This is a genomic window from Microbulbifer sp. NBRC 101763, assembly GCF_040371615.1.
Taxonomy (GTDB): domain Bacteria; phylum Pseudomonadota; class Gammaproteobacteria; order Pseudomonadales; family Cellvibrionaceae; genus Microbulbifer; species Microbulbifer variabilis.
The window spans coordinates 1-57671 of record NZ_BAABQV010000005.1; the positions used below are offsets into that span (position 1 = coordinate 1).

Annotated in this window: 50 protein-coding genes and 2 pseudogenes (1 of these 52 running past the window's edge); 12 read left to right on the forward strand and 40 right to left on the reverse strand. The window is 47.0% G+C overall.

Going from position 1 to position 57671, the window contains the following annotated elements:
• Nucleotides 1–79: 79 nt before the first annotated feature.
• The 3 genes from ABWV76_RS12910 to ABWV76_RS12920 form a co-directional block, all read right to left on the reverse strand.
• Nucleotides 80–568, reverse strand: a complete 489-nt coding sequence (locus tag ABWV76_RS12910) for an Hcp family type VI secretion system effector (RefSeq protein ID WP_282953525.1) — start codon at nucleotides 566–568, stop codon at nucleotides 80–82.
• A 936-nt stretch (nucleotides 569–1504) separates the two neighbouring features.
• A complete protein-coding gene (locus tag ABWV76_RS12915) occupies nucleotides 1505–2449 on the reverse strand; it encodes an urea transporter (protein WP_353376153.1) in 945 nt (314 codons plus the stop codon).
• Between the two features lie 490 nt (nucleotides 2450–2939).
• Nucleotides 2940–4988 (reverse strand): S8 family peptidase, encoded by a 2049-nt coding sequence (locus ABWV76_RS12920; RefSeq protein WP_353376154.1) that lies wholly within the window; start codon nucleotides 4986–4988, stop codon nucleotides 2940–2942.
• Nucleotides 4989–5532: 544 nt separating this feature from the next.
• On the opposite strand from ABWV76_RS12920, the gene ABWV76_RS12925 reads away from it, so the two are divergent.
• A complete protein-coding gene (locus ABWV76_RS12925; protein WP_353376155.1) occupies nucleotides 5533–6030 on the forward strand; it encodes a hypothetical protein in 498 nt (165 codons plus the stop codon).
• A gap of 182 nt (nucleotides 6031–6212) precedes the next feature.
• Here the strand turns inward: ABWV76_RS12925 and ABWV76_RS12930 are convergent, their stop codons facing one another.
• Both ABWV76_RS12930 and ABWV76_RS12935 read right to left on the reverse strand, forming a co-directional pair.
• Nucleotides 6213–6779 carry a carboxymuconolactone decarboxylase family protein gene (locus ABWV76_RS12930; protein WP_353376156.1) on the reverse strand — a complete coding sequence of 189 codons (567 nt, stop codon included), beginning with the start codon at nucleotides 6777–6779 and terminating at the stop codon, nucleotides 6213–6215.
• A gap of 138 nt (nucleotides 6780–6917) precedes the next feature.
• Nucleotides 6918–7580 carry a peroxiredoxin-like family protein gene (locus tag ABWV76_RS12935; RefSeq protein ID WP_282953519.1) on the reverse strand — a complete coding sequence of 221 codons (663 nt, stop codon included), beginning with the start codon at nucleotides 7578–7580 and terminating at the stop codon, nucleotides 6918–6920.
• Nucleotides 7581–7781: 201 nt separating this feature from the next.
• Between ABWV76_RS12935 and ABWV76_RS12940 the strand changes: the two genes are divergently transcribed.
• Nucleotides 7782–8675: a LysR family transcriptional regulator gene (locus ABWV76_RS12940; protein ID WP_353376157.1), complete on the forward strand. Its 894-nt coding sequence runs from the start codon at nucleotides 7782–7784 to the stop codon at nucleotides 8673–8675.
• A 173-nt stretch (nucleotides 8676–8848) separates the two neighbouring features.
• Here the strand turns inward: ABWV76_RS12940 and ABWV76_RS12945 are convergent, their stop codons facing one another.
• The 14 genes and pseudogenes from ABWV76_RS12945 to ABWV76_RS13010 all read right to left on the reverse strand — a co-directional run.
• Entirely contained in the window at nucleotides 8849–9598 is a 750-nt protein-coding gene (locus ABWV76_RS12945; RefSeq protein WP_040628594.1) for an alpha/beta hydrolase family protein, read from the reverse strand.
• A gap of 316 nt (nucleotides 9599–9914) precedes the next feature.
• The gene (locus ABWV76_RS12950) at nucleotides 9915–10811 is read right to left on the reverse strand and encodes a peroxiredoxin family protein (protein WP_353376158.1); all 897 of its coding nucleotides are present in this window, start codon (nucleotides 10809–10811) and stop codon (nucleotides 9915–9917) included.
• A gap of 746 nt (nucleotides 10812–11557) precedes the next feature.
• Complete coding sequence (locus ABWV76_RS12955) at nucleotides 11558–12127, reverse strand: dihydrofolate reductase family protein (protein ID WP_353376159.1); 570 nt, start codon at nucleotides 12125–12127, stop codon at nucleotides 11558–11560.
• A 225-nt stretch (nucleotides 12128–12352) separates the two neighbouring features.
• Nucleotides 12353–13042, reverse strand: a complete 690-nt coding sequence (locus tag ABWV76_RS12960) for a DUF899 domain-containing protein (protein WP_353376160.1) — start codon at nucleotides 13040–13042, stop codon at nucleotides 12353–12355.
• 50 nt (nucleotides 13043–13092) lie between these two features.
• Entirely contained in the window at nucleotides 13093–13575 is a 483-nt protein-coding gene (locus tag ABWV76_RS12965) for a VOC family protein (protein ID WP_353376161.1), read from the reverse strand.
• A gap of 121 nt (nucleotides 13576–13696) precedes the next feature.
• Nucleotides 13697–14056 carry a cupin domain-containing protein gene (locus ABWV76_RS12970; protein WP_353376162.1) on the reverse strand — a complete coding sequence of 120 codons (360 nt, stop codon included), beginning with the start codon at nucleotides 14054–14056 and terminating at the stop codon, nucleotides 13697–13699.
• Nucleotides 14057–14207: 151 nt separating this feature from the next.
• Nucleotides 14208–14834 carry a YdeI/OmpD-associated family protein gene (locus ABWV76_RS12975; protein ID WP_282953513.1) on the reverse strand — a complete coding sequence of 209 codons (627 nt, stop codon included), beginning with the start codon at nucleotides 14832–14834 and terminating at the stop codon, nucleotides 14208–14210.
• Between the two features lie 37 nt (nucleotides 14835–14871).
• Nucleotides 14872–15339 carry a VOC family protein gene (locus ABWV76_RS12980; protein WP_353376163.1) on the reverse strand — a complete coding sequence of 156 codons (468 nt, stop codon included), beginning with the start codon at nucleotides 15337–15339 and terminating at the stop codon, nucleotides 14872–14874.
• A 19-nt stretch (nucleotides 15340–15358) separates the two neighbouring features.
• On the reverse strand, nucleotides 15359–15751 hold the full coding sequence (locus ABWV76_RS12985) for a YciI family protein (RefSeq protein WP_353376164.1): 393 nt from the start codon (nucleotides 15749–15751) through the stop codon (nucleotides 15359–15361).
• Nucleotides 15752–15798: 47 nt separating this feature from the next.
• Entirely contained in the window at nucleotides 15799–16449 is a 651-nt protein-coding gene (locus ABWV76_RS12990; RefSeq protein ID WP_353376165.1) for a dihydrofolate reductase family protein, read from the reverse strand.
• Between the two features lie 108 nt (nucleotides 16450–16557).
• Nucleotides 16558–17031 carry an SRPBCC family protein gene (locus tag ABWV76_RS12995; RefSeq protein WP_353376166.1) on the reverse strand — a complete coding sequence of 158 codons (474 nt, stop codon included), beginning with the start codon at nucleotides 17029–17031 and terminating at the stop codon, nucleotides 16558–16560.
• Between the two features lie 313 nt (nucleotides 17032–17344).
• Nucleotides 17345–17689, reverse strand: coding sequence for an ArsR/SmtB family transcription factor (locus ABWV76_RS13000; RefSeq protein ID WP_020412768.1), 345 nt, complete (start codon nucleotides 17687–17689; stop codon nucleotides 17345–17347).
• 300 nt (nucleotides 17690–17989) lie between these two features.
• Nucleotides 17990–18370: pseudogene (gene arr / locus ABWV76_RS13005) on the reverse strand (NAD(+)--rifampin ADP-ribosyltransferase); the annotation flags it as partial.
• A gap of 15 nt (nucleotides 18371–18385) precedes the next feature.
• Nucleotides 18386–18736 (reverse strand): annotated as a pseudogene (locus tag ABWV76_RS13010) (NAD(+)--rifampin ADP-ribosyltransferase); the annotation flags it as partial.
• 572 nt (nucleotides 18737–19308) lie between these two features.
• On the opposite strand from ABWV76_RS13010, the gene ABWV76_RS13015 reads away from it, so the two are divergent.
• Nucleotides 19309–19797, forward strand: a complete 489-nt coding sequence (locus ABWV76_RS13015) for an SRPBCC family protein (RefSeq protein ID WP_353376167.1) — start codon at nucleotides 19309–19311, stop codon at nucleotides 19795–19797.
• Between the two features lie 339 nt (nucleotides 19798–20136).
• On the opposite strand, the gene ABWV76_RS13020 is transcribed toward ABWV76_RS13015, so the two are convergent.
• Entirely contained in the window at nucleotides 20137–20910 is a 774-nt protein-coding gene (locus ABWV76_RS13020) for an SDR family NAD(P)-dependent oxidoreductase (RefSeq protein ID WP_353376168.1), read from the reverse strand.
• A 436-nt stretch (nucleotides 20911–21346) separates the two neighbouring features.
• Between ABWV76_RS13020 and ABWV76_RS13025 the strand changes: the two genes are divergently transcribed.
• Nucleotides 21347–22564, forward strand: a complete 1218-nt coding sequence (locus ABWV76_RS13025) for a M12 family metallo-peptidase (RefSeq protein ID WP_169337102.1) — start codon at nucleotides 21347–21349, stop codon at nucleotides 22562–22564.
• A gap of 227 nt (nucleotides 22565–22791) precedes the next feature.
• On the opposite strand, the gene ABWV76_RS13030 is transcribed toward ABWV76_RS13025, so the two are convergent.
• Complete coding sequence (locus ABWV76_RS13030) at nucleotides 22792–25524, reverse strand: cation-transporting P-type ATPase (protein WP_353376169.1); 2733 nt, start codon at nucleotides 25522–25524, stop codon at nucleotides 22792–22794.
• A gap of 113 nt (nucleotides 25525–25637) precedes the next feature.
• A complete protein-coding gene (locus tag ABWV76_RS13035) occupies nucleotides 25638–26360 on the reverse strand; it encodes a hypothetical protein (protein WP_353376170.1) in 723 nt (240 codons plus the stop codon).
• A gap of 538 nt (nucleotides 26361–26898) precedes the next feature.
• On the opposite strand from ABWV76_RS13035, the gene ABWV76_RS13040 reads away from it, so the two are divergent.
• Entirely contained in the window at nucleotides 26899–28251 is a 1353-nt protein-coding gene (locus ABWV76_RS13040) for a hypothetical protein (RefSeq protein WP_282953502.1), read from the forward strand.
• Nucleotides 28252–28453: 202 nt separating this feature from the next.
• Entirely contained in the window at nucleotides 28454–29023 is a 570-nt protein-coding gene (locus ABWV76_RS13045) for a carboxymuconolactone decarboxylase family protein (protein ID WP_020412778.1), read from the forward strand.
• Nucleotides 29024–29026: 3 nt separating this feature from the next.
• Here the strand turns inward: ABWV76_RS13045 and ABWV76_RS13050 are convergent, their stop codons facing one another.
• The 13 genes from ABWV76_RS13050 to ABWV76_RS13110 form a co-directional block, all read right to left on the reverse strand.
• Complete coding sequence (locus tag ABWV76_RS13050; protein ID WP_353376171.1) at nucleotides 29027–29659, reverse strand: LysE family translocator; 633 nt, start codon at nucleotides 29657–29659, stop codon at nucleotides 29027–29029.
• 45 nt (nucleotides 29660–29704) lie between these two features.
• A complete protein-coding gene (gene hypE, locus ABWV76_RS13055; protein WP_026305020.1) occupies nucleotides 29705–30742 on the reverse strand; it encodes a hydrogenase expression/formation protein HypE in 1038 nt (345 codons plus the stop codon).
• Entirely contained in the window at nucleotides 30705–31835 is a 1131-nt protein-coding gene (hypD, locus tag ABWV76_RS13060; protein ID WP_353376172.1) for a hydrogenase formation protein HypD, read from the reverse strand. The genes hypE and hypD overlap by 38 nt, the downstream gene beginning before the upstream one ends.
• Nucleotides 31832–32080 (reverse strand): HypC/HybG/HupF family hydrogenase formation chaperone, encoded by a 249-nt coding sequence (locus ABWV76_RS13065; RefSeq protein WP_020412782.1) that lies wholly within the window; start codon nucleotides 32078–32080, stop codon nucleotides 31832–31834. Before ABWV76_RS13065 ends, hypD begins: the two co-directional genes overlap by 4 nt.
• A gap of 5 nt (nucleotides 32081–32085) precedes the next feature.
• Nucleotides 32086–34392 carry a carbamoyltransferase HypF gene (gene hypF / locus ABWV76_RS13070; protein ID WP_353376173.1) on the reverse strand — a complete coding sequence of 769 codons (2307 nt, stop codon included), beginning with the start codon at nucleotides 34390–34392 and terminating at the stop codon, nucleotides 32086–32088.
• Nucleotides 34382–34654: a hydrogenase/urease maturation nickel metallochaperone HypA gene (locus ABWV76_RS13075; protein ID WP_282953498.1), complete on the reverse strand. Its 273-nt coding sequence runs from the start codon at nucleotides 34652–34654 to the stop codon at nucleotides 34382–34384. The genes hypF and ABWV76_RS13075 overlap by 11 nt, the downstream gene beginning before the upstream one ends.
• Complete coding sequence (locus ABWV76_RS13080) at nucleotides 34636–35139, reverse strand: hydrogenase maturation protease (protein ID WP_020412785.1); 504 nt, start codon at nucleotides 35137–35139, stop codon at nucleotides 34636–34638. Before ABWV76_RS13080 ends, ABWV76_RS13075 begins: the two co-directional genes overlap by 19 nt.
• Nucleotides 35117–36427 (reverse strand): Ni/Fe hydrogenase subunit alpha, encoded by a 1311-nt coding sequence (locus tag ABWV76_RS13085; protein ID WP_353376174.1) that lies wholly within the window; start codon nucleotides 36425–36427, stop codon nucleotides 35117–35119. Before ABWV76_RS13085 ends, ABWV76_RS13080 begins: the two co-directional genes overlap by 23 nt.
• A 15-nt stretch (nucleotides 36428–36442) precedes the next feature.
• On the reverse strand, nucleotides 36443–37267 hold the full coding sequence (locus ABWV76_RS13090; RefSeq protein WP_353376175.1) for an NADH-quinone oxidoreductase subunit B family protein: 825 nt from the start codon (nucleotides 37265–37267) through the stop codon (nucleotides 36443–36445).
• Nucleotides 37243–38049, reverse strand: coding sequence for an FAD/NAD(P)-binding protein (locus tag ABWV76_RS13095; protein ID WP_353376176.1), 807 nt, complete (start codon nucleotides 38047–38049; stop codon nucleotides 37243–37245). The genes ABWV76_RS13090 and ABWV76_RS13095 overlap by 25 nt, the downstream gene beginning before the upstream one ends.
• Entirely contained in the window at nucleotides 38046–38528 is a 483-nt protein-coding gene (locus tag ABWV76_RS13100; RefSeq protein ID WP_020412789.1) for a cyclic nucleotide-binding domain-containing protein, read from the reverse strand. The genes ABWV76_RS13095 and ABWV76_RS13100 overlap by 4 nt, the downstream gene beginning before the upstream one ends.
• The gene (locus ABWV76_RS13105; protein WP_353376177.1) at nucleotides 38525–39700 is read right to left on the reverse strand and encodes a 4Fe-4S dicluster domain-containing protein; all 1176 of its coding nucleotides are present in this window, start codon (nucleotides 39698–39700) and stop codon (nucleotides 38525–38527) included. The genes ABWV76_RS13100 and ABWV76_RS13105 overlap by 4 nt, the downstream gene beginning before the upstream one ends.
• A 343-nt stretch (nucleotides 39701–40043) precedes the next feature.
• Nucleotides 40044–41135 carry a hypothetical protein gene (locus ABWV76_RS13110; RefSeq protein ID WP_353376178.1) on the reverse strand — a complete coding sequence of 364 codons (1092 nt, stop codon included), beginning with the start codon at nucleotides 41133–41135 and terminating at the stop codon, nucleotides 40044–40046.
• 454 nt (nucleotides 41136–41589) lie between these two features.
• Here ABWV76_RS13110 and ABWV76_RS13115 point away from each other — a divergent pair, with 454 nt between their 5' ends.
• Both ABWV76_RS13115 and ABWV76_RS13120 read left to right on the forward strand, forming a co-directional pair.
• Nucleotides 41590–42006: a YbaN family protein gene (locus ABWV76_RS13115; protein WP_020412792.1), complete on the forward strand. Its 417-nt coding sequence runs from the start codon at nucleotides 41590–41592 to the stop codon at nucleotides 42004–42006.
• Between the two features lie 406 nt (nucleotides 42007–42412).
• Nucleotides 42413–42844 (forward strand): hypothetical protein, encoded by a 432-nt coding sequence (locus ABWV76_RS13120; protein ID WP_020412793.1) that lies wholly within the window; start codon nucleotides 42413–42415, stop codon nucleotides 42842–42844.
• 78 nt (nucleotides 42845–42922) lie between these two features.
• Here the strand turns inward: ABWV76_RS13120 and ABWV76_RS13125 are convergent, their stop codons facing one another.
• Together ABWV76_RS13125 and ABWV76_RS13130 are read right to left on the reverse strand one after the other, a co-directional pair.
• Nucleotides 42923–44074: a hypothetical protein gene (locus tag ABWV76_RS13125; RefSeq protein WP_353376179.1), complete on the reverse strand. Its 1152-nt coding sequence runs from the start codon at nucleotides 44072–44074 to the stop codon at nucleotides 42923–42925.
• Between the two features lie 98 nt (nucleotides 44075–44172).
• Complete coding sequence (locus ABWV76_RS13130) at nucleotides 44173–45312, reverse strand: hypothetical protein (protein WP_353376180.1); 1140 nt, start codon at nucleotides 45310–45312, stop codon at nucleotides 44173–44175.
• A gap of 458 nt (nucleotides 45313–45770) precedes the next feature.
• On the opposite strand from ABWV76_RS13130, the gene ABWV76_RS13135 reads away from it, so the two are divergent.
• Complete coding sequence (locus tag ABWV76_RS13135) at nucleotides 45771–47429, forward strand: VRR-NUC domain-containing protein (protein ID WP_353376181.1); 1659 nt, start codon at nucleotides 45771–45773, stop codon at nucleotides 47427–47429.
• Nucleotides 47420–49945, forward strand: a complete 2526-nt coding sequence (locus ABWV76_RS13140; RefSeq protein WP_353376182.1) for an ATP-dependent DNA helicase — start codon at nucleotides 47420–47422, stop codon at nucleotides 49943–49945. The genes ABWV76_RS13135 and ABWV76_RS13140 overlap by 10 nt, the downstream gene beginning before the upstream one ends.
• Before the next feature lie 53 nt (nucleotides 49946–49998).
• Here the strand turns inward: ABWV76_RS13140 and ABWV76_RS13145 are convergent, their stop codons facing one another.
• The 3 genes from ABWV76_RS13145 to ABWV76_RS13155 all read right to left on the reverse strand — a co-directional run bounded on the left by ABWV76_RS13145 (nucleotide 49999) and on the right by ABWV76_RS13155 (nucleotide 56620).
• Nucleotides 49999–51966: a hypothetical protein gene (locus ABWV76_RS13145; RefSeq protein ID WP_353376183.1), complete on the reverse strand. Its 1968-nt coding sequence runs from the start codon at nucleotides 51964–51966 to the stop codon at nucleotides 49999–50001.
• A 388-nt stretch (nucleotides 51967–52354) separates the two neighbouring features.
• On the reverse strand, nucleotides 52355–55489 hold the full coding sequence (locus ABWV76_RS13150) for an efflux RND transporter permease subunit (protein WP_353376184.1): 3135 nt from the start codon (nucleotides 55487–55489) through the stop codon (nucleotides 52355–52357).
• A gap of 9 nt (nucleotides 55490–55498) precedes the next feature.
• Entirely contained in the window at nucleotides 55499–56620 is a 1122-nt protein-coding gene (locus tag ABWV76_RS13155; protein ID WP_353376185.1) for an efflux RND transporter periplasmic adaptor subunit, read from the reverse strand.
• 95 nt (nucleotides 56621–56715) lie between these two features.
• Here ABWV76_RS13155 and ABWV76_RS13160 point away from each other — a divergent pair, with 95 nt between their 5' ends.
• Both ABWV76_RS13160 and ABWV76_RS13165 read left to right on the forward strand, forming a co-directional pair.
• On the forward strand, nucleotides 56716–57282 hold the full coding sequence (locus ABWV76_RS13160) for a TetR/AcrR family transcriptional regulator (RefSeq protein WP_353376186.1): 567 nt from the start codon (nucleotides 56716–56718) through the stop codon (nucleotides 57280–57282).
• 19 nt (nucleotides 57283–57301) lie between these two features.
• Nucleotides 57302–57671, forward strand: the start of a protein-coding gene (locus ABWV76_RS13165; protein WP_353376187.1) for an ABC transporter six-transmembrane domain-containing protein. The gene runs 530 nt beyond the window's last position; 370 of the gene's 900 nt are visible here — the first part of the coding sequence; its start codon is at nucleotides 57302–57304; its stop codon lies off the right edge, out of view.

Here is a 57671-nt window from a genome sequence, read left to right on the forward strand (position 1 = left end):
CACTCAGCTAAAGAACTGGAGGGCGGTAGCCCGCAGGTACTCTGCAGGCCACCGTTCAACCCGAAAAGAGTCGAACCAATTACAGCGGAGTCGCTGTGGTGAGGTCGTATCCAACCTTCATGTTCTTGGGGTTCTTGTTAGTCTTATCAGCGTGGTCGAGTTCGGCTTCGATTTTGGCGAAGCTCAGAGAGATGGACTCCTGAGGAGCGCCACCGGCAGAAGCACCAATGCTGTAAGAGGAGATGATTACGTCAGTCAGCTTGTAAACCGCGTATTTTTCTACAGAGTTGGCGCCGGTCTGTACAACATGAATCTCTACGGGCACACCTTCGTCACCAGTGACAGAAGACTTGAACAAGCCGCCGGAAGCTGCGTCGATGCGCTTGGTGAGAGTAACTTCGCTCAGGCTTGGGCGAGAGGCTTCACGGTTGGAGGTAGCACCGGCTTCCATGGTGATACCGCGGCCAACACCAAAATTGAAGCTGTCAACTTCGATCCAGTCTTCGTAACCTTTGGCGGTGACGTTGCCTTTAGTGGCTTTGTTATTGAAGTTCAGGTAGATAGACATGGGGATTCCCTCTTGTTTGGCTTTTGATGTTGGTGGTTAACCCTTTACCACGGCGATGAGTCAGTAGCTCAGTTAACGTCGCAGTGGTAACTGGGGTGATTTAAACAGAGAGAAAAGCAAAGAAAAACCATAATTTTTCGTTATTTAATCGACTCTGGCACCAATTATCCGAAGCCCTTTTACTATTGTTGGGTATATGCCCGCTGAGCGTATTCGACTCTGACACCAATTAAATATACAGAGAATTACAGTTTAATTTTCCGTCTCGCAAAAATTTAGAAGGATTTTGAAAATTTTAAGAATTGCTAGCTCTCTTATATTAATTGAAATTATTTTAATAGGGGGCGGAGTTGAACGATAAGATACGTATTGTTTGGCCTAGTGGCTCTTCGCCCGGCCCAGAGTAAGCTGAAAGTGGGTTAACGGAAGATGGTGATGTCACTGTCGTTGTGCGTCAGGATGCTGCCGGTTCCAATGACCGTCTACCAATTCCTGGAATTGATCATCACTGGTAGAATTATTAATATGGAAGAAGCTTGCCGCATTGGATTAACCAACGAAGTGGTGCCAAGGGGAACCGCTTTAAATCGTGCAGTTGCGCTGACACAGTTTATCTCTCCCCTTCCCTAGCCAGTTATTCATTCCGATAAAGGGGCTGCCATTCGCGGCTAAGGACAAGGTCTTAAAGACGGTCAGAGTATTGAAGCTGAATGCTTAAGCAACACACGGCACATGCAGCAGTTGCAGGTACCCTAAATTCTTCCGATCGTCGAACCATTATTCGGATGAGTGAAGAATTCCTTTGGAGTTACTTTCGATTTTACCGAGCTGATCAGTGGACCTATCGTCTATTCGGAGTAAGTGATTGTTGAAGAGGTTGGTGCCCTATCATGCCAATAGTTTTCGTGGTGATAGCGCTTGTTCTGATTTGCTGAATTAACGACCTATTGCGAGCTCCCTCTTTAATAACAATATAATCCAGCTGGAAATAACAAATGGAGCGCTTAAAATAATAATATCAGCACCCATAAGGGCCATCGCAATTGGAACGGTTAATACACTACCTGCAAGAGGGGCTAGCCACTGCTTACTTCCACTTGATAGTGCAATAGCACTCAGAGATGCGTTGTAGCCAAAGATTCCAGCTAGGATTAGTGTTGGTGGTAAAGCTAGGAACATGGCCAGGAATGTGGCAAGCAGTCCACCAATTATGCTCCAAAGCGCATGAGACTTATTCGAAATGAAAAGTCCAACTAAAAAGCAAATACCGGTAATGGCATTGTTTTGAAATATAATCTGACCTATACCTTCAAATATCCCCCATGTTGAAATTTTTTCATTCATGGGTGTTACGGCTGGCGCTAGGTCCTGTGTTGGGGCAAATATCCATATAGCCCATATCACCAGAATGTATGGTGCAGTATAAGGCGGAAGGAAAATGTGAAGCATCATAAAGTGTATGATCAATACTGTTAGAGCGCTTCCACCAATAATTAATAAAATAGTAATTGGGGATGGAGCATATAATAAGAATATGACTATACCGATCAAGGCTCCATTGTACCCAAATAATCCCTCTTCAATTTGTTTCACAGGGTAATGCAAAATTCCTGCACAAACGGTCGCTGTGATAACACCAAGTGCTGCTCCAAGAGCCATGGTAACCGAATTAACTGCTACTCCGGATAAGAATAAAACACCACTTAATGCGTTTTTTTGAAGGATGACTTGGCTTACGCCTCTGAATAGACTAACTAGATAGTATCTGATTTTTGTAGGTGTCGACTTTGTCATTGAGATTTTACTAGGGACTTTTGATGAGGCTTTTACTCTTCGGGCAATCGTCAGCAAGTGCTGCCACTTGATTTCGGTAATCTTCATTTAGGATTGCTATGTACAAACTATTGCTCCTATTTTTCTACTTGATTATGAGATGCTCTATTAAATTATATGGTGTTCTCGAGGAAGCTTTGAAGTTAGAGTGAGGGAGGTTGTTCTCATTAAATTTCTGTCATGATGATGTGAGTAAAATGCGACGCTAGATACAGCATGTAAAGGCTACCCTCTGTGTCCAGCTGTAGTGACTACGGCACGCTAGGTGATTAGGTTGGAGCAATATGTCGCGATACGCTCGGAAACGATAACCTCAGTATGGCCCGGCCTTCGTCCTGCCAAAAAGACGAGAGTGTAATTTCCAAGTGCTGTAAAGAAATAGTCGATGCGCTATACCCTAACAAAATACCAGTCAGCTTAGCTTACTGGTATTGGGCTATATTGGTCGCCTTTTATGTTATTTGATCACAGTTACCTGGGCCGGACTGGTATGGACCCACCCTACAGAAAACTAACTGTAGGGCGGGTGTCAGCCTAATTACTGAGCACTAGCGCTAAGAGTAACGCCGGAGTAGTCTGAGTAGGCGCGAATGCTGATATACCAGGTGCCTGCATCTGGATTGCTGATATTGCAGCTTTCATCATTGCCCCATTCGTAGGGACGGCAGTCATATGCCGTGCGGGAAGGCTCTTGGCCGTAGCGCACGTAGAGGTCAGCATCGCCAGAGCCACCTTCCATAACGGCGCTCAACGTTGAGGCTCCGCTATTAACATCAATGGTGAAGTGCTGCCAGCTGTTGCTGGAACCAGTAAGGCCAGTCTGTTCCCAGTTATCGCTACCGCCACCGCCGTTACCTCCGGTGTAGCTACCTTCGAGGCTCACGCCGGAGAAAGAGCTATAGCCACGCACCATGACGTGATAAGTTCCGCCCTGTACGTTAGCGATGTCACAGGTTTCGTTGTTACCTGATGTGTAGGGGCGGCAGTCATAAGTGCTGGTAGTCGGTGCGCTGCCAAAGCGAACATAGAGGTCAGCATCGCCGCTTCCACCAGACATTTTAAAGGAGAGGTCTGTGGCATTTTCGGGGACATCCAGGGTGAAGTAAATTTCCTCACCACTGCTACCCTCGATACCGGTCTCAGTGACACCGTTTTCGAGTTCTCCGCCATCGTTACCGCCACCACCGCCACCATCACCACCGTTGGCCATGGCTACGGCCGCAGCTGCATCGACTATACCGGTACCACAGCTGTTGCACGAAGCAGGGAAACTCCTCGCGGTGCTCGTGAGAATTGATTCGACTTCGTCTGGTGTAAGACTGGAGTCTACGGAATAAAGCAATGCCGCAGCGCCTGCAACGTGGGGCGCAGCCATGCTGGTGCCCTGGATGTAATAGTAACTGTCACTGCCGGGGTCAGTGGTGCCGTTGTTATAGGTGGAAAGAATGCCATCGGAATCGTTGGCGAAGCTCTGTGCTCCTCCTGGCGCTGCAACGTCTACCACATTGCCGTAGTTAGAGTAGTAAGCACGGCCGCCACTGCGATTAGTCGCAGCGACTGAGATCACCCCATTACAGTTCGCAGGGGTAAATTGGCTTGCATTAGTATTGCTATTACCGGCGGCTACAACAACGGTAGCGCCGAGGCTGCGAGCGGTATTGATGGCATTCTGCGTGGTAGTGCCGCAGCTGCCGCCGCCGCCAAGACTCAGATTAAGCACCTGGGCAGGATTGGCGTTGTTCGGCAGGCCACTGACAGAACCGCCGGCGCCCCAGATCATGCCATCGGCAATATCTGAGGTATAGCCCCCGCAACGGCCGAGTACGCGTATTGGGACTATCTTGGCCTCGTAGGCGACACCGGCAATGCCTATATTATTGTTGGTAACCCCAGCGATAGTGCCAGCGACATGGGTGCCGTGCCAGCTGCTGTTGCTTGAAGAGCTATCGCCGCAAGTTCCAGAACTATACCAATCACCTGGATCGGTAGCATCACTATCGCGGCCATCGCCATCCACTGAGACGAAGGTATCGGAAATCATATCGTAGCCCGGCAGAATATTGTCTGCCAGGTCGGCGTGGGGACGATAACCAGTATCGAGCACTGCAACCACTGCCCCATTGCCCTGGGTGACATCCCAGGCTAATGGAAGATTTAAACCGCCGGTGGTTTCATAGTAGTGCCACTGATTGAGATAGCTTGGGTCATTGGGTACAGCCATCGCTCGCATGATCAGATCCGGTTCTGCGTATTCAACATCCGGGTCCTGGTTCAATCGCTCGATAATTGCGTTTACTTCAGCTCTATTTTTCCGACCTTCCAGGCGCATTACCTGGGCGCCAGTAGCCATACGACGTAGGTGCTGCATTTTATGGCCGGCACGACGGGAGGCTTTTTCTACCGTTTCCTTTGCCATGATCGTAGCCCGTCCGACCTTAGCGCTTTCCTTGTACTTCACAATGATGCGATCAGTCAGCAGTGTGTTGTCCGCCTCTTCCGCATGGGCAGCGAAAGGCGCTGTACAAAGTAACGAAATTGCACTTGCCAGAGCTGTCTTTTGCAAAAGAATTTTCAATGATGATTTCATTATTGTGGTTTCTCCGAAGTTATTTTTATCCAAGTATCAAAAAATATTTTGATATTTGAATACTTCTGAACCGCCCTGTCTTAGCTAAATAAATTCGCTAAAAGGTAAACCCAAAAACTGCTCAATTTAGGATTATTTAGTTAGCCAGGGCGAAGTTGGCACCACTGTTTCATTTTTGGTGCGAATCTATAACGACTTAGCAAATATTGTCCTCATCGAAGACTCTGAAAGTGACGTGACCTACAGCGACAAATTTAAACTTTTCATAAAAAATTTAAGTGATGTGTAATTTTCCGCAAAAAAATCGTGATGTGGTTCACGGGGGATGCCAAGGAAAGAGGTTAATAAAACTCTTATGAAAAAAATTATGATTCACTTTCGTTGAAATAATATAATGTTATATCATATCAAAATAATTTTTCTTAACTAGAATTGCCAATAGTTGGGAAGCCGCCTTAGTAGGGTAAAAAGTTGCCTTTCACATCTGAGATAGCAAAGAGTTCCTGTTGATATTTCCTCAACATTTCAACTTATTTGTCGGGGCGTGGGTCGGGATATTGCCACTGGTGTATTTTATCTTTTCGATATAAAAGGCGGTGCTGAAGAAGAATATGAATATACTCTCTCATTGCCTGAAGGATTACCCAAAAGCGAGACAGAAACCCTGGGTGTTGTTTCCCCACTTATCGAGCCCAAACAAATCGCCCTGCCCTCGGATTTTTATCTTGAAGATGAATATATCGGTTGGTATGGCTACAAACGGGAAGTTTATCTAGAGCCCAACAAAGACCAAAATGGGGCTACCCTCCACATCAAGGAGCATGACCTCTGGCATCAGTTTTTACCGATTCACAAGGGGCATGCCGGACCTGTGTTTTGGTTGTCGGCAATTATGTTGGGGGCAAGCCTGGTGTTTAGTTTGATCAGCGGATTGGTAGTTGCTTTTGCTGTACCAAAATTCAGGAAAGCTGCCGTACAGTTTACCTCGCTTGGCCTCATCTCCCTGATTATTGCTTTTTTTATGGGAGGGAGCGGGATATAACTATATCTGGCATATCAAGGTTTTAAAAAAATGGCGTATCGGAGTGGTTTACCGTCACAAGCAATCGACCTGATACGCCAAGGGCGTCCCATTTTATAGATGCTTTACTTTTGTTGGTTCGCCCTCTTCATTAAGTCTGATTCTGGTAAGGATTGTGAAGATGATGCGTCTTAAGCTGTATCTTAGCTAGCTGAATCCATATCCTTACTCCAGGCCATAGGCAAAAACGCATCATCAAGACTGACATTAAGATTGTGAGTGGAATAATTTGAGAGCACTTTAAGGCTGGTGCCAACAATCACTTCTAAAACAGTCTCCTTGGTATAACCAGCTGCGAGAAACCTATCAACCTCTTCTTCTGTTGCCCATCCACGTTTCTCATTGATAAGGATGCAGAAAGTCCGTAACGCCTCGAGCTTAGGATCACCAATTGGCGTGCCGTTGCGTAGTGCCTTGACTACCTCCTTATCAACACCAGCCATTTTGGAAACTGCCGTATGTGCAGCCATACAGTAGGTGCACCCATTCAGGCGACTATTTGTCATCAAGATTATCTCCCGCTCTGTTTCACTCAAACGAGATTTATCAAATAGCTCCATAAGCGTTAGATAGCTCTCTACCATTACGGGTGATTCAGCCATGGTGGCCATTAGGTTGGGCACAAACCCCATTTTTTTCTTAGCGGCTTCTAGGGTTTTTTTAGAGGCATCTGGAGCTGTTTCAATTGTGTATCTTGTAAAATTGACCATGAGCTTTACCTTTACATTGCTCGATATAAAATTGCATTGAATATCCACAAAGTTTTGAACCATCGAAGCAATTATCTCAAATTGCTCTGTACCTCTTTGGCACTTGTTTTGTGTTAAAGAGGTACAGATGTTGTCCCACTATGCAGCCGTAGACTGACTCAACTTATCAAGCACTGGAAATAGGTCATTCGGCTCAGGACGACGTGTATAGTCAGGATTGACTTCCGCATAGGTGATAATTCCATCAGTACCTATGACATATCTTGCGGGCATAGGTAAATTCCATTCTCCATCACGGTGGATGATTGGGAGTTCGACTTTGAACATCCTGTGGAACTCAATTACATAGGGTTGCAATGTCCAGCGGATACCAAACTTGGCAGCGAGCTCTCCTCCCTGGTCAGTAAGAATTGGGAAGCTCAATTTGTTATCTCGCTGGGATTTACGACTTTCAGCGGGGCCTTGCATGGAAATAGCTACCAGGGTTGCACCACGAGCTCTGATTTCGTCGGCAACCTCTTCCAGTGCCCGCAGCTCAATATTGCAGTAAGGGCACCATACCCCGCGATAAAAAGTTAGAATGACGGGGCCTTTAGCGAGGAGTTCATCCAAGACAACTTCTTTGCCTTCAGAGTCTTGCAATGCAAAATGTGGGACTTTCTCTCCTACTTTGATTGACTGCTCAACCTGACCACTATCAGCCAATTCCTTGGAGGACCGAGCAAAGGCTTCGAGCGCACCTGCTGGGGCCTGCTTCTTAAACACCTCTTTAAAAGCATCTAGTTTCTCTTGAAGAGACATAATCTATTCCTCTAATCGTTTAAATTTTCAGCCTGGGGCGATGGGTAAACTCCGATGTAACCAAAAGGTTACGAACATGACTCTTGAATTAGCCTTCAAGTAAGTATCTACGCCAAGCCACTATCGAGAAGATTAGTTACTTTGAAATGTGCTATAAACATGCTATTTTGAAACTCATTGTATCCACGAAGGACACAATCAATGTTTCAGCAAGCTCATTTGAACGAGATAGTCGTATTTATCGCTGTAGCCGAGCATGGGAGCTTTACAAAAGCTGCAGCATCATTGAACTCAACCAAATCAGGCACGGGTAAGGCCGTTAAGAAGCTTGAGGAGGAATTGGGCCTTAAGTTATTCAACAGAACAACACGCAGTATCAGGTTGACAGAAGAAGGTAAGATATTTCTTGATGCCGCTAAACATGCGATTGAAACAATCAATGACGCTAGGTTACTGCTGAATGCTAGAAAGGATGAACCCGCTGGGCGCTTACGTATCAATTTACCGATAGGAATTGGTCGAAATATTGTAAGTGCTTTAAAAAACTTCACGCAGTTACATCCCAAGGTTACTGTCGAGGTTTCTCTTTCAGACAACCTAGAAGATGCTATCAGAGGTGAATGGGACGTCGTTGTGAGAATCGGTAAACTAGAAGATAGTTCTTTTATCGCAAAAACATTGTGCGAATCCAAACGTATCCTGTGTGCTTCGCCAAAATATCTATCACAAAAAGGTAAACCTAAGACTTTAGAAGAGCTGAGAGAACATGACGCCCTTGTATTTCGAGCACCTACTGGAAAAGTGAGAGCCTGGTCATTTCGAGAAAATGATGGTTCAATTATTGAGTTTTCCCCTTCCCCGCTGGCAATATTTAGAGATGGACGAACTTTAATAGACGCAGTTGTTTCTGGTATGGGTATAGCCCAGGTATACGATAAAGCACTCGACTCTTCTATTCAGAGTGGAGAAGTTGTTGAGTTATTTCCGGAGAAAGTGGTGCCTGGCCCACCTGTTAGCGCACTGATTCCTAGCGGGAGAGCTATGCCTGCAAAAACAAGGGTTTTCATCAATTTTTTGAAAAATGAGCTTAATTAAGCTTCCGGATACTAAATGTAATAATCCAAATACTATCTGGTGCTGGCTCTGTTGTTTGATCCAAAGGTTTCAGGAAGTCTGTAAAGCTCAGCACTACAACTTAATCCTTAGCAGACGAGTCCCCATTTTTATTGGATTCTCAGCTCCAACATTATTCTCTATTATATGTCGTATTAACTAACATATCTTTGAGCCCAGGCTCCAATAACATTGCCGACATATTCAGCATCTGATTTCTTCATAAGCAAGTGATCGGCTTTATCTAAGGAAATAAAACTTTTCGGATGGTGCGCAGCGCCAAATATTTTTGCAGCATGATCAATAGAGACAGTACTATCTAGTGGTGAATGCATAACAAGTAAAGCTTTCCTTAATTCCTTAAGGTTTACCAAGATGTCTGCTTCATTGATGTCATCGATAAACTGCTTTTTTAGTGTAAACTCTCGGCCAGCAAGCACCACTCTTGCCTGTCCTGTTTTATTGATGTTATCGAGCTCATCTTTAAACATATGCTGGATATGTTTAACATCACTTGGAGCGGCTATAGTAACAACAGCTTTGGCTGTCTTTAACATACCAGCAGCTTTTAATACGGCAGCACCACCAAAACTATGGCCAATTAGCAATTTTGGTGCTTCAAAGCGATTTTCAATTTCATTGTAAGCACTAAGCAAGTCCTCAACATTAGATGAAAAATTAGTATTGGAAAAATCCCCATCACTGTTGCCTAACCCAGTAAAATCAAATCTTAATACTGATATTCCTTTACTAGTTAATGATTTGCTAATAGCGCTCGCAGCAATGATATCTTTTGAGCATGTGAAACAATGAGCAAAAATTGCATAGGCCTTTGGATTCCCGGCGGAATTCTCTAATTTACCCTTTAATTCTACGCCGTCACGATTTGGAAAATTAAACTCCATATTACTATCCAATATATGTTGATTATAAGGCATTCTAATCTTAACAAAGAAAAACCCCTCTCTATTATAGAAAGGGGTAAATGAGTAGGTGATAGTCTTCTATGTACCAATTGATACAAGATATGCCTGTTGCTTAGCTCGATAGAATATTCCTGCTTCATATAATCGATATCCGCTGATTTGAAGGCACTCTCACTATCTTTACTTGATCCAGTTAATATTTCCGAATCTCCAACAATGTCGCTAGCTAGAAACTGATCCTTCGCTCTCCATGGACCAATAGAAATCCTTTATAAAAACATCAATAGAAGCTTTGTTATGCAGTACTTTTAAGAGTTGGGGTAGCTTTTAAAGTCTGCGGCTTTGAGCTTTCAAAAACATGCAGGAATGTTGTAGGGTTTGGGCGTCTCCGATAATTATCTGTCTCATCGCCAAATAGCACCTTACCCTCTTCATCTAAAGCTATCACTGTCGCCATAACCGTATCTTTAGGATACCCAGGCATTCCCACAGGGGAACCATCAATGTCTTCAATACCTAAAATTTTTGCTCCCTTCAGATCTTCATCTTGAAGAATTTCAAAGTGATTAGGCAAGTCAAGTTTCCGCGCAAGATTTTGTGAATTATCGAAGCCCTGATTTGAAATAAACTTCACACTCACATCATATTGCTTCAACTTTTCAGCATACTTCTTTACCTCTTTTAACTGGTTCATACAGAATGGGCACCAGTTTGCTCGAAAGAAAACCAATAGCGTTTTGGTCCCACCAAAAGATGATGAAGAGACATCAGCTCCATCCAATCGATTAAAATGCATTTCAGGCAGTTTCTGACCTTTTGATATAGCTTTGCTCTTTCCACGATTGTAGTAGGAAAATGACCATATATACCAATGAAGAGACACAAAGCCCAGAGCAGTAATTGCAACAGAAACATATTGAAGCAAAGACAGTGGAGCCTGATTGAAATAAAGTGTATAGGCAACTAATGCAATACCTGCAAAGTTAATCACCTGAATAACCGGTAATCTTTCTGACGTTCTTGAAATACTGAACACATTTGTTATTACCATCAAGAAAAATGGTAAAGGCAAAGTTGCTAAAAGTGCTCCTATCCAAATCGGGTTGCCCCCAGACACATAGATCATAATGCCAGCCGCTATGCCACTTAGCATATTGGATAGAATCATTGGTAAGATAAGTTTTGTTTTCATTTCAAGCTCCTAAAGCATTTGGTTAATGTTCAAAACTAGTGATCTACCATAGTGCACAGTGTTAATTTGATAATCCTCTTAATCAGAGGAACAGAGTTTCCCAAATGGACACAATCGAGCTTACTCGATAGATCCATGGTCATAAATATCAGGACTTACATCAATATGTATCTAGGATTATATGAGGTTCCTGGGATATGTCTGCTTTCAATAACTGACCTGATAAGAGGCGACCTCAGTTGTTTGCCCTGTGCGAGTAAGCTCCTTATGCGCGCTTTTGCCACCTGAGGGGACACATTTCTTGCATTGCATATCTGCTATGGGATGGCCAATAAGTCAAACGATGAGATATTTGAAGCTATAGTAGTGAAAAAGAAATTATCAATGTTGCTTTGACAACGATGATCCGCATGTTAATCATGGGTTGACCCCCAATCTTATCCCTATTGAGGGAAAGACACCCCATTGTCCGCTCCAGCTACTTCAACTATTGCATGGACCTACAAAGCCGCATTTGACTTTGCCAAAGTAATTAATGGTCGTATCGCTTTCTATTCGAATCAAGTGGTAACCGAAAAGGTTGATGCCTTATCATAATATTATAAATATTGGTGATTACACCGGTATAAGATAGACGGCTATTAGAACTGTACCGATCAATCCATATGACAGCTGGAATACAAGTATTCTACGGATTTCCTTGAAGGCTTAATGCGCCCTAAAGAAAGTAGAAACTTTGCCATTTGTTATACTTCCCTACCTTTCTGCTGGCACTTGTAGCGAAGGATCACCCCGCCCGATTTAAGGGCGTCCGCCCGCATGAGCTCGAAATTCTTCTGGATGGCGTCAGCTTTGAAGAGAGGTGAGCCTGCTCCAAGTACGATGGGTGCAAGACATATCCGGTATTCGTCTACCAAGCCCCTTGCGAGCAGAGTAGCCACAAGGTCTGCGCTTCCGAAAACGAAGATATCTCTCTTCCCTGTCTCCTTCTTCAGCTTGCTAACGTGTTCGACGGCCTCGCCTTTTAAAAGGCGAGTGTTTGACCAATCGGCGGTCTCAAGTGTGCGCGTGATGACAGCTTTCTCAAGTGAGTTCATCATGTCCGCAACCGCCCCGGTTTCATTCCGCCAATGACTGGCCATCCCCTCATAGGTGCGACGTCCAAACAACAAGGTGCCGATTTCATCGCCCTGCTGAAGAGAGAAAGCTTCTAACTCGTCGCCCCACACGGTTCCGTGATGGTCCAGCGCCCAGGGCGTAGTGCCTTCAAAGTACCCGTCCAACGTCATCACATTCCAAACAACTAAACGCTTCATATCCTGTTTCTCCTAAACAAGCGCAAGCATAATCTTGAGCAACAATCGTAAAATGCAACCTTGAGATCGCGTGCAATCAACTGCAGCATAAAGTGCATAACCAATATTCAGCACGCCCGCGAGCAGACCGCCATTGAATACCGCTTTTACAAGCAACCCCTTTTTTTTAAATGAGCAGATGAATCCTTCCCGTTGTAGCTGGATGATGTGTGGCAGGCACCCGTATTAGCCATATTCGTTGTGTCTCCGCCACCAATGATACGGCTGTGTCTGCTGAGTGCCGTCGGGAGCCTCTTCCCAGTTTTCCTGACGGCCGAGCGGTGTGATATCCAAAAGAGTCCACACCGTGCCAAGTGTTTCGACACCTCGGCCGTTAGTGAAATAGGTTCGATAGAGGTCCTCTCCATCGCGATAGAAAACGTTGATACCAAATCCGGTAGCCACATCGAAATCAGCGTTGAAGTTGTCCTTGGTTTCATACCAGGGGATTGCCCAACCCATACGTTTCCGGAATGCCTCTATCTCAACGATCGGCGCTTTTGAAACAAAAACGAGAGAGGTGTCTCGGGCATGCAGATGGGCAAGATGAGGGATCTGATCGGCGACCATGCAGCAGCCTTCGCACGGGCTGGGATCAGCGGGTTTCAACATATGGTGGTAAACGATTAGTTGTGAATGGTCATCGAACAAGTCAGCCAGAGTCGCAGTGCCTCCTGGACCCGCAAAGGCATAATTTTGTTCGATCTTCACCCAACCTGAATACCGTCGCTTTTCTGCCAGCCGGTCGTGCGCTCGGGTCAGCTCCTTTTCTGCTTTGCGGAGTTCAGCGAGTTCATCCTTCCAGGCCTTTGGTGACAGGATCTGCCGGACTACTCCGGAGATCTCCTTAGTTTTCCTGCTCTGAATTAAAGTCATAATCAGCTCCAGATCTTGAGTTAAGTTGAGAAGAGTACTTCCCCATGAACTCATACCTCCTCGGCCGCCGCCTCGATCGTGGCGATATCGATCTTACTCATGGACATCATCGCCTTAAAAGCACGCTTCGCTTTGTCACGATCAGAGTTCGTAGTCAGATCCAGAAGTTGTCTCGGTGTAATTTGCCACGAGTGGCCCCAGTGATCCTTGCACCAACCGCAAGCGCTTTCCTGCCCACCATTACTGATGATCGCCTCCCAGTAGCGGTCGGTTTCTTCCTGATTCTCGGTGATAACCATGAAACTAACCGATTCATTTGGAGTGAAACTCGGGCCGCCGTTCACGCCAATAAACTTGCGCCCGAGTACGGTGAATTCGACAGTCAGTTCACTGCCTTCCTGACCGCCGGGATAGTCGGTCACCGCTCGATTAACTCGGTCTACATGACTATCTGGAAAAGATGCAGCGTAGAATTCTGCCGCCTTCTTTGCTTCGCCATAGTCAAACCACAGGCAGTTTACGAGTTCGGTCATATGTATTCTCCTATGCTTTGGACAGTTTGATTGTTTGCACTAATAAAAATCTTTGGTATTTACAGTCATATCGCATCCTCCGTCGGATGCTCTGCAAACCACTCGACGATTTTGGGCATCTTCATCTCAAATGGTCCGCCAATGTAAACGTTGAGAACGCCGGTGCGTTGATTGCTACGGTTTCAAAGTCGTGCTGGACGCCGGGGAGGATCAAAATGACAGTGCCTTTTTTTGCATCGCGCCACTGCTGGCCTACCAGGAAAGACATGGTGCCTTCCAACACATAAAACAGTTCGATCTCAGCCTCATGTGAGTGCGCGCCGAAGCCTTTGGTGTTCGGCTCAATCCACCATTCCGACACTGAGCATTGATTTGCGGTCTCTTCACCGTCAGCTTTGAAAATTGCTGCAATGCGCCCCATATCGTAACTGCGTCCGCGTTCAGGTTCGATAAAGATCCCTGCTCCTGTTGTATTAGTCATGAATGACGGCCTCCGTTCCTCCCGAAGAGGATGTTCTGTTACCTCACTCAGCATGAAAAATATTGTCTAGGACCGCTTAGCCAAATCAGCGCTATACCAAAGACCGCTCTGCACGATAGTGAGTCGTGGTTTGTTCACCCATGCTTCGCTTTTATCGTTCCATAGCGCCTTTGCCAGCAATTATTTTTTCGCGGAACTTCGCTATTCTCGAAATGCGTGTAGCGGATTTCTTGGCTGAACTAAGGTTAAAGGTATAGCTTCGCTGACGCCCCGGCGTTAATGCATGAAACGCTTCTGCAAGCTCAGGGTCTCCATCCATGGCTTCTACCAGCTCATCAGGGAGTTCGATATCGCGTTCTGCTCTTTGGGGCTTAATACCTGCTCTAGCGTATCCTTTCGCTTCCTCAATATAAGCCCGTATGATTGGTGCAAGCTTTTCCACCTGATCATTGGCCTTCAGGAGGATCATGTGCGGATACTGCGTATTCGCGCCTCGCTTTTGAAGAACACCCTCATGATCCTTCATCAGTGCAGCATTCATAAAGCTAATGAGGAATCCCTCTCGAAATGCCCCCAGGATGACAATATTTCGACCGGCAAATATATAGCAAGGCTGCCCCCACTTAACGGACTCTTCCAGATCCATGCTCAGGCAAATCCGTTGCAATTCAGTAAGGCCAGGTTTCCATTTCTGGGTTGAGCAATCGGGCGTTGCGAAACGCTCACAACGTCCACAACCTTTTGAAAAATAATCTGCGATATCTGAAATCATGGCCATAATTGGTTGTCCCGCACGAGCAAAGTCGCACCCACTATCAAACTATCATTTTCCCGGAGTCCGATTTTGATGCCCCCTCCCCTACGGCTTCTGCCTTTGAACCCTCGTAATTCAGCATCCATGGCGTTCCATATTTATCCGTGAGTAAAGCGAAACGTTCAGCCCAAAATGTTTCGACGGGGGCCATATCTATGGCTTTTGCCTCCTTCGAGAATATGCCGTAGATACGATTAAATTCCTTACTGGATTTAGGCGGAATAAAAACGCGAAAACCTTGCGGCTTCTCGTACATCTCATCGGAGTTGTCGGAAGCCATCAGGGTCGCGCTGCCCAGTGTCATGGCCATATTCATAACCATATTGTCGCCGCCGGGCATTCTACTTTCGGGGTTGGGCGCATCTGCATTTAGGAGGGTGCCCCAGATCTTGCCACCGAGTGTCTCGGCATAATGCGTCATCGCCTCAAGGCAGTTTCCATTGAATGTCAGGTAAATGATGGGTTCCATAACTATCGAGCTCCTTTCGCTATTGTCTCAACGTCAGCTTCTGCGTTTTGATTCCATCTAAACTTGAAGTCTCATAAAGGGGGCGGACTTCAATTTCATATGCACCCTCCATAGGGTTTGGACACCGAGCAGCCCATGCCATCGCTTCTTCAATGTCACACACTTCCCAGAGCCAAAAACCTGATACGAGTTGCTCGAATTTTGGGAATGGACCATCAACGACCGATATTGCGTTCCCATCAGATACAAGACGCTTCCCTTCTGCCGTGGGCTTGAGACCAGCCGCCATGCGTCGGATATCGGCGTCGAGAAGCTCTTCATTAAAGCGGTCCATCGCGTTACGAATAGCTTGCGGCGGCAACTTGCCTGCCTCAGTTGCCGCCGTGGCTTTGATCAGCACCATAACCAGCATTCAAGATCTCCTATCATTTACACCAGCTTGCGATTGGGCTGCCAGCGCTAATCTTGTTGAAGGGAGAAGTCTCCAGTGGTGATACTTCCATCCCGAACATAGGTCACGCAAATAACGCCACTGTCTGTCATCGTAGATTGTTGTACATGGAAACCCAAAGGGATCACACCGGCACCGAAGAGGCGCTTTCCTTTGCCCAGAACCAAAGGAAAAATCAGCAGTTTAAACTGATCTACCAGGTCTGCTTTGAGTAGAGTCTGAATAAAATTGGCACTGCCCGGAACCAGCAAGTCAGGACCATTGTTGGCCTTGATTTCACGAAGTCGTGCGACCGGGTCATTACCCAGCCATTCACTGCCTTCCCAGTTAAATTCGGTTTTTGTGCGGGAGGCGACATATCGTGTTGTACCATCGATTTTTTTGGCCATCTGGATTTCGCCATCATCAACACCCTGAGGCGGCGGATCAGCAGCTACTTTTGGCCAATAGGCAGCAAAAATATCGTAAGTCCGATGGCCAAGCAGCAGCTCGAATGGGGATGCGAACACATCCCCCATAAATTTACCTACACCTTCATCGAAATAGGACGCCACCCATCCACCATGCTCAAAGCCCCCTGAAGAGTCCTCCTCTGGACCACCGGGAGCCTGCATCACGCCATCCAGACTAACAAACGTGTTTACAATGATTTTTCGCACACAGTTCTTCCTTGGTGATTTTGTTGATCAAAATGGCGTCGCGAGTTGTGCTTAGGCTATTGCTTTCAATCACCATTGAGACTTGAAGAGATAGGTTATTGATCTTCTTTATTCGACTTCCACCCTTGTTGCTTCCAGGTAAGCGGCGAGATTAGAAAGAGCGCACTGCCATCCATTGCGTGTTCCGTCGATCATTCCCAAACCGACCAGAGAGGCGATCTGTATCGTCACCTGGAGTTCAGTCGCGCGCTTATTTTCGCTAATCGCCACGGTGATCAGAGAGGCACTCAATAAAGAGTCGTCTGTATATACACGCTCGGTAAAAAGCAGGCGATGCGGCCTACGGATGTCGTAGTAGTGTGTTTCGGCCCGGAATTGCAGATCATTCTTTTGGCCGCACCGATGTACGTCAAGGCCTCCGGCGCGAAAGTCGTTTTGAAGAAACTCGATTGCCTCATCCTTAGAGGGTGCCCCCCATAATGAGCGGGTTTTTGGGTTTTCCCATGCTGAAAAAACCTGTTCTGCCGGTGCTTTGATTGTTTTGCTGATGGATATGGTGTCATGCGATAACTGTTGGCTCATGTTAGCCCCTTTGCTTAATAGCGGTTCCCAGGCTACCGACTAATAGTTAGCTGATTGGATAACTATAAAAAGCAATAATAGTTAGGTCAATGGATAACTTACTAGTGGCGCAAAAGAGTAAGAGAATTGACCTCTATCTGCTCAAAGTGAGGCGCAACGAAATAACAACTATGATCGGCAATGTCATAAGGGGGTGCGATATGTGAACCGATCACGCCCTTTATTTCTTTAACAGAAGATCAAGTAGCCGGCTATTGGGATGGAGGGATGACCTACAGGCTTTGTAATATGGCACCCTGTATCTTTATCGTACTCAATCATCCTGTCCTTCAGCGCCAAGTGCTTCGACAAAGCTCGCCATTCGTGCCATTCGGCCTTCCCACTGGGCCGTCTGTTTATTAATCCAAGTTTCTGCAGCTGTCAGTTGCTTCGGCTTGATCTCGCAGGTTCGTACGCGGCCAATTTTCTTGGATCGGATCAATCCCGCATCCTCCAGCACACCAATGTGCTTCATAAATGAAGGTAGTGCCATTTCAAACGGTTTAGCGAGCTCAGTGATCGATGCCGGTCCGCTGGTCAGGTGCTGAATGACAGCGCGGCGCGTTGGATCTGCTAAGGCTTGGAAGACTGTATTCAGATTTTCGTGATTGTTACCCATTCGACTAAGTATATAGGTGTAAAATCGTTAGGCAATGGCCGCAGTTTGGTAATGCCCGTTAAAATCACCTTAATAAAAGTGCTTCATCCCATCCCTATTCCAGCCGTTGTTTGGATGCACCGTTGTGGAAATAGAATTACTGCAGGAAAAAGCTGAGATACCGATAGCAACCCGGATCACCTTATCGGTCAAGGCAATGAAAACTTTTCAGGCTCATCAGTGAAAAGCTTATGGCCAGTATGTTCAAGCCTGCCATCGTCTCAATAAGGTGTCTTGAGGGCGCGAGCCCTTGCCATCCAGTCAGTCATCAAGAGGACCTATGCCTTGTTTGGCCAGTTCTGCTATGCCGGCTTTCATGGCTTCTAGCGCTTCCTTAGGGTGGCCCTGCCATTCCTTCACCTCGCCGATAACGCGTAAAGGTTTATGAGACCGGAATGACTTTGTAGGGTTACCGGGAAACCTTTTATTGGTCACATTGGGGTCGTCTTCGATTGGACCCGTCGCCTCGACGATGTAAATCCGTTCTGGCCCGTCACCCAGCGCTAGTTCCGCTCCCCAAACCGCAGCATCAAGTGTTCGCGCGAGGTAAATATGGCCGAGCGCCTTTTTGCCGAAATTCGGATTACCTCCCGGCATGAGCATATCTCCCATTTTGAGGTCCGCGCGCGTTCCGTGATAGTAAGTCCATTCACGGACTTCCGATTTAACTCGTACCCGCCCTTTCGATCGATGTGACATATAAGGGTGGCGCGGTGCACTCTTAACTAAAAGCTCGGTCGCATCCTCTATATCACCTTCCGTCTCCACGATATACACTTTCGGTGGTCCATTGCCTTCGGCGAGTTCTGCGGCCCATATGGCTGCATCCAAATTGGGTGACATGTAGGTATGCGAGGTCTCAACATTGTCACCTGCTATGCCAAATGGGCCGCCGGGCGTGACAACATCTCCTGGGCTGAGATTTTTTCGGGAGCCGTGGTAAAACTCCTTCATGCCAGAATGAACCGTATGGCTCTCTGATTCGCTGCTTGGCTGCTTATCATTCATGCTTAAGGAACCTCCATGTATTTTGAACTGGTCATGATTGGCCTAAGATCATGAGCCACCAAATTTCGATTACGCCCTGGGCAACCGCTTAAGACATTTGGGAGACTGTAATAATCCTCTCTTCAAGATAAGAGGTTGGTCCAGTCTATGAACGCCTTACCTGACCGGTTTTCCGTCAATCTAGTCATATTTTGAAAATCGTCTTTACCGGCGCTTTCGAGAGCAGCAATATCGGCATTTTTATTTCCATCATGGTTTGTTGGCCACATCCCGTGCTTTCCTGTCGGGCAACGTGAGCTCTTAAATCAGTACTCCCGGGGCAAAATGATTGCCAGGGGCTGAAACACTGATGAGTGCGCTAGCTGAGGTACAACTGAGTTGCCATATTGATTATAGTTAGCCTGCAGGGTAACTATAGTGGATAACAAAATTAGGTCAACATATCACTATTTACGGCCGAATATAGGAGGATAAGCCCCAAGTAGCCATGATATCTCTGGAGCGCAGTAAAGATATGTTTTAGTGTTAACAGAAAGCAGGAAACCCCCCGATAAAAAGAACAAGGTATCATCGTGATCGATTTTTCCTATCAAGCGGATATTCGAACCAAGCCTATCTCCTACATGGTCAGGGCAACACCGGAAGCGGTCTTTACTGCCTGGGTTACGCCGAGCATGGTTGAAAAATGGTGGGGCCCCGACGGTTTCACTACGCGCGTGCTCAATCTCACGGCAGAGGTTGGCGGGAGTTTTGCTTTTGAGATGACAGCTCCAGACGGCAGATCTTGCGTAATGTCTGGAGTATATCGTTGCGTCGACAGACCGAAGTTACTGAGTTTTGAGGTCCATGAACATTGCAATCTCAGCTTGCCACATGGCACCGAACCGCAAAAGAATTCGTCATTGGTCGAAGTTGTGTTTAGAAGCAGCGAACTTGGCACTGTCGTTTCGCTTACGCATACACTTCTTAACCCTGACTACGCAGAGTTGGCGGTGGTCAGCTGGGCCCAATCACTTCGAAGTATGGACGCTCAATTTCTAGGATCGGCAAATCTGATCTGAGATGGCAAGGTATATTGATGGCAGTCATGAGTCTGTACACAACTTACCACGCTCACTAATTCTTAGACTAAACGCAAGTCAGCGTACTGCTGTGGTCAGTTTACATAATTGTTCAGCCGTTCTTACTTTCCATCCCTACGGCTGAAATTAAGGTTGGCTGTCTCTCAGCACATTGAAAAGAACTAATAGCTTTGACTTCTTGTAGTGTTCCCACTTTGGGCATCATTTCTAAAGGGCCCTTAGTTTTGGGTTAACTGGTTCGGTTCCACTTTATTTCGATCTCAGCGCCCTATCCATCACAATAGTGAGTAGCTAGCATCAGACTCAACTTAATTGCTTTCAAGTATTAGAAAGAGCATTAAAAGCCGGTATTGAAAGGCCAGCACTATAACCACCATCTACATTAATGGCTTGACCATTTATAAATCCACAGTCACTTGCTGCTAAGAAGTGTATAAGCGCTGCGATTTCTTCAGGTTTTGCTATGCGTTGCAAAGGAACCGCGGTTTTTTCCACTGCAAGCTGTTGCTTCCCTCCTCTTGCATGAGCCATTGGTGTATCAACTGAAGTAGGGCATATTGCATTAACTCTAATATTCCTGTCTCCCAATTCGAGCGCTGCCGTTTTGGTAATACCGATGATCGCCGACTTTGAAGCAACATATGGCCCCAAGTAAGGTATTCCTGATATTCCGGCTACTGACGCGATATTAATAATTGCCCCACCTTTTTTCATATATGGAGCGGAATACTTAATACTATAGAAAACCCCTAAAGTATTAACCTTAAAATTCTTCATAAAATAGCTATAACTACTATTGCATAGTGAACCGTAGCCCTCATTAATTCCTGCGCAATTAACTACGATATCAATCCTCCCATATTTCTTTTCTGTCATTTTCATTAGCTCTTCAACTTGGGGCTCTATAGAAACATCTGTTTGTATATAGTGCCCTCCCCCAATCTCCTGTAATACTTTTTCTCCTCTTCTGCGTGCTGCAATAACAATTGTTGCGCCTGCTAAATGAAAACGTTTTGCTGTGCTCAAACCTATCCCAGAGCTTCCTCCCGTAATAACGGCAACTTTATTCTCCAGGCTAAAGAAATTACTCATAATGTTTGGGTCCTACCAAAATAAAATTTCAGACGCATTAATCGAGAACAGCTCGAATATATATGTTCAGTATTATTGATCAAGCAGAGAAATTCTGAGGTGCCCCTTAATTAAATTCATTTGAAAAATAAATGGTTGATCTGTCATATGCTAATAAGCTTCACGTATTAAACTAAGTGCATTCAAGTCTGGCCCTGTGTGACTTAGCGAATCACCTCAATTGACATAACCCTATAAAGATGATGGCAATATAGGGCTGACTATAAAATTGGTTCACATTAAGAAGCATGTGGCTCTATGCTTTTTGGGAATTTATTGCAATTTTATATTGCGATTCATAATATCTGGTGAGGCTTAATGCCGGACTGAAAAATAAAACGACAACACGAACCACCTATAAATATTAAACATTATTAGAATAATGTGGAGAGAACCTATGAGAAGTTATTTAATATCCATTTTTTGTTTGCTGTTAACGTTACCTCTTTATTTGCCGGCAGATGACGGTAGAAAATATCGTTTGATGGAGGAAATCAATTCCGATCAAGTAGATTTCAAAGATTCTCAGAAAAATAGAAAATCAATAGTAAAAAGAGGAAGGTTTAATGGTGAGTTGCGAAAAATAGTAACTGGTGATGAGTTGGAGGTTCTCATAGATGGTAAGTTATCACGATTTAAAACCAAGAATGTTAATAGGAAAAAAAATAGAATCTCTTTTGCTGCATTTGGTCAGAGGAAAGGGGATTTTGTAACGATTGCCGAGAATAATGGTAATGTTGTAGGGTCTATACAAATGTCCGGAAAGCTATACAAAGTTAGGCCGGGTGAAGGTAATACTACAGATATCATAGAGGTGCCTACCGCTACCCTGATTGATCACGATATTAATTATTACGAAGATTTCCCCATGGATGTAGGCGAAAGACCTTCAAATATTGATTCTAGCTTGGGGTCTTTGGATTCAGCCGAAAAAATTACTGTTATTGTCGCATATACCAGTAATTTTGAGAGTGACGCTGGTGATGTTGTCGCTTATATGGATCTATTGGAAGAGGAAACAAATATTTCCTTCTTAAATAGTAATGTAAATACATCCGTTGAAATTGTACACTCATACAAAACAAGTTATGAAGGTAGTGGTGACTTTTATGTTGATAGAGATTTTTTCTCTAACTCAGAAAACCCAGAAACATCTGAGTTACTTCGCCTGAGAGAAACATATAAGGCGGACATCATGATGGTATTGACCGGGAATTCTGGTTATTTCTATTGTGGCGTAGCCAGAGAGATTGGTGCAACCGAATCTACAGCTTTAGCCTTAGCCAGAGAAGGATGTGCAGCTGGATACTTCAGCTTTGCACATGAGATTGGCCATCTATTCGGAGCAAGGCATATTATAACACGTGACCCCAGTATGGAGCCTTTTTCATATGGCCACGGATATTGCAACTCTACGCCATCTACATGGAGAACAGTAATGGCTTATGGTTGCCCATCAAATACTGGTGGCCCAAGGATCCAACAGTGGTCTAATCCAGGTGTATTTATCAATGGTGAAACCACTGGTTCTATTAATGTGGAAGATAATGCCCGGGTTTTAAACGAACGAGCATTAGAAGTTGCTAACTTCAGGGTATCTGAGGCTTCTGAATAATATCTAAAGCGTTCAAAATTATTTTTGCGGATAGTTTGGCAGCTCGGTTTGTATTTTCAATGAGAACTGAGCTGTCATATCCTACCCTCTCCTATCCCACCTGAGCTGGATGGAGATAAGCATCACTCAGAGAAAATTACTGCATATACATCGACCATATCAATCAATTCCAATCGAAAGCAGATTTTAGATAAGATAAAGCCCATTGACCAACGTCATTTCTGATATCACGATTCGAGCTCGGGTCCTTGATGAGAACCACCGGTATCCAAGGGACGGGATAGGCGTATTCGAATCTGTTTCTCAATCTCGATAATTGCAAACAGCGCAACACCTATACCAACGATAAGTATCCCATCCGGTAGAGATACGGCTTCGGTGGAGAAGATGCCTTGCAAAGGCGTGAAGTAGGTGATGGCGAACTGACCTATGGTAACTACGATCACCGCTAACCATATGACCCTGGTTCCGCATACCGCTTTCCATGTTAAGGAAGTACCGTACATATTGCGGATAAAGAAAAGGTGGAATATTTCCATTACCACCAGTGTATTCATTGCCATAGTACGAGCTAGGTCGAGGGAATACTGCCGCTCAATTGCATAGGTGTAGACCCCGAATACGCCGCAAAGAAACAGGATGCTCACCAGTGCGATATGCCATATCAGTACGCCTGTGAGCAGTGGCTGGCTGCGAGGACGAGGTGGGCGGCACATGGTATTTTCTTCGGTCGGCTCGAAAGCGAGGGCAATACCGAGAGTGACCGCAGTGATAAGGTTCACCCACAGAATCTGAATAGGTGTTATCGGCAGCACCATACCAAACATCAGCGCCACAATAATGGTTGAGGCCTCCCCAGCGTTGGTTGGAAGGGTCCAACTGATTACCTTTTTGATATTGTCATAAACCGTACGCCCCTCACGTATGGCGGCGTCAATTGAAGCGAAATTGTCATCGGCCAACACCATTTCCGCAGCTTCCTTGGCTGCCTCACTCCCTTTTTTGCCCATCGCAATGCCGACTTCGGCACGCTTCAGTGCGGGCGCATCGTTAACACCATCACCGGTCATGGCAACGGTCATTCCGTGGGCCTGCAGGGCAGTTACCAGTCGCAATTTGTGTTCGGGACTGGTGCGGGCAAAGATGTCGACGTTCAACACTTCTGTTCCCAGTACCGTATCGTCGAGATTATCAATATCCACACCGGTCAGCGCATTTTCAGTGTTTTGCAGACCTATCTGTTGCCCAATAGCTATGGCGGTCGCCTTGTGGTCACCAGTGATCATCTTCACTCGGATACCGGCCCCTTGGCATTCCGCTACTGCCAGAATCGCCTCCTGGCGGGGTGGGTCAATCAAGCCAACCAGGCCGAGAAAGATCAGCGCATTATCCAGGTCAGTTTGTTCCAATACGGTATGTTCAGGTTTTACGGGCTTGGTGGCCAAGGCCAGCACCCGATAGCCTTGTGCTGCAAGTTCGTTTACCCATTCCTGCCAATAAGCCTCATTCAGCGGAGCAGTGCCTCCCTCAGCGGTACGACTGCTTTCACACATCCCCAGAATCTGTTCTGGTGCCCCTTTTACTGCGATTAGCGCATGGTTTTCATGGTTATGGTCCAGGGTGGCCATGAACTTGTGTGCGGAATCAAAGGGAATGATATCTGTGCGAGTCCATTGATGGCGCGCCTCCCCGCCATCCATTCCTGCCTTGGCGGCAAACGCCAGAAGCGCACCCTCCATAGGGTCACCTTCAACAGTCCAGACACCTTCGAGTTTTCTAAGCTCTGCGTCGTTACATAGGGTTGCTACGCAGGCCAACTCGAGCAAAGGCGAAGGGCCTGATATGGAGGTCGGACTATTCTCGTTTGAGATATCCCCTAGTGGCTCATAACCAACGCCCTCTACGGTATACCGGTGCTGAAGCGTGATCACCGATACGATGTTCATCTCGTTGCGTGTAAGGGTTCCGGTTTTATCTGTGCAGATCACCGAAACCGAGCCCAACGTCTCAATGGCTGGAAGACGGCGGACAATGGCATTTCGTCTCGCCATGGCCTGCACGCCAACTGCCAGCGTAATGGTCAATACTGCCGGCAGGCCCGCCGGTATGGCTGCCACCGATAGACTCACGACGGCCATAAACAATTCGGAAAAATCGTGATGTAAAACAAATAGCCCGAAGGCGAAGATGAGCGCGGCAACTGCCAGGATAAAGAATGCGAGCCATTTAGCGAATATTCCCATCTGCTCCACTAATGGGGTTGTCAGGGTTTCGACCCTGGCAAGCATACTGCTGATACGCCCGACTTCAGTTTGGGCTCCGGTCGCTACTACCACGCCCATGCCCTGCCCGCTGGTAACATTGGTACCGCTGTAGGCCAAACAGGTACGATCACCTAGTGCAATTTCGATGCCAACCGGATTGGTTCGTTTTTCTACGGCGAGAGACTCCCCTGTCAGTATTGCCTCCTGGATCTGCAAACCGTGAGTCTTCAACAGCCGAAGATCCGCTGGTACTTTATCACCAGCTTCAAGTAATACTATGTCGCCGGGAACCAGCTTCTCGCTATCAACGGTATATCTCTGGTTACCACGCAATACCCCAGCCCGCGGTGCCAGCATATGCCGGATAGCATCCATCGCCTTTTCAGCCTTGCCTTCCTGAATAAAGCCGATAATGGCATTGACGACAACCACGGCGAGAATTACCCCGGTATCCACCCAGTGTTGAAGCAGGCTGGTGATTAACGCCGCCCCCAGAAGGACGTAGATCAGTATATTGTCGAAGTGCGAGAAAAAACGTCGCAGCAGCCCCTTCCTCGGTGGTGCTGGCAAGCGATTGGCCCCATAGATTTTGAGCCTTGCGAGTGCTTCACTTTTGCTAATACCTGCTGAAGTCGTCTTCAGTTCGGAAAGGACTTCATTTTGTGACAACGCATGCCAATTATTCTCAGGTCTCATCTCGAATCCCTGGTGGATTCCATTTTATCTCCGGCTGAGAATAGCAATAACCTGAAGCTTCCTGGGCAGTGCAACATACAGGGTGCATGAACTAGAGTTGTCTATCTGCAGATTTAAGGAATTCCGTATTTCTCTGCCAGCCGGTCAATTTCTGCCTTGGACCTGGAATTATTGGGGCATTTAGCCCGAAACCATGGATTTAAGTCGCTATTTGTGTTTCCAGGTGGCAAGTCTTTAACATTAAAACATCGGTCCCCAACCTCAACAAAAGTGCCTGTAGTCGTTGTATACATGGCTTCTGTGCGTTCAAGCCGCCGAACTCTATTGCGTTGCTGCGCTAACTTTCTCTCTAAAACTGGATCAAAAACTGTGGGCTGCCTTCTGGTTTCAGAGTCGCCAGATGCTTCTAATGTTGGCGTCGGCTTTTCCATACCTAGGTGATCAGGATTCTGCGGCTGATCGATTTGCTTACTGATTGTTGAAGAGGAATCTGCATTGGTTATTGATCCGCCATTGATATTAGGTGTCGAAGGCGTTACCTCTATTACATTGTTGCCGGTTGTTTCCGTAGTATAACCCTCAAGCTCCTGGGGTTTTATATGGGAAGGAGGTAGTTCGGTGTCATCCGCTCTGGGTACTTCTATTTTCTTATTCGCCAACAAGTTGATTTCAAGCGGAGACGCAATGCCTGGTGACGTATCTGGTGCAATTGACATCGGTATAATGAGCAGCCCTATATGCACAGCAACAGCAATAACCAATGATATAGCCAGTCGCCAGGCATTTATTGTTGTCTTGCTATTGCTGCACAAAGAAGCCGTTATGTTTAAATCCATTTACTTCGTGGACCAAATACTCAGTAAATTTGATCAAAATCCTTGTTTCAAAAGGCAACTGATGATCGGTAAGCTTGGAGATAGGACTCTTTAAAGGCTCGAAAGTTCTAGCTCTAATTATAAGATTACAATTTGCCTGCCGACAAAACTAATGTTCAACCTTACGTTCAACCACTATTTACTTATTGAGAACCAAAGACTGAGTGATAGAGGGAAGGCTTTCCAGATCAGACTGACGGAGAGTTTTTATTGAAAGCGAAGCTTGGTTATTACTCATATTCTCTTTTTATATATTAATTTTGCGAAATAGTTCTCACGAAAACCTAAAAACCTTCCAGGGTGAGTTAATCTTTTTGCAGACTCTTTTAGATATTATCCCAGTTGTAGGTATCGACTTGTTAAGGCAGTTGTACTTTCGGTCATACAGTATGACATTTCGAATGTTACCGACAGCAAATACCTATAAGCATTTAATAGTCATATGAGACAGCACAGTAAGAGCTGTTTAGAAATCACTAATAAAATAACAGGAATAATAATGAAAAATATCCGCATAATATGGTTGTTTCGACGCTTGCAATCGGTTTGCTTGGCATTAATGGTCAGTACTGTTTTTATGGGTTCGCCACTTGTAGCGGAAACTGATCCGTACACAATGTTGGTGCAGTTCAATCTCTATTACGATTATGAAACTGAACAACGCACCGATGATCACGCTAAATACGCCTTAGAGCTTCAGCGACGTCTTACATACTCAACACCCATTCGCTACACCCAGGTATTGGCGACACATAATAGTTATAACTCTGATGCTTATGGTGCAATCTGGGTCGGTGCAGAACAATCCCTTAGGGTAAAAGATCAGATTGATGTTGGGGCGGAAATTATAGAATTGGATTTACATCAATTCAGTGGTGAACAGGTTTTTTGTCATGGATCATTTTATTGTAACTTCTGGTTCGACCCTCAGCGTGTCCCCATTGCAACAGTACTGGGAGATTTGAGAGACTGGGCCTATAAGCAAGATCAACACGGCACTAATCGAACAGTAATAGTACATATAGAAAATGCAGTATCCTCTGGTGCTCAAACCACTTTTAAAAATCATCTTATCAGCCAAATTGGCCTGGATTATATTTACACACCGGAAGACTATAAAGAGGACTTTCCCAACGGCCTTGAAGTGGCTAATCACAAGCGAACCTCACTTCCTTCCCGTGAGTTATCAAGAGAAAAAATTCGGCAGCATGATGGCCTGAATGGCAAGAAAAGATTCGTATTTTTCTGGACAAAAAATGACAGCGATACCGATGATAATCATGAAACATTCGATGTGGTATTTGATGGCTGGGGCGGATTGAACCGGCACTGGAAAAGTGGCGACGATGATAGCCTGGACAATTGGGATGATGGCATCAACACGGTAGAGCACTACGATGTCAGTGCTACAGATAGCCGGTTTCAAAATAAAGGCCTATGGTCTTGGGGCGAGGGTGAGCCCAATGACCATGGCACAGGTGAGGACTGCGCCGCTATTAGAAGTGATGGGCGCTTTAATGACCGCCGGTGCGACCGAACCAGTGTATTTGCCTGCAAAAGACGTTTAAATGGCGCCTTGCATGCAGACGATCTAAAGGATGATGGTGCCGCAGACTATCCCCTTATGTGGTCACTGACAACAACAAAAGGCGCATGGCCAGACGGAGAGAGTGAGTGTCAGGCACTGGGCTCCCAATGGCATTTTGACGTGCCGCGCAATATGGTGGAATCCCTAACATTAAAGGATAAGTTAGCGGCTGCTGGTGAAACGGTTGCCTGGATTGCTTACACCGACCAGGATAGCGAGGGTACGTCGGAAGGTGACTTCGTTATAACAACTGTCGACTACTAATAACTTTATGTTCTTCGCCTAACCACCACCATGTGGTTAGGCTCTCTAACCCCTCCCACCTTCTTTCAGCCTCTCCCTTTCTTTCACCCTCATATGCGAGAGAGTTAAGAGGCGAGATATTTGTCGTTATCCTTAAAATTCGCCAGCTAGACTTTATCCAATCAAAATTAAGGACTAGGCACGACTTCTAAGGAACTCATCTATGCGTATTCCCGCTATCTCTCCAGATGATCTTAACGAAGAGCAGATACCTCTCTACGACGACATGAGCGATGAAATGAGTGGCTACTTCTCTGGATTCGTCAAAAAACGTAGGGATGGTGCTCTGCTTGGCCCTTGGGCACCGGCTCTCTACTATCCGCAATTTGGCAAACCCTGGTGGGAAAATATCAAAGCCATTGCCGCTAAACCCAAGCTTCCAAAGTTGGCTCGGGAAGTTGCCATCCTAGCCACCGGCGCTCACTTTAAGGCGGGATATGAACTCTATTCTCACACTGCTATCGGTGAAAGCCTTCACTTGGATTCGGATAAAATTGCCACCATTACTGCAGGGCAGCGTCCCCACGACCTGACCCGGGATGAAGGGATCGCCTACAGCATTGCTACCTCACTTGCCTCTGGAGGCAGGCTTCCTGAGGCCACCTGGATAATGGCAGTGGACGAATTTGGGGAAGATGGGGCTGCAGAGCTGATCTTCCTGATAGCTGGATATCACCAGTTATCAGCGATTCTAAATGGCTTTGATGTTGCTATTCCCAGTGAAGATACTTAGGTCTTAGCCTCTGGCTGCAACAAAAATTCCACTACTAATCAATAAAGCTCCTGAACCACACTTCAGAGCAGGCGCCTTGTTTGAATTTCCGAATGAGCGCTTTGCCTTGATGGAAAAGTAGGCATAACCTGCCATAACACTGCCCACTGACAATGTTGCTATCGTGAAGATAGCGAAGATATCGGTTGAAGTAACACTGGTCAGGTCGAGAAATGCTGGGAAAAAGCTCGCATAGAAAAGGATAGCCTTCGGGTTGCCCAAGGTTGTTAGCAGGCCTAACAAAAAGCTCGAAAAGATACCGCCACCACTTGATTCTGGTACTTTCTCTTCATTTTTGATGGCCTTCCCTTTACCAGAAGTGAGAATCAGGTTCACTCCGAGCCAGATAAGGAATGCCGCTCCCGCATATTTAATGATGACAAAGAGGCTACCCATGGCCTCGGCCAATGTGCTTAGCCCTAGTAGAGCCAATAGGATAAATAAATAATCGCCTGCAACAATTCCGGCTGCAGCGATCAGGCCCTGACGCAGGCCTAATGTAAGGCTGCGGGATATCACTGCCAACACGCCAGGCCCTGGAATAAGGGCTAGCACCAGCATTGAAGCGAATAAAGCAAAGGAAGCTGAGATAGTCATTGTGCGTTATCAGTTGGCAATTTTCCCTGCCAGCGATTCTAGCGTTTAACAAATCCTCGGCAACTGTTCTCCGGGTAATCGCTGTAACAAACGGTCACAACCCAGGCTGTTCCGCAGTATTACCTGGGCGTAGCCCTCGCCTTCAACACGACCTATGATTTCGCAAGACGTACCCACGTCAGTTTCACGCAGGGTTGCGATAGCCAATTCGGAAGCGCTTTCGGGAATGATGGCTACAAAGCGCCCTTCATTGGCAACATAAAGTGGATCTAACCCCAGTATTTCACAGGCTCCCTGCACTGCCTCACTAATGGGGATGCTGCTTTCCTCCAATACAAAGCTCCTGTTGGAACTCTCCGCCAATTCAACCAGTGCAGTAGCCAATCCGCCACGAGTAAGATCCCTCAGGCAGTGGATTTCAACCCCGGCCCGCAGCAGTTTGGATACAGCGCCGTTGAGGGGAGCACAATCACTCGCCAGGCTGCTTTCGAATTCAAGGCCTTCGCGGCTGGCCATTATGGAGATTCCATGACGACCAATATCTCCCGAAAGCAGAATCAGATCCCCACTGCGGATACGACTGGGGTCTATAGATTGATTGCTCTCCAGGACGCCGACTCCACTGGTATTGATGTAGATACCGTCACCTTTGCCTCTTTCCACCACTTTGGTATCGCCGGTAACCAGCTTCACTCCGGTTTTACTGGCTGCTTCTGCCATTGATATCAGCACCCTTTCCAGTATTGCCAATGGCAGTCCCTCTTCCAAAATGAGCCCACAGCTGAGGAACTTCGCTTCAGCTCCTCCCATTGCCAGGTCATTTACGGTGCCATACACCGCTAGCTCACCGATGTTGCCGCCGGGGAAAAATAGTGGAGTGATTACAAAGGAATCGGTGGTAAAGACCAGCCTATCGGCATCCCAGGGAAGAGTTGCGCTGTCATGGGCTTGTGATACCCAGGAATTATTAAATAATGGCTGGATATAGTTTTTAAGCAGACGCTGCGTCATCTCTCCGCCACTGCCGTGGCCAAGCTTGACGATCTCATCCGTTTTTGTGGGCAACGGACACTGGATGTTCACGGGGTTTTTCCTGTTGGCTGTAGCGATAATAGGCGGAGCAGGCGCCCTCTGAAGAGACCATTGGAGCACCTAGAGGCTGCTCCGGGCGGCACCCCTTTCCAAAGTGGGGGCAATCTTTGGGTTTTTTCTGGCCCAGCATAATTTCGCCACTGATACATTGATGACACTCGGCAGTGCTAATGCGTATGAGATCAAATTTTGACTTGGCATCCAGTGCGGCGAACGCATCATTAAACACAAGGCCGCTCTGGGGAATCCAGCCAACACCACGCCATTGCTGCGCTGAAACCTTAAAAACTCTCCTTATCAGTTCCTGTGCTTGCCGGTTGCCAGCTTGCTCTACCGCGCGCAGATATTGGTTTTGTACGCGGTAAGTACCCTGCTCCAGTTGGCTGATGCACATCAGGATTCCCTCAAGGATATCAAGAGGTTCAAATCCGGTAACAACAATGGGGATATGGTGCTTCTGTGCGAGTGGCAGGTATCGCTCATAACCGGTGATTGAGCAAACATGGCCCGCTGCGAGAAAAGCCTGCACACGCGATTCTGGTGAGGAGCAAATGGAATCAATTGCTGGTGTAACCAGAAATTGCGACACAAGCATGGAAAAATTATCCAGTGCTTTATGGATGGCTTGGGAAGCCGCTATCGCATTGGCTGCTGCCGTGGTTTCAAACCCTACCGCGAAAAAGACCACTTCCCTGGATGGATTTTGCTCGGCAATCTGCACTGCTTGTAGTGGTGAGTAGACAATTCTGACATCGCCTCCCCGGGCTTTGACTGCAAGCAGATCACTTTCTGAACCCGGTACGCGCAACATGTCTCCAAATGAGCAGAAGATAACTTCAGGTATGGATGCAATGGCAATTGCGCGATCGACCATTTCAAGAGGGGTCACACAAACCGGGCAGCCGGGACCATGAACCAGCTCCAGCTCTTTGGGGAGTAGTTGGTCCAAACGATGTCTGACGATCGCATGGGTCTGGCCACCGCAGACCTCCATTAGCGTCCAGGGCTTTGTGGTGACTTTGCGGATTTCTGTAGCTATTTTCCGAATGTTATCGCTTTGGCGATACTCATCAAGGAATTTCATGGCCTCTCCAGGGTGCCTGACTCGTCCAGAGCATCCAGGTAACGAAACACCCGCTCGGCTTCTGCTTCCTGAATCTGGCTGATAGCGATTCCCACATGGACAATCACGTAGTCACCGACTTGTGCATCGGGCACCAGCGATAAGTTGATTTCCCGTGCTATACCGCCGAATCGTACCTTGCCCATGCGTTCCAGCGGCGAGTTGCCGGTGATTGCTTCTACCAGGCCGGGGACCCCCAGGCACATAGTGCTTAACCTCCCAGTGGTTGGCCGGCAGCGGCCATGCAGTGGGCGTAGTACACCTGGCCAAGGGCAATACCTCCGTCATTTGGAGGTACCTGGCTGTGGGAGTGCACCGTAAAGTTGTACCGCTGAAGCAGAGAGGTAACCGTTTCTGTCAGCCGCTTGTTTTGGAAAACCCCACCCGACAAAAAAATTTGCGGCTCAGCAACTTCTCCAGCTACAGACAGGATCATCTGGGCCAGGGTATTGTGAAATGCCACTGCGCGCTGCGGTAAGGATCTTCCTTCATCATAAATTAACGCACTGACACTGGGTGCCCAGTCTAGTTGCCAGCGGTTGCCCCGTTTTTGCAGGTCAAATGGATAGGCATCCCGGCTTTGGATACCGCGAGCCGAGTGCTCCAATGCCTGTGCAGCCTGCCCTTCATAACTGGTATGGCTTCTGAGACCAAGCAGAGCGGCAACAGCATCAAATAAACGGCCGGCACTGCTACATTGTGGGCAGTTAATTTCCCCTTTCAACATAGTGACCAGGTTTTGCCGTTCACCGCGGGAAAAACAACGTTTGATTAAATCGTGCTGCAGGGCCACGAAGCCGGATATTTCGTACAATAGCCCGGCTGCGGACCGTCGTGGTTCACGTACGGCTTTCTCACCACCAGGCAAAGGAAAAGTCCGCAGGCTGGCAATATTTTTGACTTCAGAATCGCCATTCCAGTAAAGGAACTCGCCTCCGCGAACCACACCGTCAATATCATAACCAGTGCCATCCCAACAAATACCAAGTGCGGGGCCACTGTGGTTATGCTCTGCCATACAGGAGAAAAAGTGCGCAATATGATGTTGCACACCGAGTTTTGGGGTTGGCTTACTAAGCGCCCAGCGATGAGAGTTAAAGCCGGGGTGCAAGTCGTGAACCAGGGTGTGTGGCTCGCACTGCTGAAAGGAAGTCAGATCCTCGATAGTTTTGTCGAAGCGCTCAACACTGGTGGCGTTCTCCAAGTCGCCAATGTGCTGGCTGGAATAGATCCAACCGGAATGAGATAGGGCCACTGTATTTTTTTGATCTGCTCCCAACCCCAGATAAATGGCTGGGTGCTCAGTACTTTCCTGCGTAATTTGTGGGCGCATGAGTGGAAGAGGCGCAAAACCACGGGCTCGGCGCAGCATGACAGGACGATTATCAATCACCCTGAGTACGGAATCGTCAAGGTGGCGCAAAATCCCGCGATTATGCATAAGGAAACAATCGGCAATTTTGCCAAGCCGGGTCAGTGCTTCATTATTTTCAGTACAGATTGGCTCATCGGCCAGATTTCCACTGGTAGCAACCAGCGGTGCACCATATGTCTGGACCAAGAGCTGATGTAAAGGCGAAGCAGGAAGCATCACCCCCAATTCTGGGGAATCAGGAGCTACCAGGTTATGTATTCGCTGCCCGGCATCAGCTTTTGCCGCTAGTAGAACAATCGGCCTTTCGGGAGACGTAAGTAAGTCGGCTTCCACTTTGGAAACCTCGCAATCCCTGTGTACGGCTTCCAGTGAAGGATATAAAAGCGCAAAGGGTTTGTGTGGACGCTGTTTCCTTTTACGCAGCTTCTCCAGTGCTGCGCCATCAGCTGCATCTACAAGCAATTGGAAGCCACCAACACCTTTTAACGCAACGATCTGTCCGCTGGATATCTCCGTCACGGCTCGTTCCAGAGCGTGCTCATTTGGAGCCAGCACTTTGCCTGTGCCATCAGATAATTCCAGTTGCGGGCCACATTCCGGGCAGGCATTGGGCTCAGCATGAAAACGGCGATCGGAAGGGTCTGTATATTCTTTGTGGCATCTGTCACAAAGGGGAAATGCAGACATGGTGGTATTGGCCCGATCATAGGGGAGCTTATCGATAATACTGAAGCGTGGGCCGCACAGGGTGCAGTTGATAAACGGATAGTTATAACGCCGGTCGTTGGGGTTTGCCAATTCGGCCAGGCAGTGATTGCACGGCGCTAGATCCGGAAGGATAAGGGTGGACTTTTCTGCATCCTTTGCACTTGCACGTATCTCAAACCCGCTGTCCCCTCTTATAGGAACGAGTTTGGTGAGGACACTAAGGATTTGACTGTGAGGTGGTTTTTCCTCCGGCACCCTGCGCAAAAACCCCGCTATATTCAGGGGATCGCCTTCTACCTCTAGCCGTACGCCACCACTATGGTTGACCACCCAACCATTGAGTTTACATTCCCTGGCCAAGCGATAGATAAATGGACGGAACCCAACCCCCTGCACCAAACCTGTAATTTCTACTTGCTGGCGTTCATTGTCCATCCTTGGCCTCGAACTGAAGATTCTCCAGGATAATGTCCTGGGCCTCGGCATGATGGATATCAGTGAGTACTTCAATTTCCAGGCGCAAACCTTCCAGGGCAGTACCGAAAATTTCCTGCTCGAAGTGCTCGCGAAGGTGTGTTGGTGAAATATGTGCCAGTGCCCCAAGGCGCAACTTAGCCCCAACGACCTTGCCATCTTCATCGGCGGAAAGCTGTTGAATCTTTTCGATCAGGTTCTTAATCAGTGATTGTTCGTGCATTGCTGACCTCCATTGTCAGCCTGTACAAGTTCAGTGATTTGTTGCTCCGCGAGAACTGCCCCCCTCTTTACTTCAGCCGAGAGGCGATTACCGCAGGTAAAGTTCTCTGCGCATATAGCGAAAATCTCCAGCCGTCGGGGCAGTAACCGCACATTCTTTCCCAGCTCTATGGCCTCTTTCAGGTTGAAGCCATGACTGGAGGTATTGCACAAGCTGGGGGCCAGCAAGTCTGCCAATCCATTGGCACGGATTAAATCTCCCTGCTTCCGCCCACTCACTTGAACCGCATCTACCAGACAAACCCGGCGATCTTTCCACTGCCCCAGTAGACCAACCATATCCCCGCCGCTTTCATAGAATTCTGCAGCATGGCCTAGGGATGCTTTTAACTTTTGAAGTAAAAAGGGCCCTACTCCATCATCACTGCGAAAGCGATTGCCCAGGCTGATGAGTAACCAGCGTTCAGAGACTTCCTGGTTGGTCATGTTGCAAATGTAGCTGCAGGAAGTGGGTTGAGCAGGAAATACAGGGGTCATAGTTACGAATGGCGCGCTCACATAAACCTTGTAACTGGTCCTCCGGCAAGTGCATAAACTTTGGCAGCATCAGGCGCAGGTCTTGCTCGATTGTTTTCTGGTTTTGTGAGGTGGGAGCAACAATTTTTGCGTGGGTTATCTTGCCCTGTGCGTTGACGCCGTAGCGATGGTACAAAAGTCCACGTGGAGCTTCGGTAGCGGCGCAGCCACTGGCCTTCCGTGGTTTGACGGTAAGGTAGGGATGGGCTGGAGGCTGGTAATTCTCGATAATCCGAAGTGCCTCATCGAAGGCATAAAGCACTTCCAGGCAACGCACCACAATGCTCTTGAATGGGTTGGTGCAGGGCGGCCTAAAATCCAGCTCTTCTGCCACTTGCTTGACCCTCGAAGAGAGGCGGGAATAGTTAAGATTGAAGCGCGCCATTGGCCCGACCAGGTAGGCGCCGCGTTCGATCAGAATACTGTGAAGAGCGGTGCTGTGCGGTACCTGCTCTTCACGAAAATATTGCTCATAGTCACCTGCTGAAATATCCAGTCCTCTACTCGATTGAATGCGACCTTCATTCATCGGGTATTCGTCTGGATTGACTAAGGAAACAAACTCAAACTCCTGGTTGTTTTCCGGGAATGGCAATCTAGCTGACCATCGACACATTTGCTCGGCTAAATCACGAGCGGCCAATAGCTGTTCGCGCAAGCTCTCGAATTGCTCCGGAATAGGTGTTCGATAGAAGCCTCCAACCCGGACATTGATCGGGTGGACCTCCCGCCCTCCAAGCAGTCGCAGCAGCGCATTGCCTGCTTTCTTTATCTCGAGAGCTTGGCGGACTATCTCCGGGTGATCCTTGGCCATAGCTACAGCACTGGGGTAACCGAGGAAGTCTGGCGCATGCAGCATACTGACATGCAACATGTGGCTCTCAATCCATTCCCCGCAGTAGAGCAACCGGCGCAGGGTCCTTAGCTCTGGCGTGGGCACCAAGTCCAGAGCATCTTCCATAGCATGAAGGGCACTCATCTGGTAGGCCACTGGGCAGATGCCACATATGCGGGCAGTAATGTCGGGAGCCTCAGTGTAATCACGTCCGCGCAAGAAGGCTTCAAAAAAACGCGGAGGCTCAAAGATCTTCAGCTGAACATCGTGCACTTGATCATCATCGTATCGAATAAAGAGCGCCCCCTCGCCTTCAACCCGCGCAAGATAATCAACTTTGATGGTTTTGCCTTTACCCGACACTCTTCATAAACTCCTTTAAGTAGTACGTTTTTTATTCACTTCCAGATTTTCACCTATTTTCTTAAAAGAACCTGCTAATGCATTGTAATTTCTAATATTTTCAATAATTGTTGCTTTGTCTGTACCCAGTTTTTCTGCCCACCAGTGGCAAAGAGATTCTCCATTAGGATTTTCCTTTGGGCCATAGCAGGCATAGCAGCCACGGTTATAGCTTGGACATAGCGCACCACAACCTGCATGGGTGATTGGCCCCATACAGGGGGTACCGTGAGCCACCCAGACACAGACATTGCCTTTCAACTTGCACTCAATACAAACGGAGTGTGCAGAAACCTGCGGTGCCCGTTGATTCAAAAATGCACTGATTACTTCCAACAATTGGAGCTTGTTGATTGGGCAACCCTGTAACTCAAAGTCCACCGGAACATGCGCAGAGATAGGTGTGGAATCTTTCAGGGTTGCTATGTAATCAGGCCGGGCATACACAACGGATGTAAATTCAGTGACATCGGCAAAATTGCGCAGAGACTGGATGCCCCCAGCGGTGGCACAGGCGCCAATAGAAACCAGGAACCTGGATTGCTTTCTGACCTTCTGAATCCTTTGCACATCATCAGGTGTGGTGATTGAGCCCTCCACCAGGGAAATGTCATAGGGTCCCTCTTCCACCTTGCTGGACGCTTCCAGGAAGTAGGCAATCTCCACTTCCTCAGCAAGCAATAGGAGTTCGTCTTCACAGTCAAGCAGACTCAGTTGGCAGCCGTCGCAGGAAGTAAACTTCCATACCGCCAGCTTGGGTTTCCCCTTTTCGGTTGCTATAAGCCGTGGATCTGGAACCATGCGCGGATATCCTGGTAGCAGAATACGGGGCCGTCCTTACAGATAAAGTTTGGCCCCCATTGGCAGTGTCCGCAGAGACCAATGGCGCATTTCATATTACGCTCCATAGAAAGGTAGATAGCAGATTCAGGAACCCCTTTGTGCAGCAGCACCTGAATGCAAAAGCGCATCATAATTTCCGGCCCGCACAGGAAAGCGACCGTATTGGCGCCGTCGATATCAGAAGCCTGTAGAGGATCAGTAATGACGCCAATATGCCCAGGCCAGGCGTTGTCGCCGTGATCAACAGACATCACCACATCCAGCTTTGCTATCCAGTGTGGAATTTCATCTCCATAAAGAAGCTCTGTTGGGCGACGTGCACCGTAGAAAAGCCGGGCCCGACTGGCCTTCAGTTTCCCTTGCCAAGCCCTGTAAACGACAGGTCGCAAAGGTGCCAGGCCCAGGCCACCTGCTATAAGCAGCAGCTCCTTGCCCTCAATGCCCTGTAGTGGCCAACCTCTTCCAAACGGGCCGCGAACTCCCAATGAATCCCCTTTCTTTAATCGCTCCAGTGCTCGAGTCACAGTCCCTTGTGCCCGAATGGTATGAACCAACAGACCCTCCTCCACTTCCAGACCACTGAATGAAATAGCAGATTCACCAGTACCAAAGGCATAGAGCATATTGAACTGGCCTGGCCCGTAGACCATGGGTGGTGATGCCGGACTTTCTAGATGCAAGGTGAAGGTTCCCGGGTACTCTTCCTGCCTGTGAATCACCTTGTAGACTTCGGGGATCACGGAGTCGTACCCGGCTCAGGTGGGGTGGAGCCATAGATATCGAGTAATTGAATACGAGCGGACTGCAATCGCTCGGTTGCAATCCGGGCAAAGCGCTTCATCAATTCGAAGCCGAGACGAGGTTCTGTTTCGCACTTTTCCCGCAAGCAGGCGCCACCGAGGCGTATGCTGCGAACTTCCTCCAGAGCACGTGCATCGAAGGCTGAAATGTAAGGTGGAAAGAGCCAGGACCAGCCGAAAATATCGCCGCCATGTAGGGTCAGCAGGCATAAGGCGCCGCGGTTAGGCACAAAGGTTTCTACCGCCACCCGCCCACTGCGGATCAGAAAGAAATGATTGGCCGGCGTATCCTCCTTAGCGAGATGTTCTCCCTCGTGGTAGACGCAGTTTTCCGCACATGAGGCAAGAAACTGCAGATCGCTTTCTGGCAAACCATGAAAGAAAGGGTGTTCATGCAGCAGGTTGGCAATAGTCTTCATGGCTGTTCCAGGTTGCGAATAGTCCTGACTTCCTCTGTCAGGTCGATACCCACCGGACACCAGGTGATACAGCGGCCGCAGCCTACACACCCAGAGCTATCAAACTGGTCATGCCAGGTAGCAAGCTTATGTGTCATCCACTGCCGATAGCGTGAGCGCGTGTCTGCGCGCACCGAGCCCCCGGTGATATGGCTGAAGTCCGACGTAAAGCATGAGTCCCAGCGCTCCCAGCGCTCGGCATTTTCTCCGCTGAGGTCTGTAGTATCTTCAACGGTAGAACAGAAACAGGTAGGGCAGGCCATGGTGCAGTTGGCACAGGATAAACACCGTTCCGCCACTTTATCCCAACTGGGGCTCTCAAAATTGCGGTACAGTAACTCCTTTAGATCAGAGCTATCGAAGTGACGCGGTCCCTGTCGCATTTGAGTTTCAGCGCTTTCTATGCCCTTCTGTGCCTGCTGCTTCTCCTCTACTGTGGAGGGCTTGAGTGGTAACTGCGCCAGGATCTGCGCTCCTAACTCGGTACCGCTTTCAATCAAAAAGAAGTGGCGCTTACCCTCCAATACTTCTGTCATCGTTAGATCACTGGTAAGAGTCACAGCAGGACCTGTTTGCATAGCCGTGCAAAAGCATGTGGGAGCCGCAGTGGTACAGTTTACTGCTACGGTAAATAGCCCTTTTCTTCTGTCTCGATAATTACTGTTGGGGTAGTCACTCTCTATCAGGACACGATCTTGGATAGCAATGGCATGTAGCTCGCAGCTACGCACGCCGAGGAATGCCAGCTTGGGGACGTCCTCCTTGATTTCGATAATTTGAACTTCTTGTTCCTGACGAGAGGATTTCCAAATGGGTCGATGAGGTAATTGCAGGTATTTTTTCCACGAGTGGGGCCCCACGACATAGCCAAAGTAGGCATTGTCCATACGGCGCTTTACCCGGTAATGCCCCCCTTCTTGTTCATCAGTCCAACCTTGGGGTAGATCGGCCGACGAGAGAATCTTGCCATAAGTGATGGCCTTATCGACCAATGTAGGACCATACACCTCATATCCATGCTCGAGGATCGCTTGAATTAAGTCATCCAGGTCGGCAGCTTGTAACAGGTGTTCATAGCTATCCATATTTGCTGAATCAATTTGGCCCAGGTTAGCCATGCTGCCAACTCTCATCTTACTCACCACTGAAGCGAATAGCGCTTAGGATTGCAATTGAGAGTAGATTGATAAGGAACTCAGCTGAACAGCTAATTAGGCGGAGAATGCTTTCAAATCTTTGTCGTTAAAGTTGAAGTGGAGTCACCTCTACAGCATTTCATCCTTAGAGAGTTCCTACTGCTTGTCTGGCTTTCTAGGTAAAATAGAGGTGACACTGGAAGTATAGCGCTGGGTTGCGGAAGTTATCTTTAGGAAGAAGGTCTCAAAAAGCTGGGAATAAAGTTTAAACATATAGGGGTAATCAGCTTAGTAAGAAATTCCTATATTTCTATTGTTCATAGTTAACTAAATAATACTGCTATTGCGAAACTACGATGATATTTCCCGTTCCATCCTGAGTAGTGTAAACAGTATTACCATTAGTAGCCTGGTTGATATTTAATGCATTCGATGCGCCAGCCTGAATGGCCACTACAACATTCGATGCTCCAAGCTGGTTAATTGTTGCCGTATTTAGCGAACCGGTTTGGTTGGCTACGACAGAATGAGAACTCCCTACCTGGGTGATAGACAAGGAATTATTTGCACCTTCTTGGCTTAAATAAGCTTGAATATAAGAACCTGTTTGTAAGAGTGAGACAACATTTGTATCACCAGTTTGATTAATCTCAGCAATACCGTTGGAAAGTAGTTCCTGCTCGATTATCGCGGTGTTTGATTGTCCGGTTTGTGTCGTTGAGGCAACGCTGTTAGAAATAGACCTTTGTGACGTTGTTGCGTTATTGCTGTCTCCATCCTGGCTAATTGACAACGTATTCGCTAGACCCAAGGTTTGCAGAAACTCTGCTGAATTGGAGTTACCTTTTTGAGAGACCACCACTTTACCAGAGCTTTCTTTTATCTGGCTTCCTTCTGCACTATTGTTATCCCCATGCTGATTAATTACGATCGTATTGTTTGTTGTCGTTTTCTGAACAACTGAAACCAGGTTCGAGGATTCCTTTTGACTGATTAGTAAACTGTCATTATTTGAATTTACTTGCGAGCTATAAGATTGGTTTCCACTTCCCTCCTGTAAAAAAGTTATTGCGCTGGATACAGTATTATTTTGTAGCGTTTCTGCCAGATTATCTTCACCAACTTGATGAATTTTAACTGATGCTTCATTACTACTGTTTTGCTCAATGACTGGAATCAAATTACCCGTTCCGCTCTGTGTAGTTGAAATTGTATTATTTAAGCTGTTATTCACTTGATAAGTGGTAACGGAGTTACTGGTCCCGTTTTGGATTAATGTACTGATATTTCCATTTGTATTTGCGCCCGCTTGAATTGAGCTTGCAATATTCTCCCATCCGGTTTGATACAGATCTACCGAATTGTTAGCGGCAAAAACATTTCCATTGAACATCAGTGCGGCTATAGTCAGGAATTGAGCGTGAGATTTCATATTAACGACCTTTGTATAAAAGGGCTTCGTTTGTTCTGGCATGCTTAAAGCAAGCTCTTAAATCTGAAATGCAGCCGAATGGGTAATCGGGCGGGAAATACTTTGTAAATTTCCTTAAGATCGATCAGTAACTTCCATGCCGATTGACGCATAATGGCATTAATTCGTTAGGTATGGAGACAATAAATAAAGATTAGTGCCAGTGGCGCTTGTATGCTGTAGGAAGAAAATCCTATTTACATGAGAAGAAAGTTTGGAAATAAGAAATGACTGATAGGCCGCCCTGGATCCTGTATTGAGCTGGATTGTAGCGCCACTCTCCCTTAGTATTGGGTCAATCAAGGAGGTGGAGGTCCTATTTAATACTGGGCTTAATCAGGAAAAATCAGGGTTCTATTTGAATAGATACCTGGATTATCTTCCTTGTTCAAAATAGGGGTCAGGAGATATAACTTTGAAACAGAGCAGCGATGATATCGCTTATACATCGACGCCCCCATTGGCTAAAGGGTGGCTGCGCTGGTTGTGGGGTGCCCTAGCCTGTTTCTTTTTGATAGTGGGGATAATTGGGGTTATATTGCCGGGCTTGCCTGCAGCCGTTTTTATTGTTCTAAGTGCCTGGGCAGCTTCACGTAGCTCAGAGCGTTTGCATCAATGGATTGAGGATCACCATCTATTTGGGAACCTGATAAAAACCTGGCGGAGCGGCCATATCAGTCGTAGAACCAAGTGGCTGGCAACATTAACAATGCTATTGTCCATGGCCGTTGCCCTTCATCATTTCAGTAATCTCTACTTATTAATCTTTATCGTGGGTGGCATTGGTTGCGCAATGCTTTGGATATGGACGAGGCCTGAACCCAAAAAGTGAACAAGCATTATTCAGTGGCCTTTATAGTTTTTGGTTTCCTAACTTGTAAATGGGATATTTGTACCGAATAGATTGTGACACCTGACTCTTTATGACAAATAAAATCTTCAACTTATTACCATTAGGCGACTACCCCAAAGTAGGTATTTACCTCGTCAAAAACCACTTCAAACAGTATGAATTTGAATAAAAACAACAAAGTTAAAGATTAATGTCTCAATGTGGTTAAATTGGTGTTGTAAGCGGTTGACATTGACGTTGAGAGGAATATCCTCTGCGCCCTTCTGTTGATTGGGACGCCTGGTGTGCCCCGGCGCTCTTTATAATGGAAAAGCATCGAGAAGATCTGGCTACAAGAGCAATTTAATAAACTTTGCTCACTAGGCAATAACAACAAGGATGTTTTATGCAGGATGTGTATCAGGCAACGGAAAATTCTCTGAGTGATGAAACATATATCTATAAATCCAGTTTCACCTGGAAGATATTGTTTTTTTTGCTGCTACCTATTGAAATCTTGTCTCAATATGAAGCATTCGTACTGAATGAATACAATCAATCGGTTTGGTGGTTGATTGCCAGCTTCATTATCTATAGCACCTATTTTGTTGGCTTTTATGGTTTGGCCTTTGCAAGGCGAATCGCCACACCGAGATTTTGGGGGTTCTTTCTGCCACTCATAATGGTGACAGATATTTATGAAATAGGGACGGTAGTTGCCACTATGAATATGGCAGTGTTGAGAAACCAGTTAATCCTGTTGTGTATTTCCCCAATTGTACTTTTTTTGTGGTTTATTATTTTTAGGTATCGCAAAGTCCTACGATACATGAAGTAAAAGCCAGCGCGTATAGTCACAAATGTCTTAGTGATTACATAGCTGGCTATTATTCAATAATAGAAACGTGGCACAAAGCTATTGCAAGTGCGTTCCCATATTGCCGGTGCCAAGTTGAGTAACGCTGATTGATTCATTTGTACCAGATTGCACGGCTGTTTCCATATTGGATGTGCCAATTTGTGTAACTATAAGACTGCTGCTAACAGTGTCATTCTGGGAAAGGCTGACATCATTGAGTTCACCAATCTGATTTGCGATTAGCACACTAAAAAAGACAGAATCTGATATGCCTTGATCCACGTCTGCTGTATTTGAGGTTCCAGTTTGAGCCAAGGACGCAAAACTAGAAAGGGTTGTTAATGGCACATTTTCATTGCCCTGATCCAGGTCGGCAAAGTTAGAGGTCCCAGATTGAATAATCTGGCTTGTCGAGGAAGTTGTTGCCTCCTGGTCTACGCGTCCAGTGTTTGAATCTCCAGTTTGCACCACTACCGCCACACTGGAAACTACGGCACCCTGATCGCCCTCCTGTTCTATATCCCCAAAGTTTGATGTGCCATTCTGGCCAATGATTGCAATACTGGAAGTAACGACTTCATCCTGTTCCATGGAAGCACTGTTTGAGCTACCGACCTGGGATACTGATGCCAGGCTTGTGGTTACATCCCTGTCCTGGTCAAAATTTACAAAGTTTGAATCACCGATTTGATGCACAATAGAGATACTACTATCCACCCTTTGAAGCTGGTCTAGAAATATGTCGTTGGAATTGCCTTGCTGATTGATAAGGATAATGCCTCCGTTTATATCGTCATTTTGATTTACGACTGCACTATTCATTTCGCCACCTTGGATAATTGTGGCTGAGCTCAACGTGGCATCACCTTGCAAAAAATCCAGGGTATTGTTGTTTCCAGCCTGAGTGGCAATTACTGTACTGGTAGTTGTGCCATCTTGCTGAGTAGACGTTACTGTATTCAGTGAGCCAATCTGGGTTAGGAAGGCAGAACTTCCGTTAGTATTGGTTGTTTGGGTTGCGGTAGAGGTATTGCTATTACCAATTTGGGTTTGAACAATAAGATTGTCGTGGACTGTTGGATCACTTTGGTCAGGATTTGCAGTATTCCCGTTTCCTTGCTGTATAACAATGGAAGTATTGTTGTTCGCTATAGCATTATTGCCAACAATCACTAATAGCGCTGCGGCTATTGATGTTAACCTTTTCATGACAAGTCCTTTTACTTCATTAACTCTCAGAGAGAAAGCTGGCTAACAATTTGGAGTAGTCAGCTGTTACGGAGACCCTTTCCAGGGATCACCCGAAACTATTGCAGGTTTGTACCCGTGTTTCCTGTACCAATTTGGATTGCAGTGATTGACTCATTGGAGCCAGCCTGACTGGCAAGGTAATCATTAGAGGTTCCAAATTGGGAGGCTAGGATACTGCTTGAGTTTGTATCGTTTTGACCGATAACAGAGGTGTTCATAGCTCCAGACTGTAACAGAATTAATGTGCTGAAAAATGCTGAGCCACTTGTCCCCTGATCTACATCAGTTTCATTCAGTGAACCTAATTGGGTAACAGAGGCAAAACTGGACACAGCTTCAGAGCCAGAAAAATCTTCACCCTGATCAAGTCTCGCAAAGTTGGAGGAGCCTGATTGAAATAGTAGCCCTGTGGTTGATATAAGTGCTTCCTGGTCAATATCTGCGAAGTTTGAATCACCAAGTTGGATAACTGAGCCAAAACTAAATGAAATGTCCTCTTCCTGCTCATTAAATGCAGTATTGTTAGTTCCTACTTGCTGAATTGAGGCAAAGCTAGCAGTAATAGTCTCATCTTGCTCCATATCAGCCATATTGGATGAACCAAATTGATTCACTAAGGCGGTACTGAATACGACATCCTGATCCTGCTCAAAGATGGTGGAGTTTGAGTCTCCCACCTGATTTACTACCGAAAGACTGAGATCAACTCTTTGTAGTTGCTCCAGAAAGACAGAGTTTCCAGAACCAAATTGGCTAACAAAAACCGCGCTTGCTGTGATGTCTTCTTGTTGTATCATCGTTGCGGTATTGGAATTACCATTTTGTATAATAACGCCAACCGTTTGAGAAATATTATTATTCTGGCTTGCATCCGCTACATGGTTATCCCCAAATTGATTAACAAGAATTAAACTGCTGTCAGTAGTGTTTTCCTGCATGGAAGTTACAGTATTCATAGAGCCAACCTGAGTAAGGATGGCGGCACTGTTGGTTGTGCTTGTCGCTTGGGTTGCTGTGGAGGTGTTGTCATCCCCAATTTGGGTTTGAACAATCAGGCTATTGCTGACAGTAGGATCACTTTGATCGGGAGTTGCGGTATTTCCATTACCTATCTGGTTAATAATGGAAGTGTTGGCGACTGCAATATTGCCGACAGCGAATAGTACTGTGGCTGCTATCGGTCTTAACGTCTTCATAGTAACTCCTTTTACAATATTTGACGCTAATAAAGGGGATACCAATCCAAAGGGGTGGACTGACCGGTGAATTGGGGCTGGTGGTAACTCCAGATTCTGAATTTAATCAGGAATAGAGTTTTCAATGGATGGGAGGCTCCCGTAACTGCTAACTTCTTGAGGCATTAGATTTGCTCAAAGCCGCACGTACAGCAGAACCATTGCGAATTTGTTTATAAATCGTGCAGTAAGCCTGGACCATCTCACCTCTCCCGACCATGGGAAAGAAGGACCGTTTTACTGAGAAAAAAGCCTGGAGTTTGGCAGTTAACCCCCTTGGACACAGCTTGACTCTAAACCCTCTCCAAATAGCTATGCGCATGTGGTGAACGGATGGTGATTGGTGGGTCAGCCGAGGGATTTGTCCATCCAATCAACTTACTGTATAACCATACAGTTTTTTGGTTGCCCATATCCCCATGACTGTCGCCGCAGAGCTTCCTGCTGATTACTACTTGACCAACTTCTTAACCTTGATGAAGTTTGTCACAGCCCGTTATAAATCATTGCTGTCAGCAGAAGAGGATCAATTTTACGAGCGCTTTATGTCACTTGGCATCAATGGCCAAAAACTATATGTAAGACTTTTGTCTCGCAAAGGCGCCCCCTCATCAGCTGGGGCCTTGTTCCGTCTCAGTAAATTGCAATATGCAGAAATAGAAGATCTGGAGCATGCATGTCGGGAACTGGAGGTAAGTGGATTATTGCGACTAAACCCTCAGATATCTAACCAGGAGTTGTTACCTCTTTTCACCAAGCCTGAACTATTCAGAGCGAGTAACAAGCCTCTACCAAAAGCACTTAAGCGAGCTGACCTGATAGCTGCCCTCCTGGAACAGGGCGTGGATTCTGGAATACATAAATTACTGGCCGCTGATACCTTATTAGCTGTTCAGCACGCCAGTTGCTTTGAAACCTTCAAGCTTTGCTTCTTTGGCAACCTTAACCAGGACCTGACAGATTATGTTCTGCGGGATCTGGGGCTTTTCCGTTACGAAGATTATCCATTGGATCGACAAAATCTGCCTTTCCAGAACCGGGAACAGATAGATCAGCACTTGACCTATTACCATTGTCTGGATCTGGCCGAACAGGCGTTGACAGGCGAGACATCTGATATCCTCACCCTGGCAGAGCAGCTGCCATCAGGAATAACGGGGGATGCCGCGCTTCACCGGCGCCTGGATCGCCTGCGTTTAAAACTGGCCCGTCAGCTAGAGCGTATGGGTGAACTAGCGGCAGCAGATCGGCTATACAAAATGTGCCAACGGCCACCGGCTAGAGAGAGGCGCGCACGTATTGCAATTAAGAATGGTGATACTGGCAAAGGGCTTGGACTTTGTCAGCAGATTCTTGAAGCGCCTCTGGATGAAGCAGAAAAAATATTTGCCGAGAGTTTTGGCCACCGTACAGCCAAAGACCTGGATTGCGCTAAAGAATGGCCAGCGCCGAAGCGCTATCGCCCTCCTACGGAAACGATAGTCCTGCCCCAGAGTCCTGAGCGAGTTGAGATTCAGGTTGCCTTACATCTGGAACAGTTGTCAGAGGGCAATTGTTACTATGTTGAGAACTGCTTGCTAAACGGCATTCTTGGTCTCTATATCTGGGACATCTTGTTTGCATCGATACCAGGGGCTTTCTTTAACCCCTTCCAGTCTGCTCCCAGTGACTTCAGGACAGCTGACTTCTATCTTTCCCGCCGTACCCTACTTGATCAGAGGTTGGCTGAACTGGATAAAGATACCCTGCGAGAGAGGGTATGGTGTAGCTATCGCGATAAGTGGGGGATTTCCAATCCGCTGGTTGCCTGGGATGCTCTGCCCAAGGAATTAGTAACTACCGCAATGGAAAGAATACCAACCTCCCATTGGCGCTCCCTCTTCCAACGGATACTGAGTGATATTGCCCATCACCGCAACGGACTGCCGGATCTTATCCTGTTTCCTGCAGCTGGGGACTACGAACTGATAGAAGTGAAAGGGCCCGGAGATCGGCTGCAACAAAACCAGCAACGCTGGCTTACATTTTTTGCCAGCCAGCGGGTGCCCCATAGGGTAATTCACGTGGAGTGGCAATAGTCTTGAATGAAGCGGCCACAGAACTCCACTCAACGACAACCATTAGTGCTACTAAACAGGCCTCGTTCCTGCGCCTTTCGGTTGGTGAGCTGGTCGCATTTTCCTGTCGTAGCGGCGACCTGATTAATGACGCAGGTTCCGGCCCCTCCGCCCAAGAGGGCATTCGCACACACCAGAAACTGCAAAAGAAGCGCCCCAAAGGCAGTGAAGCTGAATATCCATTGCAAGTTCAAGTACGATGTGAAGGCTATGATGTGGTTCTTACTGGCAGGGTGGATATCTTTCACCCGCAGGCAGATCTGCATACCCCTGTACAGATCGATGAGATCAAAACCACTTACTGCCCTCCTTCCAAATTACCAGAGGCTATTCGGCAGTTGCAGTGGGCTCAGCTAAAAGTCTACGGATTCTGTTACCTGTTCCAGCAAAGGCATGGGCAAGGAGGCACCGGTGAGGGCAGCGATCGTGTGGCACTGCAAATGCTCTGGTACAACCTTAAAGAGAAGAAGCCTTACCCGGAATTGCAGGAGTTCAACTGGGAAGCACTGGAGAGTTTCACCCTCGCTGCGCTTGCAGATTATATCCAATGGCACAAGAGCTGGCAGGAACATCGTCAACAGGTGGCTACCAGTGCCCAAGCCCTGGCATTCCCCTTTCCCAAGTATCGGCCAGGCCAACGTCAGCTAGCCGTAGCCACCTATCGTTGTTTGAGAGATGGTGGCGAGTTGGTCGCAGAGGCGCCCACGGGAATCGGTAAAACCATCAGTACCCTATTCCCTGCCATCAAGGCCCTGGGAGAAAAGCAGCTAGACCAGCTGGTTTACCTTACTGCAAAAAACTCAGGGCGGCAGGTGGTCAGGGAAACCGTAGAGAGCCTACATAAGCGTGGCCTAGAGTTATCCCTGCTGGAAATACAGGCCAGGGATAAAACCTGTGCCTGTAGTCTTGGTATGTGTAGCCGCGACCAGGAGGGTGTTTGCCCACGCACAATAGGTTTTTTTGACCGATTGCCGGCTGCGCGCAAGAAACTTCTAGGCTCACCTCTTCTCTCTCCGCAAGTGCTGGCAAAAGTCGCAGAAGAAATGCAGCTGTGCCCCTTCGAGCTGTCCCTGCAAATGCTGCCTTGGGCAGACCTCATAGTATGCGATTTCAACTATGTATTTGATCCCCTAGTGCGACTGACGGCTCTACAGGAGCAGAGCCAGCGCCGTGCGCTACTTGTGGATGAAGCCCACAATCTCAGTGACCGCGCCTGTGATATGTACAGTGTGACCCTGAGCCGCAAGGAAACCCGCCGTGCCGCGGCAAGCTGTAAAGGAAGTCACCCCAAGCTGCAGCGCAGCATCCAGGCACTGGTGAGGGCGATTGACCGGTGGGTTAAACAGCTTAAAGATCCTGAAGCCACCAGCAAAAGCCACGCTCAATTAAACAAATCAGGCTCCGAAGTGTGGGTGACTTCTCTCACATCGCCAGAAAACCAGCCGGTGACCGTTTCCAGGGCAGCCCATAAAGTGCTCTTAACAGTCAGTGAGCTATGGGAGAGCTCTCAATCGCCGCCAGAGGAAATTAGCGAATGGCTAAAGTCCATTTACCGCTATGTATGTATTGAGCAAGACTTATCTGAACAACATCAAGCTCTCACTCGGGTATTTGACGCGGGCACGCCCTGGCAGGAGCAGCAGTTCAAACTGCTTTGTTTGAATGCCGCTGGGTATATCCAGCAAACTATTCGCCAGTTTCATGGAGCTATCTTATTTTCTGCCACCTTGCGCCCGGCAAATTATATCTTTCAGCAACTGGGGGTGAACAGCTCGGCTCCATACATGAAGCTACCCTCTCCCTTTCTTCCATCACAGCAAGGCGTCTTCCTCTGTCCATATGTTGATACCCGCTATAAATCACGTAATCAGGCTACAGAAAACTTGGTAGAGATCATCGCTCGTACTTACCAGGGCCATCCAGGTAACTATCTGGTGTTTTTCCCCTCGTATCGATTCCTCCAACAAGTGGCAGTCGCATTTGAGCAAAGCTTTCCTGAAGTGGATTTATTGCAGCAGGAACCTGGGGCCAGTGAAAGCCAGCGCGCAGCATTCCTGGCAGCCTTCACTGAAGGTTCCCGTACTTTGGGCTTTGCAATTATGGGGGGAGTTTTTGGAGAAGGCGTAGACTATGTGGGTAATAAACTGATCGGTACCATCATTGTGGGTACCGGCCTGCCACAAGTTAATGAAGAGCAGGAGTTGATCCGCAAGGGTTTTGATAATGGAACCCCAAACACGGTGGGTGCTGGTTTTGATATTGCCTACCGCTATCCAGGGTTAACCAGGGTTTTGCAAACAGCAGGGCGAGTAATTCGCTCAGAATCGGATCGTGGAGTGATTGTCCTGGCTGATTATCGCTTCACTGACAGGTTTTATCAGTCACTTTATCCGGAACACTGGAGTCTCGAAATATGCAGAAACGGTACAGCACTTTCGAAAAGTCTGGAGGCTTTTTGGAATAGCTGGCTGAAATAGGCAGTTTCACGAAAAAACTGGGACAAGTAAAACCTTGCCCCAGCCGATCAGGACTAGTTCACACTTTTTGAGTGGTAAACAATCGCTTGCCAGACGTTCTGCTGCCCGCCAATGTAGTTCTCAAAGGTAGGGTTCTTGATATAGTTCCAGGCAACTTTACCGTTACCCAGATACATTGGCTCATCCAGCCCGCCCCACCCGTAATCGGTGAGTTTTACCGGCCCCTCGAGCACATTCAGGTCCGCATCAATCTCCATCACATAGTAGGCTTTAGGTACCAGCATACGCATGGCCTCGCCTTTCTTGTTATAACTACGATTGTATGGGAGGTTATCGGAAATACACTGGAATTGTGCATAGCCAAACAGGTAGCGACCATTCTTCAGGTCGACCAGTTGCGGGTCGCTAATCTGGCAATCTGAGTCTTCAGCCAGCCATTTGATGCCAACCCCCTCAATATTGCCTTCCCAATCAACCTTGGCGATACCCACGCGAGTTAAGGAAGATTTATCCAGGGCGCCGCCAGAATAGAGTCCTTGCCTTGGTATCAGTGAATAGTCACCCTCATCATATTCGATTTCCTCGAGATACGAGAAGAAGCAATTCTTATTGGCCTTATCAGCACATTGATCATCAAAGGGACCATCTCCACTGGTATCAATACCGAGTGTATCCTGTAAGAACCTATCCATATCCTCATCTTCGATGTACTTCGGTGAAACGATAACAGATAAATTAGTATTAGCATCAACTGGGACTACTGTGTGCCCTCCCCCGTTGGAAATCATTGCACTTGTTGTAGGAACCACGTGATTGTAGGTGCCTTCAAGGACAGAGGAGCCATCATCTTCCATTTTGATAGCAATTGCATTCAAGCCAGGAGAGGGATGATATTTATTCCCATCACTGGTACAGAGCGCACCAAACATTTCGTTGCCAGGGTTATAGAAAGCCCGGATATTCAGTACATGACCATGTCCACATAGCCAATACCACCCCCTACGTTCATCCCCCGTCATGGTCATTGACCAGTCATCCCGGTCGATCACTGTAAGTCCCGCAGAATAGTGAGAACCGCTAACCAGTACTCGAGCAGTCACGGAAAATGCATAACTGGTTCGTCCCTTACTGTCATCCTCAACATATAATAGTTCTTGGGTGCCAAGATGAGTGCCACCATGCATTTTATTAACGACGTAAGCATCAGGTACTTCGGACAAAGGCTTGTTATCCCACTCCATCAGCCAAATCTGATCGTTATACTTCTTCTCATTATCGGTACCTGCAACAGCGTCAAGATTGTCCTCAATCTTCATCCAGCCAATACCGTGCTCTTCAATTAGATCTTTCTTAACATCGTATCGCTCACTAGCCTTATATTCTGTGTTACACAAAACAGCAACCCTGGAGCAGTCTGCGCTAGCGGTTATACCGTGAGACTCATAACACTGTTTCAGAATCGTGGTATTGCCAGTTTGATCAAAACTTGAAGTTTCAGGGTTGTATTGGAGTTCATAGACGGAGCCATAGGTTGGATTTGAGGCACTTTGTCCTTCAGATAAGGTCGTGGATACAAACATCCTAGGCTTATCTGTATCAGTCGCGCAGGTCGCAGTGTAGCTACGAATAGGGATATCGATATTTTCTTCATCTTGCTCACTATCTGTTCGGCCAATATAGTGTGCAAGCTGGTAAACTTCCTGGGCGTTTACCATTGCATCAGGCAGGGTGATATCTGTAGCAGTTATTGTGGCAAACCCCAGATCGGAAGTAGAAACATCTCCGACCGTTACGGTTGAGGGATCATTATCTGGAAGCGGAGTGTTACTCCCAGTATCGCCGGACCCACTACCACCTCCCTGGTCTCCGCTACCCTGATCACCACCATTGTTGCTGCCACCATCCCCTACGGCTGGTGTCTCAGGTTCGGGGTCTGAAGAGCCCCCACCCCCTCCACCGCAAGCTGCCAACGCCGCGGTTAATGCCAGTACTAATAGTTTCTTGCTAAATAACTTGTCCATAAACGCCTGAGGTATCGTGTTTTTTTGATTTTGAAGTTAGGTGGAGATTAAGAGATTAGTTCCAGTTAAGTCGCGAAATGAAAATACGAAAAGAATTTTATTTTTTCGTGAATTATTTTCTGTGTCGCATTTAAAAAAATGAAGAAACTAAAGCCTGCCTATATCGGTGCTTTTCTGACGATATTTGTCACCTATATACAAATTGGGTGAAAAATACACTCCGCTAACAAAAAGGCTCATGAAAGCAGCTGATCATACTCGCGTAGCTACTTTCCAAAGTTGACTTAAAGGGATTCCAATTTTGATTCTTACCGAGTAACCGGTAAGCTTAATGGCCAGACAATAAGCATTTAGTGATGGATCTAATAAGCACTTAGTAATGAAGGGATCACAATTGCCTCACTTCCTGAAGTAAACTTTGCTCAGTAAGTGAAGCGCTATCACTCCTAGATGTATTTTTGTACTGCCCAAAAGAAAGTAACAAAGGGATTAAGATTAGGGTAATCGGTGTAGCAAATAGCTCCCCGAATACCAGGGATATAGCCGCTGGCTTTAAATATTGGGCTTGCTCGCTGGTTTCGGCTAATAAGGGTAGCAACCCACAGATAGTAGTCACCGTAGTTAAGAAAATTGCCCTTACGCGACTTTTCCCAGCTTGAAGTAGCGCTGTTTTTACTGGTACGCCCTGCGCGTAGAGCTGATTAAATCGGCTCATTAAAACCAGGGAATCGTTAATCACTACCCCAGTCATTGCCATCATTCCAAACAAGGATAATAAGCTTACTGGGAAGCCCAACAGGCCGTGTCCAATAATTGCCCCTGCAAAGCCCATTGGAATCACCGACATAATAATCAAAGGTTGCCAATAGGATTTTAGTGGTATCGCCAACAAAACGTAGATAAGTAAAAGCGTCAGCAACATGGACTTTTTAAATCCAGCCTGTACTTCTACTATTTCGGCGAATTCACCAACGGCTTTAATTTGGACACCCGGATAAAGGCGCTCCAGTTCTGGCACCAGCTCTTCTTTTAACCGCTCCCAGTTGTTTTCCGGTGAATTGACAGAGCGATTCTGACGCCAATAGATACTGACCACTTCATCGCGATTACGTCGATAAATAACCTCGGGTTCACGCTCGTACTTAAGCTGGGCAATTTCGCCTAAGCTTACATAGCTGTTGTTATCCAGGTTAATAGGTGTAGCTTTTAACTGCTCAAGTGTTTTAGTTTCTGTTTGAGGAAAGCGAGCCAACACTAGAGTTTCTTCACCTTTATCCAACAGGCGATGTATCTCAATCTGGCCGAATGCTCCCCCTATCAGCACTGCCAGATGACTTTGATCAATTCCCAGGCTGGCTCCCCGCTCATTGACCGTAATTTTCAGCTGTCTTTTGGCAAGTTGGCTATCATCGTATACATCGTTCACACCGGGTAACTCCGCGAGTAGAGCCTTGAGGCGGCCAGCCACTTGTTTCGCCTGATCTCGATTGCTGGCAGACACCGCAATGGCAGTATCCCCCGCCGGCTCTTCCGTAAGGCTAAACTTCACTGCATAGCTTCCCTCCAGGATACCTGTTTGCAGCCGCAGCTCCTCTAAAAAGCGGTTGCTCTCTACTCTGGCCAGGGCATCATGTGTTAATTCCGCTGTCAACTCTATGGTCTTGGTGCCTTCCTTTGACACGATATATTTGCTAACAGGTGACTCCGGCAACCCATACTCCTGTTGCAACCTATTTGCGGTGCGCTTGATGGCCTGTTCAAGTTGATCGGTATTACGTTCCGTTAAAGTATTTGCAGCTCCATGCTGCATAGTGACTTTAACCGTGGCATAGCGTCCGGGAATTTCAGGGAAGAATACTGAGGCGATATGCCCCTTGAACATAGCGCCATAGGCCAGCAGCAGAAAGGTGGCAAATAGACTAATGCTTATTTTCCGGTTTGCCAGGCTCAATGACAAAAGCGGAATATATATCTTATCCGAAAATCGATTTAATAAACGGTTACATTTCTCTCTGGCAATCTCAATCCATCGTTTTATTGCGCCACTAGTTTGAGTATGTGTATTTGGATAGCTTAAATGCGCAGGTAATATAAATTTGCTCTCAATTAATGAAAATATCAGTGCAAATATCACTACAGCAGAGAATCCTGACAGCACCTTTGCCAACTCATTTTCAATCCATAGCATCGGTGAGAAGGCCGCGATTGTAGTCAATACGCCAAAAACTGTGGGCACGGCTACGGCTTCAACCCCCTTCCAGGCAGCTTCTTTGGTGTCAGTTGTATTTTGTCTCGCCTGGTGAATACTTTCACCGACCACAACGGCATCATCTACCAATATCCCCAGTACCAAAATCATACCGAATAAAGTGATATCGTTGATGCTGTAATCCAGGGAAGGAAAACCCATCAATGTAATCGCACCAGCCAGGGATATGGGAATACCTAAGGCAACCCAAAAGGCTAGCCGCGTATCTAAAAAAAGCACCAATAGCAATAAGACGATTAATAATCCCTGCAAGGCGTTGGAACTTAGCAAGTCTAATTGCTCGGAAATATAGGGAGACATATCCGCCATTACATCCAACTGCATGTTCCTGGGTAATGTCGATTCCAATGATTCTAATACTGATTTTGTGGCTTCATGGATATGAAACAGGTTGTCTTTTTGGCTGGTGGATACCATCAGTGCGACTGCAGGTTGCCCTTGATATCGAACAATACTGTCGGTTTGCTCATAATCTCGCTTAACAGTAGCGATATCACTGAGTCTCACTCGTGCCGTCGATGTAGTGATAATGGGGATATTCCTCAGTTCCGCCAAGTTGTCAGCCAGGGAACTGCCCTGCAGCACAATATTTCCATTGGCCGTTCTTAATTCACCACTGCGATATTCCACTGACCACTGGCGAATACGTTCCGTTAGGTTCTCAAGAGACAAACCGTAGCGTTGAAGTTTCCTGAGGTCTGGCTCTATAGCCAATAGTTGCTTTCTTTTCCCCAGATTTGTCACTTTGGAAATAGCAGGATGTTTCTTAAGCACTCGCTCTACTCGTGAGGATACCTGCTGAAGCGAATCATTATTGTCACCACCGTAGACCATGACAAACGCCGCAAGATTCGTATATTCACTGCGATAAATACGCGGCCGCTCCGCCAATGCGGGAAAGCCTTCGATACTTTCAACTTGATTGCGAATATCTTCAATCAAACGATCCAGCTTCACATTAGTATTTTTTTTCACTACCAATGAAGCGTAACCTTTGCTTGATTGGCTGGTTATGCGCTTTATTCCTGCAACACCACTAATAGCTTCCTCAATACGCTGTGTAATGCTCTCATCGACCTGGCGGGCAGTGCCGCCGGGGTAGACAACGGAGATTTCGACTTCCGTAGGTGGAATTTGTGGAAAGCTTTCCACCCGCAGATTTTGAAAGGTCAGCAAGCCTGCAACCAGAATGAAAGCCATGAGAAGGTTAGCGGCAACTGGGTTATCCAGGAACCAGCGTGAGAGTGTTTTCATTTCCAGGCCTTAGTGGATAGTCATTGCAACCGCTTGACCTTCTACAAAGTTGGTCAAAGGAAAGCGAATAAGCTGACGATTCTGCTGGGGTCGATTCTTGTAACGAAATAGAACCGAATCCGGCCGCATATCCAGTAGCTCTATCTCTTCCAAAAGGAGTGATTGTTCAGAAACGCTCCATACTTTCCCATCTTCTGTAAGAACCGATGCTGGTGCACTGACAACATAGCTCTGCGTGTTGCCTCCAAACACTACATCAACCTGCTGATCGGCGAGCAAGGGAATTTCGCGCTGAAAGGGGTTAGCCACTTGCAACATAAGGCTGCGCTGGCGGGTGTCCGCATCCATGATTGGGCTTAGGTAACGGACCGAGGCCTGCCATTGTTGTCCGTCAGGCGCCTCTATAGTGATTTTGCAGGGATCTTGCTGAAGGCCGTTTAACCGCTGCCAAGTCTGCTCAGAAAGCTCAACTTGGATATCCAGGTACTCACTGGCTGCTACTCGAAAGAGTACATCCCCCTCATTTATCCATTGGCCAGGATGGATTAAATCGGCAATAATCACCGAGTCAAAAGGCGCTTTAATTTGTGTATCAGCCAACCTCTGCTGTGAGGATGCGAGAGCTCCCTTCGCCGCTTCTCGATTTGCCTCTGCGGCTTTGACATGCGGCTCCAGTCGGCCAAATGATGACTTCGCTTTATCCCCTCGTTTTGCCACGTATTGACGCGTGAGTATCTCGGCCAAGTTGAGTTCAGCCTCTGACACTCTGGCTTGAGCAGCACTGAGCTCAGCCTGATAAAAAGTATCCTGTAGCGACGCCAGTATTTCTCCTTTCCTAATGAGATTGCCCGGCATTGCGTGGTTAGCAATATGGGTGACACGCCCGCTGACTGAGGCGATAACTTCAGTCGCCCAGCGGGGTTGTGTTATGCCTGTTGTTTTGACTTCAAGCTGAGCATCCGCCGGTACTGCCTCCACGACAGTAACAGTAAGGCCAAACTCTTTGGGCTTCTCCACCATGGCTGCTGGCTGTTGCTCAACCATAAGCCACAGCCCCACCAAGACCAGCAAGCTGGTGGCAGCAATACCTGCAGCCCGCCGCTTTAACCAGATTCCCGCAATTTTCATCATGCCTAGACAACTTACAATTTATGGAACACACTTGCACCATAACTTGTAAGGCATTATGATACAAGTATGTTCCATAAAGTTCGGGTAATAACTCCATGACTGATCACCTAGATGCGCGTATTCAGAAGTCACAAACTGCGATCATGAAGGCAGGTATGGAACTCCTGAGCAAAAATAGGGAGGCATCCTTTAGCGATATTGCCCGGGCGGCCGGAGTTGGGCGCACTACCCTTTACCGTCTTTATGACACGAGAGAAAAGCTGATTAAGGCGGTTGCGATTCACTGCCTGGAGGCATTTGATAAAGCGACCGAACACTTGGAAAGCGAGGCTGAATCGGCTCTGCAAGCCTTCCACCTGATGTTTAAAGCGATTTTTCCGCTGTCGGCCGAAATGGAGTTTTTAATGAAGTTGGGAGACTTTGATGAAGATGACCCAGAGCTCACCGCTATCTATGAGAAACAAGAGAGTGAAATCGCGACATTGGTGGAATACGCAAAATCTGAAGGCAGCCTGTCCAAGAAACTTCCTACTTCCTGGGTGGTAAACCTGGTAGAGGGCCTGCTTTATACATCCTGGCTAACAAAAAATGCAGAATCCATAGATCACGATACGCTGGCCGATTTAGCGTTTCACACATTTTGCAATGGCGTTGCTCGTTAAGCATTGAGAGAGTTGTTAAATGACTCAGCCAGTTACCACTGTTTCAAAATCAACAGATGATGATTATACGAAAGGCAAGCACAAACATTCTTTACTTTCGATTTTTATCCGATTTAAGTGGCGAGTATCCTTGACCCTATCGCTGGTCGTTATTGAAACACTCCTCGAACTACTTTTTCCACTTGCCATCGGCTGGGCTATCAATAGTCTATTAGAACAGTCCTATGATGGCATTTATTTATTGGCAATCTTGGGCACTATCTCTGTCCTTATGGGAAGTGCTCGAAGATTTTACGATACACGAATCTATGCACATATTTACCAGGTAGTTACGTCGGAAATGGTGGCCCGTGAAAAAGCAAAAAGGCAGTCGGTGTCGACTATCACTG

What these genes read in the sequence shown, in the direction of transcription:
- ABWV76_RS12985 (WP_353376164.1), bottom strand. Translation starts at nt 15,751, where the DNA reads ATGCTGGTTATGGTGCTGATCAAAGCCACGGCGGCAACTGAGGCAGGC.
- ABWV76_RS12945 (WP_040628594.1), bottom strand. Translation starts at nt 9,598, where the DNA reads ATGGAGTTTAATTTTCCAAATCGTGACGGCGTAGAATTAAAGGGTAAA.
- ABWV76_RS13145 (WP_353376183.1), bottom strand. Translation starts at nt 51,966, where the DNA reads ATGGACAAGTTATTTAGCAAGAAACTATTAGTACTGGCATTAACCGCG.
- ABWV76_RS12955 (WP_353376159.1), bottom strand. Translation starts at nt 12,127, where the DNA reads ATGAAGCGTTTAGTTGTTTGGAATGTGATGACGTTGGACGGGTACTTT.
- ABWV76_RS12960 (WP_353376160.1), bottom strand. Translation starts at nt 13,042, where the DNA reads ATGACTTTAATTCAGAGCAGGAAAACTAAGGAGATCTCCGGAGTAGTC.
- ABWV76_RS13075 (WP_282953498.1), bottom strand. Translation starts at nt 34,654, where the DNA reads ATGCACGAACAATCACTGATTAAGAACCTGATCGAAAAGATTCAACAG.
- ABWV76_RS12940 (WP_353376157.1), top strand. Translation starts at nt 7,782, where the DNA reads ATGTTTCAGCAAGCTCATTTGAACGAGATAGTCGTATTTATCGCTGTA.
- ABWV76_RS12920 (WP_353376154.1), bottom strand. Translation starts at nt 4,988, where the DNA reads ATGAAATCATCATTGAAAATTCTTTTGCAAAAGACAGCTCTGGCAAGT.
- ABWV76_RS13065 (WP_020412782.1), bottom strand. Translation starts at nt 32,080, where the DNA reads ATGTGCCTGGGGGTCCCCGGCCTGGTAGAAGCAATCACCGGCAACTCG.
- ABWV76_RS12980 (WP_353376163.1), bottom strand. Translation starts at nt 15,339, where the DNA reads ATGGAACCCATCATTTACCTGACATTCAATGGAAACTGCCTTGAGGCG.
- ABWV76_RS13130 (WP_353376180.1), bottom strand. Translation starts at nt 45,312, where the DNA reads ATGAAGACGTTAAGACCGATAGCAGCCACAGTACTATTCGCTGTCGGC.
- hypF (WP_353376173.1), bottom strand. Translation starts at nt 34,392, where the DNA reads ATGGACAATGAACGCCAGCAAGTAGAAATTACAGGTTTGGTGCAGGGG.
- ABWV76_RS13000 (WP_020412768.1), bottom strand. Translation starts at nt 17,689, where the DNA reads ATGGGTAACAATCACGAAAATCTGAATACAGTCTTCCAAGCCTTAGCA.
- ABWV76_RS13155 (WP_353376185.1), bottom strand. Translation starts at nt 56,620, where the DNA reads ATGATGAAAATTGCGGGAATCTGGTTAAAGCGGCGGGCTGCAGGTATT.
- ABWV76_RS13040 (WP_282953502.1), top strand. Translation starts at nt 26,899, where the DNA reads ATGAAAAATATCCGCATAATATGGTTGTTTCGACGCTTGCAATCGGTT.
- ABWV76_RS13160 (WP_353376186.1), top strand. Translation starts at nt 56,716, where the DNA reads ATGACTGATCACCTAGATGCGCGTATTCAGAAGTCACAAACTGCGATC.
- ABWV76_RS13150 (WP_353376184.1), bottom strand. Translation starts at nt 55,489, where the DNA reads ATGAAAACACTCTCACGCTGGTTCCTGGATAACCCAGTTGCCGCTAAC.
- ABWV76_RS12935 (WP_282953519.1), bottom strand. Translation starts at nt 7,580, where the DNA reads ATGTCTCTTCAAGAGAAACTAGATGCTTTTAAAGAGGTGTTTAAGAAG.
- ABWV76_RS13135 (WP_353376181.1), top strand. Translation starts at nt 45,771, where the DNA reads ATGACTGTCGCCGCAGAGCTTCCTGCTGATTACTACTTGACCAACTTC.
- ABWV76_RS13120 (WP_020412793.1), top strand. Translation starts at nt 42,413, where the DNA reads ATGCAGGATGTGTATCAGGCAACGGAAAATTCTCTGAGTGATGAAACA.
- ABWV76_RS13125 (WP_353376179.1), bottom strand. Translation starts at nt 44,074, where the DNA reads ATGAAAAGGTTAACATCAATAGCCGCAGCGCTATTAGTGATTGTTGGC.
- ABWV76_RS13050 (WP_353376171.1), bottom strand. Translation starts at nt 29,659, where the DNA reads ATGACTATCTCAGCTTCCTTTGCTTTATTCGCTTCAATGCTGGTGCTA.
- ABWV76_RS13020 (WP_353376168.1), bottom strand. Translation starts at nt 20,910, where the DNA reads ATGAGTAATTTCTTTAGCCTGGAGAATAAAGTTGCCGTTATTACGGGA.
- ABWV76_RS13110 (WP_353376178.1), bottom strand. Translation starts at nt 41,135, where the DNA reads ATGAAATCTCACGCTCAATTCCTGACTATAGCCGCACTGATGTTCAAT.
- ABWV76_RS12970 (WP_353376162.1), bottom strand. Translation starts at nt 14,056, where the DNA reads ATGACTAATACAACAGGAGCAGGGATCTTTATCGAACCTGAACGCGGA.
- ABWV76_RS12910 (WP_282953525.1), bottom strand. Translation starts at nt 568, where the DNA reads ATGTCTATCTACCTGAACTTCAATAACAAAGCCACTAAAGGCAACGTC.
- ABWV76_RS12965 (WP_353376161.1), bottom strand. Translation starts at nt 13,575, where the DNA reads ATGACCGAACTCGTAAACTGCCTGTGGTTTGACTATGGCGAAGCAAAG.
- ABWV76_RS13045 (WP_020412778.1), top strand. Translation starts at nt 28,454, where the DNA reads ATGCGTATTCCCGCTATCTCTCCAGATGATCTTAACGAAGAGCAGATA.
- ABWV76_RS13030 (WP_353376169.1), bottom strand. Translation starts at nt 25,524, where the DNA reads ATGAGACCTGAGAATAATTGGCATGCGTTGTCACAAAATGAAGTCCTT.
- hypD (WP_353376172.1), bottom strand. Translation starts at nt 31,835, where the DNA reads ATGAAATTCCTTGATGAGTATCGCCAAAGCGATAACATTCGGAAAATA.
- ABWV76_RS13105 (WP_353376177.1), bottom strand. Translation starts at nt 39,700, where the DNA reads ATGAGAGTTGGCAGCATGGCTAACCTGGGCCAAATTGATTCAGCAAAT.
- ABWV76_RS13025 (WP_169337102.1), top strand. Translation starts at nt 21,347, where the DNA reads ATGAGAAGTTATTTAATATCCATTTTTTGTTTGCTGTTAACGTTACCT.
- ABWV76_RS12995 (WP_353376166.1), bottom strand. Translation starts at nt 17,031, where the DNA reads ATGAGCCAACAGTTATCGCATGACACCATATCCATCAGCAAAACAATC.
- ABWV76_RS13080 (WP_020412785.1), bottom strand. Translation starts at nt 35,139, where the DNA reads ATGACCAACCAGGAAGTCTCTGAACGCTGGTTACTCATCAGCCTGGGC.
- ABWV76_RS12915 (WP_353376153.1), bottom strand. Translation starts at nt 2,449, where the DNA reads ATGAAGATTACCGAAATCAAGTGGCAGCACTTGCTGACGATTGCCCGA.
- ABWV76_RS12930 (WP_353376156.1), bottom strand. Translation starts at nt 6,779, where the DNA reads ATGGTCAATTTTACAAGATACACAATTGAAACAGCTCCAGATGCCTCT.
- ABWV76_RS13100 (WP_020412789.1), bottom strand. Translation starts at nt 38,528, where the DNA reads ATGAAGACTATTGCCAACCTGCTGCATGAACACCCTTTCTTTCATGGT.
- ABWV76_RS12975 (WP_282953513.1), bottom strand. Translation starts at nt 14,834, where the DNA reads ATGGCCATGATTTCAGATATCGCAGATTATTTTTCAAAAGGTTGTGGA.
- ABWV76_RS12950 (WP_353376158.1), bottom strand. Translation starts at nt 10,811, where the DNA reads ATGAAAACAAAACTTATCTTACCAATGATTCTATCCAATATGCTAAGT.
- ABWV76_RS13090 (WP_353376175.1), bottom strand. Translation starts at nt 37,267, where the DNA reads ATGGTTCCAGATCCACGGCTTATAGCAACCGAAAAGGGGAAACCCAAG.
- ABWV76_RS13035 (WP_353376170.1), bottom strand. Translation starts at nt 26,360, where the DNA reads ATGGATTTAAACATAACGGCTTCTTTGTGCAGCAATAGCAAGACAACA.